62 protein-coding genes (1 of these 62 cut by a window edge) are annotated in these 55,534 nt (G+C 60.1%); 45 read left to right on the top strand and 17 right to left on the bottom strand.

Going from position 1 to position 55,534, the window contains the following annotated elements:
* Nucleotides 1-288 precede the first annotated feature (288 nt).
* The 3 genes from rplJ to pgfA all read left to right on the top strand — a co-directional run bounded on the left by rplJ (nt 289) and on the right by pgfA (nt 2,275).
* Nucleotides 289-810 carry a 50S ribosomal protein L10 gene (gene rplJ, locus B097_RS0105820; protein WP_018581602.1) on the top strand — a complete coding sequence of 174 codons (522 nt, stop codon included), beginning with the start codon at nt 289-291 and terminating at the stop codon, nt 808-810.
* A 73-nt stretch (nt 811-883) separates the two neighbouring features.
* Nucleotides 884-1,273 (top strand): 50S ribosomal protein L7/L12, encoded by a 390-nt coding sequence (gene rplL / locus B097_RS0105825; protein ID WP_018581603.1) that lies wholly within the window; start codon nt 884-886, stop codon nt 1,271-1,273.
* Between the two features lie 96 nt (nt 1,274-1,369).
* The gene (pgfA, locus tag B097_RS0105830) at nt 1,370-2,275 is read left to right on the top strand and encodes a cell envelope lipid trafficking protein PgfA (RefSeq protein WP_026254343.1); all 906 of its coding nucleotides are present in this window, start codon (nt 1,370-1,372) and stop codon (nt 2,273-2,275) included.
* On the opposite strand, the gene B097_RS0105835 is transcribed toward pgfA, so the two are convergent.
* A complete protein-coding gene (locus tag B097_RS0105835; protein WP_018581605.1) occupies nt 2,272-2,634 on the bottom strand; it encodes a carboxymuconolactone decarboxylase family protein in 363 nt (120 codons plus the stop codon). The two genes, pgfA and B097_RS0105835, sit on opposite strands and share 4 nt — an antisense overlap.
* A gap of 438 nt (nt 2,635-3,072) precedes the next feature.
* On the opposite strand from B097_RS0105835, the gene rpoB reads away from it, so the two are divergent.
* The 7 genes from rpoB (at nt 3,073) to B097_RS0105870 (ending at nt 16,703) form a co-directional block, all read left to right on the top strand.
* Complete coding sequence (gene rpoB / locus B097_RS0105840; RefSeq protein ID WP_018581606.1) at nt 3,073-6,567, top strand: DNA-directed RNA polymerase subunit beta; 3,495 nt, start codon at nt 3,073-3,075, stop codon at nt 6,565-6,567.
* A 146-nt stretch (nt 6,568-6,713) separates the two neighbouring features.
* Nucleotides 6,714-10,712: a DNA-directed RNA polymerase subunit beta' gene (locus B097_RS0105845; RefSeq protein ID WP_018581607.1), complete on the top strand. Its 3,999-nt coding sequence runs from the start codon at nt 6,714-6,716 to the stop codon at nt 10,710-10,712.
* 324 nt (nt 10,713-11,036) lie between these two features.
* Nucleotides 11,037-11,411 carry a 30S ribosomal protein S12 gene (rpsL, locus tag B097_RS0105850; RefSeq protein WP_018581608.1) on the top strand — a complete coding sequence of 125 codons (375 nt, stop codon included), beginning with the start codon at nt 11,037-11,039 and terminating at the stop codon, nt 11,409-11,411.
* Nucleotides 11,412-11,413: 2 nt separating this feature from the next.
* A complete protein-coding gene (gene rpsG, locus B097_RS0105855) occupies nt 11,414-11,881 on the top strand; it encodes a 30S ribosomal protein S7 (protein ID WP_018581609.1) in 468 nt (155 codons plus the stop codon).
* Between the two features lie 262 nt (nt 11,882-12,143).
* Nucleotides 12,144-14,270 carry an elongation factor G gene (fusA, locus tag B097_RS0105860; RefSeq protein ID WP_018581610.1) on the top strand — a complete coding sequence of 709 codons (2,127 nt, stop codon included), beginning with the start codon at nt 12,144-12,146 and terminating at the stop codon, nt 14,268-14,270.
* Nucleotides 14,271-14,693: 423 nt separating this feature from the next.
* On the top strand, nt 14,694-15,884 hold the full coding sequence (gene tuf, locus B097_RS0105865) for an elongation factor Tu (protein ID WP_018581611.1): 1,191 nt from the start codon (nt 14,694-14,696) through the stop codon (nt 15,882-15,884).
* Nucleotides 15,885-16,004: 120 nt separating this feature from the next.
* Nucleotides 16,005-16,703, top strand: a complete 699-nt coding sequence (locus tag B097_RS0105870; RefSeq protein WP_018581612.1) for a hypothetical protein — start codon at nt 16,005-16,007, stop codon at nt 16,701-16,703.
* On the opposite strand, the gene B097_RS0105875 is transcribed toward B097_RS0105870, so the two are convergent.
* The 6 genes from B097_RS0105875 to B097_RS0105900 all read right to left on the bottom strand — a co-directional run bounded on the left by B097_RS0105875 (nt 16,700) and on the right by B097_RS0105900 (nt 19,401).
* Nucleotides 16,700-17,257, bottom strand: coding sequence for a hypothetical protein (locus B097_RS0105875; RefSeq protein WP_018581613.1), 558 nt, complete (start codon nt 17,255-17,257; stop codon nt 16,700-16,702). The two genes, B097_RS0105870 and B097_RS0105875, sit on opposite strands and share 4 nt — an antisense overlap.
* Nucleotides 17,254-17,817, bottom strand: coding sequence for an Asp23/Gls24 family envelope stress response protein (locus B097_RS12585; protein ID WP_048402690.1), 564 nt, complete (start codon nt 17,815-17,817; stop codon nt 17,254-17,256). Before B097_RS12585 ends, B097_RS0105875 begins: the two co-directional genes overlap by 4 nt.
* Nucleotides 17,814-18,386: an Asp23/Gls24 family envelope stress response protein gene (locus B097_RS0105885; RefSeq protein WP_018581615.1), complete on the bottom strand. Its 573-nt coding sequence runs from the start codon at nt 18,384-18,386 to the stop codon at nt 17,814-17,816. Before B097_RS0105885 ends, B097_RS12585 begins: the two co-directional genes overlap by 4 nt.
* Entirely contained in the window at nt 18,383-18,586 is a 204-nt protein-coding gene (locus tag B097_RS0105890) for a DUF2273 domain-containing protein (protein WP_018581616.1), read from the bottom strand. Before B097_RS0105890 ends, B097_RS0105885 begins: the two co-directional genes overlap by 4 nt.
* Entirely contained in the window at nt 18,583-18,927 is a 345-nt protein-coding gene (locus tag B097_RS0105895; RefSeq protein ID WP_018581617.1) for an Asp23/Gls24 family envelope stress response protein, read from the bottom strand. The genes B097_RS0105890 and B097_RS0105895 overlap by 4 nt, the downstream gene beginning before the upstream one ends.
* Nucleotides 18,928-18,936: 9 nt before the next feature.
* Nucleotides 18,937-19,401, bottom strand: coding sequence for an Asp23/Gls24 family envelope stress response protein (locus B097_RS0105900; protein ID WP_018581618.1), 465 nt, complete (start codon nt 19,399-19,401; stop codon nt 18,937-18,939).
* A gap of 696 nt (nt 19,402-20,097) precedes the next feature.
* On the opposite strand from B097_RS0105900, the gene rpsJ reads away from it, so the two are divergent.
* Genes rpsJ through rpsQ form a run of 11 tightly spaced genes read left to right on the top strand, consistent with a single transcriptional unit; the run spans nt 20,098 to nt 25,291 of the window.
* Nucleotides 20,098-20,403 carry a 30S ribosomal protein S10 gene (gene rpsJ, locus B097_RS0105905; protein WP_018297782.1) on the top strand — a complete coding sequence of 102 codons (306 nt, stop codon included), beginning with the start codon at nt 20,098-20,100 and terminating at the stop codon, nt 20,401-20,403.
* A 39-nt stretch (nt 20,404-20,442) separates the two neighbouring features.
* Nucleotides 20,443-21,099: a 50S ribosomal protein L3 gene (gene rplC / locus B097_RS0105910; protein ID WP_018581619.1), complete on the top strand. Its 657-nt coding sequence runs from the start codon at nt 20,443-20,445 to the stop codon at nt 21,097-21,099.
* Entirely contained in the window at nt 21,096-21,761 is a 666-nt protein-coding gene (gene rplD, locus B097_RS0105915) for a 50S ribosomal protein L4 (RefSeq protein ID WP_018581620.1), read from the top strand. The genes rplC and rplD overlap by 4 nt, the downstream gene beginning before the upstream one ends.
* On the top strand, nt 21,761-22,063 hold the full coding sequence (gene rplW, locus B097_RS0105920; RefSeq protein WP_018581621.1) for a 50S ribosomal protein L23: 303 nt from the start codon (nt 21,761-21,763) through the stop codon (nt 22,061-22,063). The genes rplD and rplW overlap by 1 nt, the downstream gene beginning before the upstream one ends.
* 33 nt (nt 22,064-22,096) lie before the next feature.
* Entirely contained in the window at nt 22,097-22,933 is an 837-nt protein-coding gene (gene rplB, locus B097_RS0105925; protein ID WP_018581622.1) for a 50S ribosomal protein L2, read from the top strand.
* Between the two features lie 16 nt (nt 22,934-22,949).
* Complete coding sequence (gene rpsS / locus B097_RS0105930) at nt 22,950-23,225, top strand: 30S ribosomal protein S19 (protein WP_018581623.1); 276 nt, start codon at nt 22,950-22,952, stop codon at nt 23,223-23,225.
* Nucleotides 23,226-23,228: 3 nt separating this feature from the next.
* On the top strand, nt 23,229-23,600 hold the full coding sequence (rplV, locus tag B097_RS0105935) for a 50S ribosomal protein L22 (RefSeq protein ID WP_018581624.1): 372 nt from the start codon (nt 23,229-23,231) through the stop codon (nt 23,598-23,600).
* Nucleotides 23,600-24,343: a 30S ribosomal protein S3 gene (gene rpsC / locus B097_RS0105940; RefSeq protein WP_018581625.1), complete on the top strand. Its 744-nt coding sequence runs from the start codon at nt 23,600-23,602 to the stop codon at nt 24,341-24,343. Before rplV ends, rpsC begins: the two co-directional genes overlap by 1 nt.
* Before the next feature lie 5 nt (nt 24,344-24,348).
* Nucleotides 24,349-24,765, top strand: a complete 417-nt coding sequence (rplP, locus tag B097_RS0105945) for a 50S ribosomal protein L16 (RefSeq protein WP_018581626.1) — start codon at nt 24,349-24,351, stop codon at nt 24,763-24,765.
* On the top strand, nt 24,765-24,995 hold the full coding sequence (gene rpmC, locus B097_RS0105950) for a 50S ribosomal protein L29 (protein WP_018581627.1): 231 nt from the start codon (nt 24,765-24,767) through the stop codon (nt 24,993-24,995). The genes rplP and rpmC overlap by 1 nt, the downstream gene beginning before the upstream one ends.
* 2 nt (nt 24,996-24,997) lie before the next feature.
* Nucleotides 24,998-25,291 carry a 30S ribosomal protein S17 gene (rpsQ, locus tag B097_RS0105955; protein ID WP_018581628.1) on the top strand — a complete coding sequence of 98 codons (294 nt, stop codon included), beginning with the start codon at nt 24,998-25,000 and terminating at the stop codon, nt 25,289-25,291.
* Nucleotides 25,292-25,394: 103 nt separating this feature from the next.
* On the opposite strand, the gene B097_RS0105960 is transcribed toward rpsQ, so the two are convergent.
* Nucleotides 25,395-26,996: a GTPase gene (locus tag B097_RS0105960; protein WP_018581629.1), complete on the bottom strand. Its 1,602-nt coding sequence runs from the start codon at nt 26,994-26,996 to the stop codon at nt 25,395-25,397.
* On the bottom strand, nt 26,989-28,740 hold the full coding sequence (locus tag B097_RS0105965) for a GTPase domain-containing protein (RefSeq protein WP_237559280.1): 1,752 nt from the start codon (nt 28,738-28,740) through the stop codon (nt 26,989-26,991). Before B097_RS0105965 ends, B097_RS0105960 begins: the two co-directional genes overlap by 8 nt.
* Here B097_RS0105965 and B097_RS0105970 point away from each other — a divergent pair, their 5' ends adjacent.
* The 6 genes from B097_RS0105970 to B097_RS0105995 all read left to right on the top strand — a co-directional run bounded on the left by B097_RS0105970 (nt 28,741) and on the right by B097_RS0105995 (nt 33,123).
* Nucleotides 28,741-29,601, top strand: coding sequence for a hypothetical protein (locus B097_RS0105970; RefSeq protein ID WP_018581631.1), 861 nt, complete (start codon nt 28,741-28,743; stop codon nt 29,599-29,601).
* Nucleotides 29,602-29,784: 183 nt separating this feature from the next.
* Nucleotides 29,785-30,153, top strand: coding sequence for a 50S ribosomal protein L14 (rplN, locus tag B097_RS0105975; protein WP_018581632.1), 369 nt, complete (start codon nt 29,785-29,787; stop codon nt 30,151-30,153).
* 4 nt (nt 30,154-30,157) lie between these two features.
* On the top strand, nt 30,158-30,472 hold the full coding sequence (rplX, locus tag B097_RS0105980; RefSeq protein ID WP_018581633.1) for a 50S ribosomal protein L24: 315 nt from the start codon (nt 30,158-30,160) through the stop codon (nt 30,470-30,472).
* Between the two features lies 1 nt (nt 30,473).
* Nucleotides 30,474-31,052, top strand: a complete 579-nt coding sequence (rplE, locus tag B097_RS0105985; protein ID WP_018581634.1) for a 50S ribosomal protein L5 — start codon at nt 30,474-30,476, stop codon at nt 31,050-31,052.
* 350 nt (nt 31,053-31,402) lie between these two features.
* Nucleotides 31,403-32,191 (top strand): formate/nitrite transporter family protein, encoded by a 789-nt coding sequence (locus B097_RS0105990; protein ID WP_018581635.1) that lies wholly within the window; start codon nt 31,403-31,405, stop codon nt 32,189-32,191.
* 218 nt (nt 32,192-32,409) lie between these two features.
* Nucleotides 32,410-33,123, top strand: coding sequence for a DUF2786 domain-containing protein (locus B097_RS0105995; RefSeq protein ID WP_018581636.1), 714 nt, complete (start codon nt 32,410-32,412; stop codon nt 33,121-33,123).
* Here B097_RS0105995 and fdhD read toward each other — a convergent pair.
* From fdhD to B097_RS0106015, 4 genes are all read right to left on the bottom strand, one after another.
* Complete coding sequence (gene fdhD / locus B097_RS0106000; RefSeq protein WP_018581637.1) at nt 33,120-33,947, bottom strand: formate dehydrogenase accessory sulfurtransferase FdhD; 828 nt, start codon at nt 33,945-33,947, stop codon at nt 33,120-33,122. The genes B097_RS0105995 and fdhD overlap by 4 nt on opposite strands.
* Complete coding sequence (locus B097_RS0106005; RefSeq protein WP_018581638.1) at nt 33,947-34,240, bottom strand: DUF6457 domain-containing protein; 294 nt, start codon at nt 34,238-34,240, stop codon at nt 33,947-33,949. The genes fdhD and B097_RS0106005 overlap by 1 nt, the downstream gene beginning before the upstream one ends.
* 40 nt (nt 34,241-34,280) lie before the next feature.
* Entirely contained in the window at nt 34,281-35,516 is a 1,236-nt protein-coding gene (locus B097_RS0106010) for an amidohydrolase (RefSeq protein WP_018581639.1), read from the bottom strand.
* A 107-nt stretch (nt 35,517-35,623) separates the two neighbouring features.
* Complete coding sequence (locus B097_RS0106015) at nt 35,624-37,918, bottom strand: FdhF/YdeP family oxidoreductase (protein WP_026254345.1); 2,295 nt, start codon at nt 37,916-37,918, stop codon at nt 35,624-35,626.
* 293 nt (nt 37,919-38,211) lie between these two features.
* Here B097_RS0106015 and rpsH point away from each other — a divergent pair, with 293 nt between their 5' ends.
* The 6 genes from rpsH to rplO are packed head-to-tail and all read left to right on the top strand — an operon-like array spanning nt 38,212 to nt 40,891.
* The gene (gene rpsH, locus B097_RS0106020) at nt 38,212-38,610 is read left to right on the top strand and encodes a 30S ribosomal protein S8 (protein WP_018581641.1); all 399 of its coding nucleotides are present in this window, start codon (nt 38,212-38,214) and stop codon (nt 38,608-38,610) included.
* 17 nt (nt 38,611-38,627) lie between these two features.
* Nucleotides 38,628-39,164: a 50S ribosomal protein L6 gene (gene rplF / locus B097_RS0106025; protein ID WP_018581642.1), complete on the top strand. Its 537-nt coding sequence runs from the start codon at nt 38,628-38,630 to the stop codon at nt 39,162-39,164.
* A 2-nt stretch (nt 39,165-39,166) separates the two neighbouring features.
* On the top strand, nt 39,167-39,571 hold the full coding sequence (gene rplR / locus B097_RS0106030) for a 50S ribosomal protein L18 (protein ID WP_018581643.1): 405 nt from the start codon (nt 39,167-39,169) through the stop codon (nt 39,569-39,571).
* 40 nt (nt 39,572-39,611) lie between these two features.
* Nucleotides 39,612-40,244, top strand: coding sequence for a 30S ribosomal protein S5 (rpsE, locus tag B097_RS0106035; protein WP_018581644.1), 633 nt, complete (start codon nt 39,612-39,614; stop codon nt 40,242-40,244).
* A 3-nt stretch (nt 40,245-40,247) separates the two neighbouring features.
* Complete coding sequence (gene rpmD, locus B097_RS0106040; RefSeq protein WP_018581645.1) at nt 40,248-40,433, top strand: 50S ribosomal protein L30; 186 nt, start codon at nt 40,248-40,250, stop codon at nt 40,431-40,433.
* A gap of 8 nt (nt 40,434-40,441) precedes the next feature.
* Nucleotides 40,442-40,891, top strand: a complete 450-nt coding sequence (rplO, locus tag B097_RS0106045) for a 50S ribosomal protein L15 (RefSeq protein ID WP_018581646.1) — start codon at nt 40,442-40,444, stop codon at nt 40,889-40,891.
* Between the two features lie 206 nt (nt 40,892-41,097).
* Here the strand turns inward: rplO and B097_RS0106050 are convergent, their stop codons facing one another.
* From B097_RS0106050 to B097_RS0106065, 4 genes are read right to left on the bottom strand one after another with little or no spacing between them, the layout of a single operon-like run.
* Nucleotides 41,098-41,649: a TorD/DmsD family molecular chaperone gene (locus B097_RS0106050; protein WP_018581647.1), complete on the bottom strand. Its 552-nt coding sequence runs from the start codon at nt 41,647-41,649 to the stop codon at nt 41,098-41,100.
* Entirely contained in the window at nt 41,649-42,590 is a 942-nt protein-coding gene (locus tag B097_RS0106055) for a dimethyl sulfoxide reductase anchor subunit family protein (protein ID WP_018581648.1), read from the bottom strand. Before B097_RS0106055 ends, B097_RS0106050 begins: the two co-directional genes overlap by 1 nt.
* Before the next feature lie 13 nt (nt 42,591-42,603).
* Nucleotides 42,604-43,263, bottom strand: a complete 660-nt coding sequence (locus B097_RS0106060) for a DMSO/selenate family reductase complex B subunit (RefSeq protein ID WP_018581649.1) — start codon at nt 43,261-43,263, stop codon at nt 42,604-42,606.
* A 19-nt stretch (nt 43,264-43,282) separates the two neighbouring features.
* Complete coding sequence (locus B097_RS0106065) at nt 43,283-45,796, bottom strand: DMSO/selenate family reductase complex A subunit (protein ID WP_018581650.1); 2,514 nt, start codon at nt 45,794-45,796, stop codon at nt 43,283-43,285.
* A 280-nt stretch (nt 45,797-46,076) separates the two neighbouring features.
* On the opposite strand from B097_RS0106065, the gene secY reads away from it, so the two are divergent.
* The 12 genes from secY to B097_RS0106130 form a co-directional block, all read left to right on the top strand.
* The gene (secY, locus tag B097_RS0106070) at nt 46,077-47,396 is read left to right on the top strand and encodes a preprotein translocase subunit SecY (protein ID WP_018581651.1); all 1,320 of its coding nucleotides are present in this window, start codon (nt 46,077-46,079) and stop codon (nt 47,394-47,396) included.
* A complete protein-coding gene (locus tag B097_RS0106075) occupies nt 47,396-47,941 on the top strand; it encodes an adenylate kinase (protein WP_018581652.1) in 546 nt (181 codons plus the stop codon). Before secY ends, B097_RS0106075 begins: the two co-directional genes overlap by 1 nt.
* Nucleotides 47,942-48,046: 105 nt before the next feature.
* Entirely contained in the window at nt 48,047-48,844 is a 798-nt protein-coding gene (gene map, locus B097_RS0106080) for a type I methionyl aminopeptidase (RefSeq protein WP_018581653.1), read from the top strand.
* Nucleotides 48,845-48,896: 52 nt separating this feature from the next.
* A complete protein-coding gene (locus B097_RS0106085) occupies nt 48,897-49,718 on the top strand; it encodes a L,D-transpeptidase (protein WP_018581654.1) in 822 nt (273 codons plus the stop codon).
* 185 nt (nt 49,719-49,903) lie between these two features.
* Nucleotides 49,904-50,122 (top strand): translation initiation factor IF-1, encoded by a 219-nt coding sequence (gene infA / locus B097_RS0106090; protein ID WP_018581655.1) that lies wholly within the window; start codon nt 49,904-49,906, stop codon nt 50,120-50,122.
* Nucleotides 50,123-50,306: 184 nt separating this feature from the next.
* Nucleotides 50,307-50,675, top strand: coding sequence for a 30S ribosomal protein S13 (gene rpsM, locus B097_RS0106095; RefSeq protein WP_018581656.1), 369 nt, complete (start codon nt 50,307-50,309; stop codon nt 50,673-50,675).
* A 3-nt stretch (nt 50,676-50,678) separates the two neighbouring features.
* Entirely contained in the window at nt 50,679-51,068 is a 390-nt protein-coding gene (rpsK, locus tag B097_RS0106100) for a 30S ribosomal protein S11 (protein WP_018581657.1), read from the top strand.
* 25 nt (nt 51,069-51,093) lie between these two features.
* Nucleotides 51,094-51,699, top strand: a complete 606-nt coding sequence (rpsD, locus tag B097_RS0106105) for a 30S ribosomal protein S4 (RefSeq protein WP_018581658.1) — start codon at nt 51,094-51,096, stop codon at nt 51,697-51,699.
* A 127-nt stretch (nt 51,700-51,826) separates the two neighbouring features.
* Nucleotides 51,827-52,840, top strand: coding sequence for a DNA-directed RNA polymerase subunit alpha (locus tag B097_RS0106110; RefSeq protein WP_018581659.1), 1,014 nt, complete (start codon nt 51,827-51,829; stop codon nt 52,838-52,840).
* Between the two features lie 44 nt (nt 52,841-52,884).
* Entirely contained in the window at nt 52,885-53,421 is a 537-nt protein-coding gene (gene rplQ / locus B097_RS0106115) for a 50S ribosomal protein L17 (protein ID WP_018581660.1), read from the top strand.
* Between the two features lie 97 nt (nt 53,422-53,518).
* The gene (truA, locus tag B097_RS12590; protein WP_018581661.1) at nt 53,519-54,451 is read left to right on the top strand and encodes a tRNA pseudouridine(38-40) synthase TruA; all 933 of its coding nucleotides are present in this window, start codon (nt 53,519-53,521) and stop codon (nt 54,449-54,451) included.
* Nucleotides 54,452-54,518: 67 nt separating this feature from the next.
* Nucleotides 54,519-55,534, top strand: partial view of a DUF6541 family protein gene (locus tag B097_RS0106130; RefSeq protein ID WP_018581662.1) — the 5' portion only. It continues 1,150 nt past the right edge of the window; only the first 1,016 of its 2,166 coding nucleotides appear in the window; it begins with the start codon at nt 54,519-54,521; its stop codon lies off the right edge, out of view.

Raw genomic sequence — 55,534 nt, forward strand, 5'->3', positions numbered from 1 at the left:
AATAAACCGTTGGAAATATTCGCGCTTTGCGACGATTTTGTGATCGGCTGTGCTCCTTGTTATAGTCAGCGACGAAGTTTGAACGGCGTGAACCGCCGTGCTCAAGTTTCACCGAAGACCGTCGGTTACCTCCCTGGTGGAGGTCGAAGGAGCTCCGAAAGGGGCCAACCCACGCAGGAGAAACGTGGCTCATTGCATCTTAAGGTGTGCCTCGTGCTTCTGCACGGGGCAATTTTTATTGCCCCGGGCGGATCAAAACCAATGAAGCATTTGGAAGGAGGCGTGAAGATGGCAAACCCAAAGAACGTAGCAGAACTCGCTGCTCTGAAGGAGAAGTTTGCGGGCGCAAGCTCGATTGTCCTGACCGAGTACCGTGGTCTGACCGTTGCTCAGCTCCAGGAGCTGCGTAGCGAGCTGGGCTTTGATGTCGAACTCCACGTCGCCAAGAACACCCTCGTGAAGATCGCTGCTGGTGAGCAGGGTATCGAGGGTCTCGATGAGCTTCTGACCGGCCCAACCGCTGTTGCCTTCATCCAGGGCGAGGCAGTGGATGCGGCGAAGGTTATGAAGAAGTTCGCCAAGGACAACGAAGCATTCGTCGTCAAGGGCGGCTACATGGACGGCAACGCACTGACCGCTGATCAGGTCTCTGCAATCGCCGACATGGACAACCGCGAGACCACTCTTGCCAAGCTCGCAGGCGCATTCGAAGGTTCCTTGGCCAAGGCAGCCGGCCTGTTCCAGGCACCAGCATCCAAGACCGCACGTCTGGTTGCTGCCCTGCAGGACAAGCAAGAAGACGCTGCTTAAAACAAGACTCTAGAACACACCACAATTTTTACTCAGGCCCACAGATTGCGGCCTGAACAGAAAGGAAGCCACCATGGCTAAGCTCACCAAGGACGAGCTCATTGAGCAGTTCAAGGAAATGACCCTCATCGAACTTTCCGAGTTCCTGAAGGAATTCGAGGAGGTCTTCGACGTGACCGCTGCTGCTCCAGTTGCTGTTGCAGCTGCAGGCGCACCTGCTGGCGGCGACGCTGCTGCTGAGGAAGAGAAGGACGAGTTCGACGTTGTCCTGACCGCTGCAGGCGACAAGAAGATCGGTGTTATTAAGGCTGTCCGCGAGATCGTCTCCGGCCTGGGCCTGAAGGACGCGAAGGAAATGGTCGAGTCCGCACCAAAGGCTGTCCTCGAGGGCGCAAACAAGGAAGACGCAGAGGCTGCAAAGGCGAAGCTGGAAGAGGCAGGCGCTACTGTCGAGCTGAAGTAATTCCGCTTACTGCTTGAAACCCCTACCGTTTGGAGTTGAAACTCCGCGCGGTGGGGGTTTCCTTTTGTCTTGGACGCAACCTGTAGACTTCCCCTTATGCTTCCAAAGTCCCGTATTTTTTCAGCGCTTCTCGTCGGCCTCGGAGTCGCCTTGATCGTCGCGGGGCTTGTGGCGCCAAGATTCCTTGTGGGCGACGGACGCATGCCGCTCGACATGGAGAACACCACATATACACTTTACGACGAGAATGGCACCGTTGAGGGGGAAACAACGGGGGTCACTCGTCAACTGCACATGGATATTCAGAACCCAGCCAATGAGGACATGGTGTCCCTGCGCGTAGGGGAGACGCTATTTGAAGGTAACGATGGCACGGAATTTGATGCGCTGTTGAGCGCCCAAACGTGGAACTGGGAAATGGACCGCCTCACGGGTGAGGCCCTCAGTCCGGTAACACTGTCTACCGTGATGGTGGTGCCCCCGGAAACTGTGGAGATGGATGGGCCGTGGCTCAAACTGCCGACCGATTTCGACGAGGAAACAGCGGAGATTTTTGATCCGTTCCTGCGTGAAGCCGCGCCGGCTACCTATACCGGGGCGAACGAGGCCGGTGGTGAGGTGAACAATTACAACCAGGTTGTGGAGCCGACGAACCTGGCCACCAAGTATCCCGCCATCAATAACACGAAAACCGTGAACGACGATGAGGGCAACGCTGAGCAGCTCTTCCTCAGCTATGAGGCGAACACGGGGGTGCTCGTCGGTATGCACGAAGACGTGGACCTGTATTACGCGGATCGGGAGGGCAACCGCGTCGAGGACTATGTTTCCTACGCCGCGGCCACCGCGAATGATGCGGCGCGCGTGGATGAGCTGTCCAGCATCCCGTCGCAAGCGACCTCGCGCACGATCACCATCGTCGTGATTGTGCTTGGTGCGGTACTTGCGCTGGTGGGGCTGATCGGAGCGTTGCGCCCCGATCGTCGTAAAGCGAAAAACTAATCCTCGCCCAAGACGCGGTACATGCAGCGGAAGGCTGCGAGGGTCTTTGGGACGCCGATATAAGGCATGAGGTGGACGAAGCACTCGGCGACCTCTTCCTTGCTCATGCCCGCCTGGTTCAAGGCGGTGGCGATGTGGCCCTCAAGCTGAGGCTCGGTGCCGCCCATCGCGGCAAGCGCGGCCATCGTCAGCATCTGACGATCGCGCAGTTCTAGGCCCTCGCGCTGGTAGGTGCCCCCGAAGATGCCGCCGACGACGAAGTCCGATGCGCCGGGGGCATAGCGGTCGAGTTGCTCTTTAAAGCCTTCGCCGGTGTTGGTGTCATCGATGAATTTCTGACCCTTGTCCATAGAAAACATGGAGATATTCCTTTCTGTTGGAAAACGTTATGGCCTCACCGTAGCAGGAAAATGCCTGTACAGCGCCCGTTGGGCGAGTGGGCCGCGCGAGGCGGTGCGCCGTGTTATTGCAAAAAACAGGGGAGTCGGTGCTAGAGTTCCCTGCAGCACCAATCGGCGGGCCCGCGCGGTGGGAAGACGGCATGGCGTGGAACGGTCAGGGTAGTTAGTTTTCGTTCGCCTTTACAAGCGCCGACCTATCGTATAAGGTAGGTCTTTGCGCTGGAAGCCGTCTCCGGCGACACTGAAACCTTGCTCACGGCTGATTTGGAAAAATCGACTTGACAAGGTGATTTTGTGCTATCCGGGGGCGGAACTTCCACAGCAGACCGAATGCTAATTATCCAGCGGAATTCCTGAAGATTGTAAAGCCAGAGCAATCGGAGGGACCCGCGTGAGGTGCTGGAAGGACCCATCTTGGCAGTCTCCCGCCAGACCAAGTCAGTGGCCGATATCCCCGGAGCCCAGAAGCGGTACTCGTTCGCGAAGATCAGCGAACCGATCCCCGTTCCCGGGCTCCTTGACGTACAGTCCGAATCCTTTTCGTGGCTCGTCGGAACGCCGGAGTGGCGTGAACGACAGCAGGAGTTACGCGGACCAGATGCCCGCGTAACCAGTGGCCTCGAGGACATCCTCGATGAGCTGTCCCCGATTCAGGATTACTCGGGCAACATGTCCCTCTCCCTGTCGGAGCCACGCTTCGACTCGGTGAAGTACACCGTCGACGAGTGTAAAGACAAGGACATTAACTACTCTGCTCCGCTTTACGTGACCGCAGAGTTCATTAACAACGACACCCAAGAGATCAAGTCTCAGACGGTGTTCATCGGCGATTTCCCGCTGATGACCGACAAGGGCACGTTCATCGTGAACGGTACCGAGCGTGTCGTCGTCTCCCAGCTGGTACGTTCACCAGGTGTGTACTTCGACGAGACCATCGACAAGTCCACCGAGCGTCCATTGCATTCCGTGAAGGTGATCCCTTCCCGCGGTGCATGGCTCGAGTTCGACGTCGATAAGCGCGATACCGTCGGCGTGCGTATTGATCGTAAGCGCCGTCAGCCTGTCACCGTGCTGTTGAAGGCACTGGGGTGGACCGAGGCGCAGATTAAGGAGCGCTTCGGCTTCTCCGAGATCATGATGACCACCCTCGAATCCGATGGCGTGGCCAATACCGACGAGGCACTGCTGGAGATCTACCGCAAGCAGCGTCCAGGCGAGCAGCCGACGCGCGACCTTGCGCAGTCCCTGCTGGAGAACTCGTTCTTCAACGCAAAGCGTTATGACCTGGCGAAAGTGGGTCGTTACAAGATCAACCGCAAGCTGGGCCTCGGCGGCGACCACGATGGTCTGCTTACCTTGACCGAGGAAGATCTCGCGACCTCCCTCGAGTACCTGGTGCGCCTGCATGCAGGTGAGCGTGAGATGACGTCGCCAACGGGCGAGGTCATCCCGATCAACACCGACGACATCGACCACTTCGGTAACCGTCGTCTGCGCACCGTGGGCGAGCTGATCCAGAACCAGGTCCGCGTGGGCCTGTCCCGCATGGAGCGTGTCGTGCGCGAGCGCATGACCACTCAGGACGCAGAGTCGATCACCCCGACCTCCCTGATCAACGTGCGCCCAGTCTCGGCTGCGATCCGTGAGTTCTTCGGTACCTCGCAGCTGTCGCAGTTCATGGACCAGAACAACTCCCTGTCCGGTCTGACGCACAAGCGTCGTCTGTCCGCACTGGGCCCTGGTGGTCTGTCCCGTGAGCGCGCCGGCATTGAGGTCCGAGACGTGCACCCATCGCACTACGGCCGCATGTGCCCGATTGAGACCCCGGAAGGCCCGAACATTGGCCTGATCGGTGCGCTGTCCTCCTACGCCCGCGTGAACGCGTTCGGCTTTATCGAGACCCCATACCAGAAGGTCGAAAACGGCAAGCTGACCGACCAGATCGACTACCTCACCGCAGACGAGGAGGACCGTTTCGCGATTGCTCAGGCAGCAACCGAAATGGACGATGAGGGCAACATCACCGAGGAGCGTATCGAGGTCCGTATCAAGGACGGCGATATCGCGGTGACCGACGCTCAGGGCGTCGACTACCTCGACATTTCCCCACGCCAGATGGTGTCTGTCGCAACCGCTATGATTCCGTTCTTGGAGCATGACGACGCGAACCGTGCCCTGATGGGTGCCAACATGCAGAAGCAGGCTGTGCCGCTGCTGCGTGCTGAGGCACCTTATGTGGCAACCGGTATGGAGCAGCGCGCCGCATATGACGCAGGTGACATGGTCATCTCTGCGAAGGCGGGCGTTGTTGAGAACGTCTCCGGTGACATGATCACGATCATGGACGACGAAGGCCAGCGCGACACCTACTTGCTGCGCACCTACGAGCGCACCAACCAGGGCACCTGCTACAACCAGCTGCCACTGGTCAACATCGGCGATCGTGTCGAAGCAGGCCAGGTCATTGCTGACGGCCCAGGCACCAAGGACGGCGAAATGTCGCTTGGCCGCAACCTGCTGGTTGCGTTTATGCCTTGGGAAGGCCACAACTACGAGGACGCCATCATCCTGAACCAGCGCGTTGTGGAAGATGACATCCTCACCTCCGTTCACATCGAAGAGCACGAGATCGATGCCCGCGACACCAAGCTGGGTGCCGAGGAAATCACTCGCGAGATCCCGAACGTGGGCGAAGACGTCCTCAAGGACCTCGACGAGCGCGGTATCGTCCGCATTGGTGCAGACGTGCGCGACGGCGACATCCTCGTCGGTAAGGTCACCCCGAAGGGCGAGACCGAGCTGACCCCAGAGGAGCGCCTGCTGCGCGCCATCTTCGGTGAGAAGGCCCGCGAAGTGCGCGACACCTCCCTGAAGGTGCCACACGGTGAGACCGGCAAGGTCATCGCTGTGCGTCGCTTCTCTCGCGAGGACGACGACGATCTGAGCCCAGGCGTGAACGAGATGATTCGCGTCTACGTCGCCCAGAAGCGCAAGATTCAGGACGGCGACAAGATGGCTGGCCGCCACGGCAACAAGGGTGTCGTCGGCAAGATCCTGCCGCAGGAAGACATGCCATTCATGGCTGACGGTACGCCTGTGGACATCATCCTGAACACCCACGGTGTGCCACGTCGTATGAACATTGGTCAGGTCCTCGAGGTGCACTTGGGCTGGCTGGCGAAGGCAGGCTGGACCGTGAACCCAGACGACCCTGCGAACGCGAAGCTGCTGGAGACCCTGCCTGAGGCGCTGTACGACGTGCCGGCAGACTCTCTGACCGCTACTCCTGTGTTCGATGGTGCAACCAACGAAGAGATCGCAGGCCTGCTTGCGAACACCAAGCCGAACCGTGACGGTGATGTCATGGTCGATGGTGACGGCAAGACGGTGCTGTTCGACGGCCGCTCCGGCGAGCCATTCGATTACCCGATCTCCGTGGGCTACATGTACATGCTGAAGCTGCACCACTTGGTGGATGAGAAGATCCACGCTCGTTCCACGGGCCCTTACTCCATGATTACCCAGCAGCCGCTGGGTGGTAAGGCACAGTTCGGTGGCCAGCGCTTCGGTGAGATGGAGGTGTGGGCAATGCAGGCATACGGCGCTGCCTACACCCTGCAGGAGCTGCTGACGATCAAGTCGGATGACGTTGTTGGCCGTGTGAAGGTCTACGAGGCCATCGTCAAGGGTGACAACATCCCTGACCCAGGCATTCCGGAGTCCTTCAAGGTCCTCCTCAAGGAGCTGCAGTCCCTGTGCCTCAACGTTGAGGTCCTTGCTGCAGACGGCACCCCAATGGAGCTGGACGGCGATGACGACGATGACCACGCGGGTTCCTCGCTGGGCATCAACCTCTCGCGCGACGAAGGCTCCTCAGCAGACACCGCGTAACCGCCAGGCGGGAGTGCCCTCACGCTCCCTCGCTTCACCTTTACTAGGTGGAGCTAGGGGAGTGCGGCGGCACCCTCTGAACCGCATTTAGACTCTGAAATTTTTCGCAATCGATCCTCCCGTTTGGGAGGTGAAAGGGAATTTACGTGTTTGACGTAAACCTCTTCGACGAGCTCCGCATCGGCCTGGCCACTGCCGACGACATCCGCCGCTGGTCCCATGGCGAGGTCAAGAAGCCGGAGACCATTAACTACCGCACGCTCAAGCCAGAGAAGGACGGCCTGTTCTGCGAGCGTATTTTCGGCCCTACCCGTGACTGGGAGTGTGCTTGTGGCAAGTACAAGCGCGTCCGTTACAAGGGCATCATCTGTGAACGCTGTGGCGTTGAGGTAACCAAGTCCAAGGTGCGTCGTGAGCGCATGGGCCACATTGAGCTGGCCGCACCCGTGACCCACATTTGGTACTTCAAGGGTGTTCCTTCCCGCCTGGGCTACCTGTTGGACCTGGCGCCGAAGGACCTTGAGCGCATCATCTACTTCGCTGCGAACATCATTACCAGCGTTGACGATGAGGCACGCCACGCAGACATGTCCACCCTTGAGGCGGAGATGATACTGGAAAAGCGCGAGGTAGAGCAGGACGTTGAGTCCGACATCGCTGAGCGCGCCCAGAAGCTGGAGGAAGACCTCGCAGCTCTGGAGGCCGAGGGTGCCAAGGCAGATGCACGCAACAAGGTGCAGAAGGCTGCCGACAAGGAAATGCAGAACATGCGCGACGCCGGTGAACGCGAGGTGGAACGCCTCGACGAGATCTGGCAGACCTTTGTGAAGCTGGCCCCGAAGCAGATGATTATCGACGAGAACCTCTACGAGGAACTCGTGGACCGCTACGAGGACTACTTCACTGGCGGCATGGGTGCTGAAGCACTGCAGACCCTGATCCGTGGCTTCGACCTGGATGCGGAAGCTGAAGAGCTGAACCACATCATCGCCGAAGGCAAGGGCCAGAAGAAGCAGCGTGCCTTGAAGCGCCTGAAGGTTGTTGCAGCCTTCCAGCGCTCTGGTAACGATCCTGCTGGCATGATTCTTGACGCGATTCCGGTGATCCCACCAGAGCTGCGTCCGATGGTCCAGCTTGACGGTGGCCGTTTCGCCACCTCGGACCTGAACGACCTGTACCGCCGCGTGATCAACCGCAACAACCGTTTGAAGCGCATGATCGAGCTGGGTGCACCAGAGATCATCGTGAACAACGAGAAGCGCATGCTGCAGGAGTCTGTTGACGCGCTGTTCGACAACGGCCGTCGCGGCCGCCCAGTCACTGGCCCGGGCAACCGCCCACTGAAGTCCCTGTCTGACCTGCTGAAGGGTAAGCAGGGTCGCTTCCGCCAGAACCTGCTGGGTAAGCGTGTGGACTACTCTGGCCGTTCGGTGATTATCGTCGGTCCGCAGCTGAAGCTGCACGAGTGTGGTCTGCCGAAGCTGATGGCTTTGGAGCTGTTCAAGCCGTTCGTGATGAAGCGTCTGGTCGACAATGACTATGCGCAGAACATCAAGTCCGCGAAGCGCATGGTGGAGCGCCAGCGCCCTGAGGTGTGGGACGTCCTTGAAGAGGCGATTTCTGAGCATCCAGTGCTGCTGAACCGCGCACCAACCCTGCACCGTCTGGGCATCCAGGCCTTTGAGCCGAAGCTGGTCGAGGGTAAGGCTATCCAGCTGCACCCACTGGCCTGTGAGGCGTTCAACGCTGACTTCGACGGTGACCAGATGGCAGTTCACCTGCCGCTGTCCGCTGAAGCACAGGCTGAGGCACGCATCCTCATGCTGTCGTCGAACAACATCCTGTCCCCGGCATCGGGCAAGCCACTGGCTCTGCCACGCCTGGACATGGTGACCGGCCTCTACTTCTTGACCATGAAGAAGGGCGAGGACGAGATCGGCGGCCAGGGCCCATACCGCGAGGCTGACTCCGAAGGTCCGGCACGTGGCGTGTACTCCTCGCACCGTGAGGCGATCATGGCGAAGGACCGCGGCGCACTCGGCCTGCAGGCTCCCATCAAGGTGCGCATTGACCACCTGCGTCCAACCCCAGAAATCGAGGCTGAACAGTTCCCCGATGGTTGGGAAAAGGGCCAGGCGTGGATGATGGACACCACCTTGGGCCGCATCCAGTTCAATGAGCTGCTGCCATACAACTTCCCGTACCAGGAAGGCGCCATGGTCCGTAAGGGCGGTGGCGATGACAAGGTGCTTCTGGGCGACATCATCGCTGAGATGGTAGAGAAGTACCCGATGATCACCGTGGCGCAGACGCTGGACAAACTGAAGGATGCCGGTTTCTACTGGTCGACTCGTTCTGGCGTGACCATCTCGATGTCTGACGTTCTGGTTCTGCCGAACAAGGATGAGATCCTTGAGCAGTACGAGAAGGAAGCAGAAGAGATTGAGCGCAAGTTCTGGGAGAAGGGTGCGCTGACGGAGGAGAACCGTTACGACCGCCTCGTGGAGCTGTGGCAGGATGCCACGAACCAGGTTGGCCAGGCCGTGGAGGATCTCTACCCGGACGACAACCCAATTCCGATGATCGTGAAGTCCGGTGCTGCCGGTAACATGCGTCAGATCTGGACCCTGGCCGGCATGAAGGGCATGGTCGTGAACTCGCGTGGTGAGTACATCACCCGTCCGATTAAGACCTCCTTCCGCGAAGGCCTGTCGGTGTTGGAGTACTTCAACAACTCCCACGGTTCCCGTAAGGGTCTGGCCGATACGGCTCTGCGTACCGCTGACTCCGGTTACCTCACTCGCCGTCTGGTGGACGTGGCGCAGGATGTCATTGTCCGCGAGGATGACTGTGGCACCCGCCAGGGTGTGCGTGTCCCGGTCGCCGAGAAGGTGGGCGAGGGCAAGTTCGTCCGCCACGAGCTGGTGGAGACCTCGGTGTCTGGTCGCGTGGTGGCAAATGACATCACCGACGCTGCCGGCAACATCGTCGTCGAGGCAGGCACCAACCTGTCTGAGGCGCTCATCGACAAGATCGTTGAGGCAGGCCATGAGCAGATCAAGGTCCGCTCGGTCCTGACCTGCCAGACCCCAACCGGTGTGTGCGCGAAGTGCTACGGCAAGTCCATGGCTTCCGGCCACTTGGTCGATATCGGCGAGGCAGTGGGTATTGTCGCTGCTCAGTCGATTGGTGAGCCTGGCACCCAGCTGACGATGCGTACGTTCCACCAGGGTGGTGTCGGCGGCGACATTACCGGCGGTCTACCACGTGTGCAGGAGCTGTTCGAGGCCCGCGTGCCGAAGAACCGCGCCCCGATCGCGTCGGTTGCCGGTACGGTCTCGCTTTCCGACGAGGGCAACTTCTGGACCCTCACCATTACCCCGGACGATGGTTCGGACGATGTGGTGTACGAGAAGCTGTCGAAGCGTCAGGGCCTGGCACAGGTGCGTCGTCCAATGGAGTCCAACCCGGATGCCATGATCGAGCGCTCTCTGCGCGAAGGTGACCACGTTGAGGTGGGCGACCGTCTGCTGCGCGGTGCGGCTGACCCGCACGACGTGCTCGAGGTTCTGGGCCGTCGCGGTGTGGAGAAGCACTTGATCGATGAGGTGCAGGCCGTGTACCGCACCCAGGGTGTGTCCATTCACGACAAGCACATCGAGATCATCATTCGCCAGATGCTGCGCCGTGGCACTGTCATCGACGCGGGATCCACCCAGTACCTCCCAGGTACTTTGGCGGATCTGTCCGAGGCGAAGCAGGTCAACTCTGGTGTGGTCGCCGATGGTGGTCAGCCTGCAGAGTTGCGCTCCGAGATCATGGGTATCACCAAGGCGTCGCTTGCGACCGAGTCCTGGCTGTCCGCCGCCTCGTTCCAGGAGACCACGCGTGTGCTCACTGATGCTGCGATCAACCGTCGTTCCGACCAGCTGATCGGTCTGAAGGAGAACGTGATCATCGGTAAGCTCATCCCGGCTGGTACTGGTATCTCACGCTACCGCAACATCTCCGTGAAGCCGACCGAGGCCGCACGTTCCGTGGCGTACTCGATCCCAAGCTTCGGCGACTCCATCTACGGCGATGATGGCTACGGTGAGTTCACCGGCGCCTCCGTCCCGCTGGATGAGTACGGATTCGACATGTAAAACGCAGGCCTCTGGCTAATTCGGTCTGCTTAACGACGATAGGCCCCGCCTTTTCCTGGTCTAAACAGGAGAGGCGGGGCCTTCGTCGTAAAGCGGCGTTTTGATCCTGAAGGGTTGCTGTAGTAGTGTTATGCGGGTATCCCACGTCTAGATGGTGGGAGCCTGATTTTTTACCCAGTAGGCCAGCGAGAGCGGCTGACTGGTTTTTGCACGTTTAAATGCAAGAAGATGAAACCAGGCATTACAGCTTGAAATGCCAAGCTTTCCAAACAATCGGTCGGCATCCCCGGCCGGAAGCCGATCAGATCAACAGAAAGACGGTTCATGCCAACTATCCAGCAGCTGGTCCGCAAGGGCCGCCACGATAAGAGCCAGAAGGTTGCTACGGCAGCCCTGAAGGGTTCCCCGCAGCGTCGTGGCGTGTGCACCCGCGTGTACACCACCACTCCGAAGAAGCCTAACTCTGCACTGCGTAAGGTTGCCCGTGTGCGCCTGACGTCCGGTATTGAGGTTTCTGCTTACATCCCAGGTGAGGGCCACAACCTCCAGGAGCACTCCATGGTGCTTGTCCGTGGTGGTCGTGTGAAGGACCTCCCAGGTGTTCGCTACAAGATCGTCCGCGGCGCTCTGGACACCCAGGGTGTCAAGGACCGCAAGCAGGCCCGCTCCCGCTACGGTGCAAAGAAGGGTGGCAACTAAAAATGCGTAAGAATTCCGCGCCAAAGCGCGCAGTAGTCAAGGACCCGGTATACGACTCTGAGCTGGTCACCCAGCTGGTTAACAAGGTGCTTGTCGACGGCAAGAAGTCCGTTGCAGAGCGCATTGTTTACGGCGCTCTTGAGAAGTGCCGTGAGAAGACCGGTACCGACCCAGTGGGCACCCTGGAGAAGGCACTGGGCAACATTCGCCCAGACCTTGAGGTTCGCTCCCGCCGTGTTGGTGGCGCAACCTACCAGGTTCCAGTTGAGGTCCGCCCAGGCCGTTCCAACACCCTCGCACTGCGCTGGATGGTGATGTTCACCCGTCAGCGTCGTGAGAACTCGATGGTGGAGCGTCTGGCTAATGAGATCCTCGATGCGTCGAACGGTCTCGGTGCATCTGTGAAGCGTCGTGAGGACATGCACAAGATGGCTGAGGCTAACCGTGCATTCGCTCACTACCGCTGGTAATCAGAGCCTTTATATGAACACTGCTAAAGACCCGGCCGCCGGTGGACGACGAAGCGTTCGCGAACTGCATACAGTTGCGTAAGCGTGGAGTTTCTACCGCGTTCGGGTCATTGGCTTATTGCGGGTGAGGAAGCAGAGATGCCTTCTACCCCCGCTCACGCTGCCACATCCGACAAGTAGTGGCACAATTGATCGAGAACTATTCACAAACGGCGTCGCCTGAAGGCAAGACGTCAACGACAAACTAAGTTGGGGTAATACTGTGGCACAAGAAGTGCTTAAGGACCTGAACAAGGTGCGCAACATCGGCATCATGGCGCACATCGATGCCGGTAAGACCACCACTACTGAGCGAATCCTGTTCTACACGGGTATCAATCGCAAGGTTGGCGAGACCCACGACGGTGGCGCGACCACCGACTGGATGGAGCAGGAGCAGGAGCGTGGCATCACGATTACTTCTGCAGCCGTGACCTGTTTCTGGGAAGGCAACCAGATCAACATCATTGACACCCCTGGGCACGTGGACTTCACCGTTGAGGTGGAGCGTTCCCTGCGTGTCCTGGACGGCGCGGTTGCTGTCTTCGACGGCAAGGAAGGTGTGGAGCCACAGTCTGAGCAGGTGTGGCGTCAGGCTGCGAAGTACGACGTTCCACGTATCTGCTTCGTCAACAAGATGGACAAACTCGGTGCAGACTTCTACTTCACCGTTGGCACCATCGAGGACCGCCTGGGCGCGAAGCCATTGGTCATGCAGCTGCCAATCGGTGCAGAGGACGACTTCGACGGCGTTGTCGACCTGCTCGAAATGAAGGCACTGACCTGGCGCGGCAAGGTTGAGGTTGGCGCTGAGGCAACTGTTGAGGAGATCCCAGCAGACCTGCAGGAGCGTGCTGAAGAGTACCGCGAGAAGCTCATCGAGACCGTTGCTGAGTCCGATGAAGAGCTCATGGAGAAGTACTTCGGCGGCGAAGAGCTGACCATCGACGAGATCAAGGGCGCCATCCGCAAGATGGTGGTCAACTCTGAGATCTACCCTGTGTACTGCGGTACCGCATACCGCAACAAGGGCATCCAGCCACTGCTGGACGCAGTCGTTGACTTCCTGCCTAATCCACTCGACGTGGGCGAGGTTCACGGTGTCGCAATGGACGACGAGTCCAAGGAGCTGACCCGTACGCCATCCGTGGAGTCCCCATTCTCCGCACTGGCATTCAAGATCGCAGTTCACCCATTCTTCGGTAAGCTCACCTACGTCCGCGTCTACTCCGGCCAGGCCAACCCAGGCGAGCAGATGCTGAACTCCACGAAGAACTCTAGGGAGCGCGTGGGCAAGCTGTTCCAGATGCACGCGAACAAGGAGAACCCGGTTGAGCACGCTGATGCGGGTAACATCTACGCGTTCATCGGTCTGAAGCACACCACTACCGGTGACACCCTGTGTGACCCAGCGAACCCGATCATCCTTGAGTCCATGGACTTCCCGGATCCTGTGATCCAGGTTGCTATTGAGCCAAAGACCAAGGCTGACCAGGAGAAGCTTGGTACCGCTATTCAGAAGCTGTCTGAAGAGGACCCAACCTTCACCGTCCGTTTGGACGAAGAGTCCGGCCAGACCGTGATTGGCGGCATGGGCGAGCTGCACCTTGACGTTCTTGTTGACCGTATGAAGCGCGAATTCAAGGTTGAGGCGAATATCGGTTCCCCACAGGTTGCTTACCGCGAGACCATCCGCAAGAAGGTGGAGTCCCTCGACTACACCCACAAGAAGCAGACTGGTGGTTCGGGTCAGTTCGCAAAGGTCATCGTTACCATCGAGCCTTACAACCCAGACCCATCTGAGCTGGAAGAGGGCGATTCCCCTTCGTACAAGTTCGTCAACGAGGTCACTGGTGGCCGCGTTCCAAAGGAATACATCCCATCCGTGGATGCAGGTATCCAGGACGCAATGCAGTACGGCTACCTGGCTGGCTACCCACTGGTTAACATCAAGGCAACGCTGGAAGATGGCGCGTACCACGACGTTGACTCCTCGGAGATGGCCTTCAAGCTGGCTGGTTCCCAGCTGCTGAAGGAAGCTGTCGCCAAGGCGAAGCCAGTTCTGCTGGAGCCAGTGATGGCTGTTGAAGTTGTCACCCCAGAGGAATACATGGGTGCAGTCAACGGCGACATCAGCTCCCGTCGTGGCCAGGTCCACGCAATGGAGGACCGCTCCGGCGCGAAGGTTGTCAAGGCGAAGGTTCCATTGTCCGAGATGTTCGGTTACATTGGTGACCTGCGTTCCAGCACTGCTGGCCGCGCAAACTTCACCATGGTCTTCGATTCCTACGCTGAGGTTCCATCCTCCGTGGCTCAGGAGATCATCGACGAGCGCAACGGCAACGCATAAGCCGGAACCGATCGTCGCGCAGGAAACCGTTCGCGGTAAAATGCGAGAGTGGCTTCTTTCCCCGGGGTAAAACCTCTCGGGGCTGCGCGGGGGCTCTGTGCCAGGGCCCCACGCAGTAGGGAAGCAATAACAAAATCTTCTAGGCGGTTGCGGCTGGGCTGAGATACCACCCGGTCACTGTGGTGTTTGAGCCGGCCGTTACCCTCTAGGTTGATTCAAGATCTTGAATCGGCCGAAGATTGATATCACGTCCGCGTGCTGTCAGTTTGAAAAACGGCCTCGAGAAATCTAGGATCATGTAACTGGCACATTGTGAAATGGCCGTAGTCGAAACCTCCCACACTAGGCGGGGTATCGGCGAGGCATCTGTAAACCCCGTGGCTGCGAGAGTCGTAGCCACAATGAAGTCCAGGAGGACATACAGTGGCAAAGGCGAAGTTCGAGCGTACAAAGCCGCACGTTAACATCGGCACCATCGGTCACGTTGACCACGGTAAGACCACCACCACCGCTGCAATCACCAAGGTGCTTGCAGACCAGTACCCTGAGGAGAACGAGTCCTTCGCATACGACGCGATTGACAAGGCTCCTGAGGAGCGCGAGCGTGGTATTACCATCAACATCTCCCACGTGGAGTACAACACCCCTAAGCGCCACTACGCGCACGTTGACGCTCCAGGCCACGCCGACTACATCAAGAACATGATCACCGGCGCAGCTCAGATGGACGGCGCAATCCTGGTTGTTGCTGCAACTGACGGCCCAATGCCTCAGACCCGTGAGCACGTTCTGCTGGCTCGCCAGGTTGGCGTTCCTTACATCCTCGTTGCACTGAACAAGTGCGACATGGTTGACGATGAGGAAATCATCGAGCTCGTCGAGATGGAGGTCCGCGAGCTTCTGGCTGAGCAGGACTATGACGAAGAGGCTCCAATCGTTCAGATCTCCGCTCTGGGCGCCCTGAACGGCGAGCAGAAGTGGGTCGACTCCATCGTCGAGCTGATGGAAGCTTGCGACGAGTCCATCCCAGACCCAGTCCGCGAGACCGACCGTGACTTCCTGATGCCAGTTGAGGACATCTTCACCATTTCCGGCCGCGGCACCGTCGTGACCGGCCGTGTTGAGCGTGGTGTCCTGAACGTCAACGATGACGTTGAGATCATCGGCATCAAGGAAAAGCCAGTCACCACCACCGTCACCTCCATCGAGATGTTTAACAAGCTTCTCGACACCGCTGAGGCTGGCGACAACGCTGCACTGCTGCTCCGCGGCACCAAGCGTGAGGATGTTGAGCGTGGCCAGGTCATCATCAAGCCAGGCGCATACACTCCTCACACCAAGTTCGAGGGTTCCGTCTACGTTCTGTCCAAGGACGAGGGCGGCCGCCACACCCCATTCTTCGACAACTACCGTCCTCAGTTCTACTTCCGTACCACTGACGTGACCGGCATTGTCAAGCTGCCAGAGGGCACCGAGATGGTCATGCCAGGCGACAACGTCGACATGTCCGTCGAGCTGATCCAGCCTGTCGCAATGGACGAGGGCCTGCGCTTCGCTATCCGCGAGGGCTCCCGTACCGTTGGTGCAGGCCGCGTCACCAAGATCATCGAGTGATCCAACTGACGCGCTAGGCATCTAGCGTTAACGTCTAACGCCGCCAGACACATTGTGTCCGGCGGCGTTTTGCTTTGCCTGGCTCAAGATAGCGCGCGCAACCGCGTAGGATTAACCCTCATGGAAGATCCCACCCGTATCCCGCGAGTCCTCGAAGAGTTACGCACCACGTGGGAAGGCCAGCCCAACATAAGTCTTCCCACCCTCTTCGGCATCTTGGCCAATAGGGGAGTGGCCTGGGGAACTACCGACGAGGAACTCATCGCCGCCCTACGTGAAGAAGCCCTACGCCACCCGGCTGACCTGCCACGCGACGAATCGGGGCGCGCCACAACTTCCGCGCTGGTCACCACGACCAATCCGGATTTGCGCGTCACATGCACCCCCACTGAAGTTATCGTCCGGGTAGCATCTGAGTCTCAGCGACAGCCAGGTGTGTGGGGCTACGCCGCTCTACGGCCCACAGGACCAGGTCGACTTCTTGTGCTGACTGATCACGAGGGCATTGAGCACAAGCTCGGAATCGTAACACTCATCACGGTGCTTGACGACGAAAACACGCGCGCGACCACTCTCGACGGGTTAGAGCGAGCCGACAGGGACAACAGGGAATGGTTGATTACCACCACTGATGGGCGGCGCCATGTGCTCGGGCACTCGCTATCTACCTGGGATGCCCAGCGCCGGCACGTCGATACCTCTACGAAGAAATGGACGCGGGTGGCCACGTGTAGCGTTGGTCAGCCGTTGGTGGTGGACACGCCACAAGGGCAGGAGGAGCTAGGGATCGTCGACACGGTCGTCCTGCTGGAAGATTAAAGCTCCACGCGGGAGAGATGCAGTTTGTAGACCGTGTCGATGTCCATGTCCTCAACTGCATCCCGCAGATCAACTTCCATGCCGTCGATCAGGTCGACGATCGCCTGGAGGTCCGCGGAGGGGTCGGTGTCAAGGGTAAAGGTAATCGTCGGGCGCTTCCCAATGGTTGCTACAGACGTATCCACCTTGTTGATGGCCTCGTTCTGGCAGAGGTAATTGCCAATGGCTTGGGCAAACTTCGCCAAGTGGATCGTGGTTGTCCCAGGATCGTCCTCGCCGGTGACTTCGCGCTTGGAGAATCCTCGGCCGCGCAAGTTGTTCACCATCATCGAGACACCACCGATGATCAGCAGCGCCGCAAGCGCGATGAGGGCCCAGATATACCAGCCGCTGTCAGCGGTATCGGTCAGCACGGAACGGTCGATGCCGCGTAGCCAGTCGCTGACGTAGGGGATGTCAAAAAACAGCCCGGCGGGGACCAGCCCTGCAACCAGAAGCAGGACGCCAACCAAAAAGATGGTTAGGCGGTCGATGACAGCAAGAGAGGTCTTCACTGGACCTCCCGGGGCTCAACGGGGTCCACCTGCACGGTGATCCGCGGTGGCTTCACCAACACAGCTAGTTCCGAACGCAGAGAATTCTGGATCTCTTCAGCAAGCTCTTCGCTGCCATCGCTGTGGGCCATAGCAACTGTCAAGCGCTTGCGGTTGGCGCGCGAGCTGATGTCGTCAGAGCCGAAATCGCGACGCACAGCTGCGGTAGATTTTCGCGCGACATCCACAGGCCGCATCCACACCGAAGAATTCGCAGCCACGCGCATGTGGGTGCGCCGGCGCGGCCGCAGCGCAGCAACCATCAGCCACAGGCCCACCAGCGCGACCACCACGCCGATGATAACGCCAAGCATGTCCACCTCGGCGGTAGCCAAGAAATCAAGCGCAGTAGCGATCCAGCCTTCAGCTGGGTCGGTGCCCTTAAAAAGGAACCACGCATCACGGATCGCAACGCCGGCAAGGATCAGCAGCACGACCCCAAGGACGACAGTGAGCACTCGCGCGGCAGGATGGGGCCGGGGCTCTGCACCTACACCAGTGCCTTTACCGGGTGTACTCATACAAATTCTCCTATCGGTGACACGGTAATCGGACGCAACGGAACAGGTTGAGGCACCGCCGGTGGCCGCAGCGGACGCGGGGACTTAACGACGATTGGTCGCAGCGGTGCATGCTGCTTCACTTGGAAGGAGCGCAGCTTCTTCGTCGATNCGCGAATAGGTGTGGTCCATACTGTTGGACTGTGCTCTGCGAGTTGCTGGCGGGTGATGCGGTGGCCTTCGGAGCATTCGGCAAAGGTGGATACGGTGATGTTGATGCGGGCGACCTCAAAACCCGTCATGCGGTAGACGTGCTCGCTGACCGTTTCGCGCACGCGCTCCACGATTGCGCGAGCCGGGGCAGGGAACTGGAGTGCTAGCTCTGCGTCAAAAGACACCTTCTTGCAGGGCCGGTCCATAATCGCCACATACTTCGGAAGCCGGCTGCCGGCCAGTCCCGCAAGTTTCGCGTCGCGTGTGATGGCACCGGGGACGGTCTCGGTGGCAACCACGGCAATCTTTTCGAAGATGCGCTCGGCGATACGGGTGGTGTGTTCGTCGTGAAGCTGTTCGTTCTCGGGCGTACTCATGAGCTACGACCTTTACCGGAAAGCGTGCTGATCATCTCTGCGACGTCCAGTTTGCCGTCGAGTTGGGCGCCGACGACGCCACCGATCGCGCCGAATAGCAGGACCCACAGGGGCCCGGACCAGCCGCCGATAATGACGGAAAAGGCCAGCACTACGCCGATGACAATGCCGAGTAGCGTCTTGTTCTCAAAGTTTTTCATAGCTGCCTCTTTGTTTCATTATCAGGCCCGGAAGCGCCCTGCGAGCTGGAGATGACATCGCCGATGGTCACGTCCACCACGTTCAACCCAGTGGCGCTGCGGACGGCATGGCGTACGGCCTCGGCAACGTCATACACGTTGCGTCCGGCATCGACATCCACCACTACGTGGGCTTCCAAGCCTTCCTCGCCGTCGCGCGACAGCGGCTTGAGGCCAACCACCCGCTCATTGGGGTAGAGCAACGCCACTTCGCCGTAGCGCCCGGGGTGCATGGCGGCTACACCGTCAATAGCCAGAACGGCCGCCTGGGCGAAGGTTGCATCGTCGATATCAATCATCATCTGTGGGGATTACTGTTCTACCTGCTTGTAGTCCTCGCCGTTGTCATCCAGGTTCGGCAGGTGGACGTCATGGACGGTCACATCGACCTTGTCGACGATCAACCCGGTCATCCGAGTAATCGCCGTCATGATGTTCTGGCGGATCGCCTGTGCCAGCTCGTGGATAGCCACACCGTACTCAGCGATGATCGCAACACCCACGGAGACGTGTCCCTCAACCACCTCGACGGTGACGCCCTGCTGGACATTCGAGGACGCGGTCAGGGATTCGCGGATCGCGCCCACCATGCGTGCGGCGCCGCCACCGAGGTTGTAGACGCCGGAGACCTCGCGCGCAGCCAGGCCAGCGATCTTGCCCACCACGGTGTCCTCAATGATGGTGGTGCCGTATTCCGTCACAAGGTTGAGGTTGGGCTCGCGCGGCGGGGTAGGGTCCTTGGGTGTTGGGGTATCGGGGGTAGTGGACGAAGTCATGAGTAACCTTTCAATACGCTCAAACTGTGAACTCAGTCTCTGAATGCGTGGGGTTGGGTGCACTTTCGGCGTGCCATGTGTCGTCGAAAAGCCCGCTCAACCGCGAAACGCATCGATAGCACTAACTCTACAGAAATTGCTCGCGCACGTTATTTGTCTTTTCGGGTCAAAGCATGCTTTAATACACAGGTTGCTTTAACAACGCCGAACGCGTTCATAGCAGACATGCTGTGAGGTATTCGGTGCTGGTGAGGCGAACATGACACCTTTGCACAGGCAATCGACGTAAGGCGGGAACCTGACGAAGGCTCCGAGATCGGGTACAGGCCAATGGGCACTTCCGAGACCGGGGACCGGAGAAGGGGCATGGCAAATAAACAGCGGCAGTACGTAAGGCACACGCTTTCTATCTCCTGGGAAACCTGGGGGCAGAACGTTTCCTTCCGAGTCTGACATCCCGCGCTCGACGCTTATCGACGAGCACGTGGCGGCAGCACTGATTGGCGCGCGTTTATTCGCCCGCTCCAGTTATCTACCGGGTCGTGTCAAGACAGTCATCAAGAATAAGACACTGGCGTTGGAGCCGTGGCCTAGTCCCGGACAACGTTATAGAGAAATCGAGAAGCTAAACCGCTTCACCTACGTCTCACCCAGGTGGGACGCAGTAAGTGGAGCGGATGCGAGGAAGAGGAAAGCGTGGCGGGACAAAAGATCCGCATTCGGCTGAAGGCCTACGACCACGAAGCCATCGACGCATCTGCAAAGAAGATCGTCGAAACGGTCACCCGCACGGGTGCACGTGTCGTTGGACCTGTGCCATTGCCAACCGAAAAGAACGTATGGGCCGTTATTCGTTCTCCACACAAATACAAGGACTCTCGCGAGCACTTCGAGATGCGCACTCACAAGCGCCTGATCGACATCCTCGACCCAACCCCGAAGACCGTTGACGCTCTGATGCGCATCGATCTTCCGGCTAGCGTCGACGTGAACATTCAGTAATCGCTGATCCCCGAAGACTTTTGTAGCGGAGAACAAACAATGACTAACACAGAGATCAAGGGCATTCTGGGCAAAAAGCTCGGCATGACTCAGATCTTCGACGACGAAAACCGTGTTATCCCGGTGACCGTCGTGGAAGCTGGGCCGTGCGTGGTTACCCAGATTCGCACCGAAGAAGTTGATGGCTACAACGCCATCCAGATCGCCTACGGCGAGATCGATCCCCGTAAGGCAAACAAGCCAGCAGCTGGCCACTTCAAGAAGGCAGGCGTGACCCCACGCCGCTACGTCGCAGAGCTTCGCATGGACGATGTCTCTGGCTACGAGCTTGGCCAGGAATTCACCGTGGATATCTTCGAGGGCGAGTCCTTCGTTGACGTCACCGGTATCACCAAGGGCCACGGCTTCGCAGGCGCTATGAAGCGTCACGGCTTTGCCGGCCAGGGTGCTGCACACGGTAACCAGGCGGCACACCGCCGCGTTGGTTCCATCGGCCAGTCCGCAACCCCAGGACGTGTGTTCAAAGGTAAGCGCATGGCAGGCCGCATGGGTGGGAACAAGGTGACCACCCAGAACCTGAAGATTCAGAAGATCGACGGTGAATCCAACCTGATCCTCATCAAGGGTGCTATCCCTGGTGCTAAGGGCAGCGTTGTTACCGTCAAGACCGCAGTGAAGGGCGGTGCTCACGCATGACCAACCTGACTCTTGACGTCCACACCGCTGACGGAAAGACCAATGGAACCGTTGAGCTTCCGGCAGAACTGTTCGACCGCGAAGCTTCCATCCCGCTGATGCACCAAGTTGTCACCGCACAGCTTGCTGCAGCGCGCCAGGGTACTCACAAGGTGAAGACCCGCGCAGAGGTACGTGGCGGCGGCCGCAAGCCGTACCGCCAGAAGGGTACGGGTCGCGCCCGCCAGGGCTCGATCCGTGCACCTCAGTTCACCGGCGGCGGCATCGTTCACGGACCAGTGCCACGCGATTACTCGCAGCGCACCCCGAAGAAGATGATTAAGGCTGCTTTGGCTGGTGCTCTGACCGACCGCGCCCGCAACGCACGTATCCACGTGGTTGAGGAGCTCGTCCCAGGCCAGAAGCCATCCACCAAGGAAGCTCGCGCATTCATCGAGCGTCTGACGGACCGTAAGAATGTTCTGCTGGTCGTCGGCCGCGAGGACGTAAACTCTCGTCGCAGCGCAAACAACCTGCCGAACGTTCACATCCTCGAGCCAACGCAGCTGAACACCTACGACGTCCTCAAGTCGGACGATGTCGTGTTCTCCGTCGAGGCTCTGCACACCCTGTCCCAGCGCTCCGGTGCTGCACAGGATGAGAAGGTCAAGGAGGCGAACTAATGGCTAAGACCGTTAACCCACGCGACATCATCATCGCACCAGTGCTGTCTGAGAAGACCTACGCACTGATGGAGCAGGACACCTACACCTTCCTGGTGGACCGTTCTGCAAACAAGACCCAGATCAAGATTGCCGTGGAGGACATCTTCGGCGTCTCGGTGGCGTCCGTGAACACCGTCAACCGCGAGGGAAAGCGCAAGCGCTCCCGCACCGGTTTCGGTAAGCGCAACGACACCAAGCGCGCATATGTTACTCTCCGCGATGGCAGCGACTCCATCGATATCTTCGGCGGCAACCTCTAAGCCCGCCCAAGACTTCGAAGTAAAGGACATATTATGGCTATTCGTAAGTACAAGCCGACAACCCCGGGTCGCCGTGCCAGCTCCGTTTCCGAGTTCAGCGAAATCACTCGCTCCACTCCGGAACGCACCCTGCTGGCTCCGCTCCCGAAGAAGGCTGGCCGCAACAAAAAGGGCCACATCACTACCCGTCACCGCGGCGGCGGCCACAAGCGTCGCTACCGCATCATCGACTTCCGTCGTAATGACAAGGACGGCGTAGAGGCAAAGGTCGCTCACATCGAGTACGACCCGAACCGCACCGCAAACATTGCACTGCTGCACTACTTTGATGGCGAGAAGCGTTACATCATCGCACCAAAGGGCCTGAAGCAGGGCATGATTCTCGAATCCGGTCCAAACGCAGACATCAAGGTGGGCAACAACCTGCCACTGCGCAACATCCCGACCGGTACCACCATCCACGCAGTGGAGCTGAAGCCAGGCGCAGGTGCAAAGCTCGCACGCTCCGCCGGCGCTTCGATCCAGCTGCTGGGTAAGGAAGGCACCTACGCTGTTCTGCGTATGCCATCCTCCGAAATCCGCCGCGTGGACATCCGCTGCCGCGCCACCATCGGTGAGGTCGGCAACGCTGACCAGATCAACATCCGCTGGGGTAAGGCTGGCCGTATGCGCTGGAAGGGTTGGCGCCCAACGGTCCGCGGTGTCGTTATGAACCCTGTGGATCACCCACACGGTGGTGGTGAAGGTAAGACTTCCGGTGGTCGTCACCCAGTGTCCCCTTGGGGCCAGAAGGAAGTTCGTACCCGCAAGCCAAACCGTTATTCCAACAACATGATTGTTCGTCGTCGTCGTTCGAACAAGAGCCGCTAAGAGGAGGTAAACAGACATGCCACGCAGCCTAAAGAAGGGCCCGTTCGTCGATGAGCACCTCCTCAACAAGGTTGATGCTCAGAACGAGAAGAACACCAAGCAGGTCATCAAGACCTGGTCTCGCCGTTCGACCATTCTCCCTGACTTCATTGGCCACACTTTCGCCGTCCACGACGGCCGCAAGCACGTGCCAGTGTTCGTCGATGAGTCCATGGTCGGCCACAAGCTCGGCGAGTTTGCACCAACAAAGACCTTTAAGGGTCACGTCAAGGACCAGAAGGGACGTCGATAAGCGATGAGTGACACCATCACCTCCGCAAGCGCGACGGCCAAGTACGTCCGCATCTCTCAGATGAAGGTCAACCGAGTTTTGGATCTCGTCCGCGGCAAGTCCGTGTCCGAGGCCCTGGCTATCCTGAAGTACGCACCACAGGGCGCAGCAAAGCCTGTCGCTAAGGTCGTCGCTTCGGCAGCAGCCAACGCCGAGAACAACTTCGGCCTGGACCCACGCACCCTCGTCGTATCCGAGTGCTACGCGACCGAAGGCCCAACCATGCGCCGCTACCAGCCGCGTGCACAGGGCCGCGCCTTCCAGATCCGTAAGCGCACCTCCCACATCACTGTTGTCGTCGCGTCGGAAGACGCAGCCAAGGAAGGGGCTAAGTAATGGGTCAGAAAATCCACCCACACGGCCTACGGTTGGGAATTACCGCAGACTGGAAGTCCCACTGGTACGCCGACAAGAACTACTCTGAGTACGTCGCTGAAGACATCAAGATCCGCGAGTTCCTGTCCACTGGACTGGACCGCGCAGGTATCGCTGATGTTGTCATCGAGCGCACTCGTGACCGTGTCCGCGTTGACATTCACACCGCCCGCCCGGGCATCGTGATTGGCCGCCGTGGCTCCGAGGCTGACCGCATCCGCCGTGAGCTGGAGAAGCTCACTGGCAAGATGGTTGCGCTGAACATCCTCGAGGTCAAGAACGTCGACGCCAACGCTAACCTCGTTGCGCAGTCGATCGCTGAGCAGCTGGTCAACCGTGTCGCATTCCGTCGTGCAATGCGCAAGTCGATCCAGTCCGCTATGCGTCAGCCACAGGTCAAGGGCATCAAGGTGCTCTGCTCCGGCCGTCTCGGTGGCGCAGAAATGTCCCGCGTTGAGCGTTACCACGAAGGCCGCGTTCCACTGCACACCCTGCGTGCAGAGATCGACTACGGCTTCGCAGAGGCTCACACCACCTTCGGCCGCATCGGCGTGAAGGTCTGGATCTACAAGGGCGACGTCGTTGGCGGCGTCCGTGAGTCCGAACTCAACGCACCGAACAATGAGCGTCGTGGCCGTGGCGATCGTCGCCCACGCCGCGGTGGCCAGCGCCGTCAGCGCGCTGAGCAGAAGAAGGAGGCATAAACCTTATGCTTATCCCTAAGCGCGTTAAGTACCGTCGCCAGCACCGTCCGACCCGTTCGGGCGTGTCCAAGGGCGGTAACAAGATTCAGTTCGGTGACTACGCAATCCAGGCTCTGGAGCCTGCATACGTCACCAACCGTCAGATCGAGGCCGGCCGTATTGCGATCAACCGCCACGTCAAGCGTGGTGGCAAGGTCTGGATCACGATCTTCCCGGACCGTCCACTGACCCAGAAGCCACTCGGCGTTCGTATGGGTTCCGGTAAGGGCCCTGTCGAGAAGTGGGTTGCCAACGTCAAGCCTGGCCGCATCCTGTTTGAGATGTCCTACCCAGATGACAGCGTTGCAGTGGAAGCACTGCGCCGCGCAGCTCAGAAGCTGCCGATGAAGGTCCGCATCATTTCGAAGGAGGACCAGTACTAATGGCTGCAGGAACCCCCGCACACGAATTCCGCGAGCTGTCCAACGACGAGCTCAACGAGCGTCTGGCAGAGGCAAAGGAAGAGCTGTTCAACCTGCGCTTCCAGCTTGCTACCGGCCAGCTGACCAACAACCGCCGTATCTCCACGGTCAAGCGCGACATCGCACGTATCTACACCGTGCTTCGCGAGCGTGAGCTCGGCCTGTCCGTCGTCCCGGGAGCTGAGGCTTAGATATGAGTGAGGCAAACGTGACTGAAACCACCGAACAGAACGACTCCCAGGGCGCTCGCAAGATTCGCCGTGGCTACGTCGTCTCCGACAAGATGGACAAGACCATTGTTGTACAGCTGGAGGACCGCAAGTCCCACGCCCTGTACGGCAAGATCATGCGCCAGTCCAAGCGCGTGAAGGCACACGACGAAGAGAACACCGCCGGCGTCGGCGATATGGTTCGCATTCAGGAGTGCCGCCCGCTGTCCAAGGACAAGCACTTCACCCTGATCGAGATCGTCGAGAGGGCACGCTAAGGACTCGTCGCTTGTCGACGACCCCCTGAACCCGGCCCATCACCTCATGGAGGTGGTGGGCCGGGTTTTTGCGTTGCCTCACGCTTGTGCCGATTGTGGTGGGTTAACCGCGGTTTCCGGCGGCGGTCCTGATGGCATCGTGGAACTGCAGGTATTCCTCGCGCACCGCTGTCAGAGGGGCAACAACTTGGTCCTCGGACATGGCGGCGACGTTGTTGCGCAGTGCGCGGCGCGTGCGCCTTTTGATCCCGGAGCCGATCACACCGCCGAACACGGCTGATACGAGGCCTAACACAATGCCTAGCAGCAACCCACCCAAGATCAGCAAGGTGGGGATGGGCCAGCCTTCAACATCGGGAACCAGATCAGGGCCCAAGAGCGGGTCGAGGGCCCCGGGGATAAAGGCCACGGCCAGATACCACAGCACGCCAACCAGGGCGGCGAGCAGCGCGAGCCACTGGATCACGGTGAGCAGGCCCCACGCCTTCGACGGTTGGGCGGGCAGCCGGGTGCCGGCGACCACGCGGTCGAGGTGCGAGGGCATCTCGTCGTTAATGTCCTCTGCCTTGTCAGCGACAGAGGATGCCCAGGCGCCGGGCAGTCCCTCGGCAACGGCGGCGGCGTAGCCTCGCACGCCCTTATTGGCGACAGCTCGGCTGGAGGCATCCAGTTCCGGCCGCGAGGTGCGGTGCACACCGAGCTCGTCGGCCTCGTCGCGAAGCCCCATGCGGCGCAGGGGATCGGGGCGCAGTTTAGTGATCCAGGAGGTCAGCAGCCAGCCGGTGCGTTCGCCGAGGCGCTTGCGGTAGGCCTTCGCGGTGGCGTCGCTGATGAAGTCGGCACCTGCGGCCTGGGTGAGGATCGTGTCCATCTCCCGCTTAGCGGATCTGGGCACCGTCTTGGTGGCCGCGCTGGACACCCAGGGTTGGGCTACGGATTCCAGGTTGGCTTCGATGCGCTTGGTCTGGGCCGAGTGGGCGGCGGCGACGCGCGCGATGGCGTTGCGGACCTCGTCGACACCCGTGCCAGTCTTCGCGGAAACCGGAATGACCGTGACCTTCTTCAAACCGTCCTCGCGCAACAGCTCCCCGAAGGAGTCTGCGACGACCTTCTGGTCTTCGGGCTTGAGCAGGTCCGCCTTATTCAGTACCGCCAGGGTCACCGCGGAGTGGGCCGCGTGCGGGCGGATGAAGTGGTCGTGGATCACGCTGTCAGCATACTTTTCTGGGTCGGCCACCCACACCAGCACATCGACCTGCCCGGCCAGGCGGGTCGTGATTTCCCGGTGGACCGGTTCCACCGAGTCGAAGTCCGGCAGGTCCAACAGGATCAACGGACCCGCGCCAGGGGCGAACTCCCCTTCACGGTTGCGGCGATCCTCCACCTCCAACCAGTCCAACAGTTCCTCTGAACCGCGCGGCTCCCAGACTGCGGCCAGTGGGGAAGAGGTGGTGGGCCGGCGCGCCGCAGCCTTGCCTAGGGCTTCGCCAACGACCGCGTTGAACAGGGACGTCTTGCCCGAACCGGTGGCCCCGAAGAAGCCGACCACGGTGTGTTCGGCAGATAGCGCGCGTCGTTCGGCGCCGGACTGCGCCACGGATTCCAAACGGTTGAGCTCGGCTGGCGTGAGGTAGCCTTCGCCTAATTCCACCGCGCGGTCAAGTGCGGCGAGCCGCTCGTTCAAGGTGGGTGCGGATTTAAACATCGGTCCCCACCTCCGCAGCAGCCGCGCGCTGTTCTTCCGAGGAGGTTCCAGCCACCAGTGGTGCCAGCACCTCGTTGTAGCGCGCCTGTTCGTCGTCGTAAAGCGCAGCCAGGCGCTGGTCGAGGTCCTCGCGCGCCCACTTGGCCATGCGGCGGACGGTGTCCTCGCCAAAAATGGTTTCCAGCAGTTTCTGCCCCACCACGGCGGAGCCGCCGGCAATCGCCAGCTCGCCGCCGGTCAGGCCGGCCGTGGAGGCAAAGACCACCAGCATGAGCGCGACGGTCACCACGTTCAGGCCCAGCGAGAGCACACGCGCGCGCATGCGCTTTTCGCCGGCGGTGTCTTGAATATGTTCCATCAGCGCGGACTGCCACTCGCGCACAAGGTGCGACGCCCGCTCGGAGAGGTCATCGCTTGACGACGACAGCGCGGGGTCAGCCTCGGCGCGCAACTGTGGTGCCACCTGGCCCAGATGTGACCAGGTGCGGGTGGCAGCGGTGTCGCCCGCATCGACGATGACGGCGTGCAGGCCGGTCTCGATCTCCGTTTCCACCTCTTGCACCGGGGCCGGCTGACCGGTGAAGAAGCTGCCGATCCGGTCCACTGCCATGGAATACCAGCGCTCGATGGTGCGAAAAGCGTCGGAAGTGCCGACGAAGTCCTGCCAGCGTTGCAGGACCTCGGTGCGCAGCAATTTGCCGTCGCTGGTGGCCTCGATGACGTGCTGGGTTGCACGCGAGTAGGTCGCCTCGATGGCCTCACCCAGCTGGGCGGCGAACTGTTCGTTGTTCTCCTTCTGTGCTACCACGTCGTCGACACGCGTCAAGAGCGTACGCAGCGCACCCTGTACGGTCTTGGCGGCGATCGCGCGGCGTGCCGACGCATCACCGGCCAGATGCTGAAGGTGCTCGCGAATGGGGGCGATGGGGGCGTCGGGAAGGAAGGTATCAAAATCGATGATGTAGGGGACCACGAACATGGTGGAATGACCCAGGCCGGCATCCTTCATCATGCGGCGCAGGTCCGCGGGGACGGTGGCCATCGAATCCTCGTCCACGCGGTTCAGGATGACGATGACCTCGATGTTGCGCCCGGCGGCATCATTAAGGAAGTTCCACACCAGCTGGTCGGCATAACGCGCCGGGGTAGTCACAAATACCCACAAATCGGCGGCGGCCAGTAGTTGGGAAGCCAGCGCGCGGTTCTTGTCGTCGATGGAATCAAAGTCCGGCGCATCCAGAAGAGCGAGGCCTTGGTCGACGGCATCGGTCGTCGCTATGCGCAGCGAAGTAGCTTCCGCATTGGCGGCCGGCGCGCCCTGCTCGCGGGCCAGGCCGGGTAGAACGTGCGGGGAGTTGAACCACTCCTGGTCCGCCGGATTGGCGACAAGCACCGGCTGGCGGGTGGTGGGGCGGATCACTCCCGACGTGGTCACCTGCGTGCCGACGATCGCATTGACCAGCGTGGACTTGCCAGAGCCGGTCGACCCACCCACGACGGCCAGCAGCGGGGCGTCGATGTTGGCCAGACGGGGCAGGATGTAATCGTCAAGCTGGGCGACGATGGCTCGCGCCTCGGCTTCGGCCTCTGGGGAGGTGGGAAGCGTGGCGGCTGCCATCGTGTCGCGCAAGTGCTCGACGGAGGAATATGACAAGGAGTTCACGCACCCCATTGTTGCAGAGGCCAGGGGTGTCATGGTGGAAGAGATTGCCGACGGCTTACCCAACCTGGTTGAATAAGTCATATGAAGACCTCGTCGTCACGCGTGCTCACCCTGGTCCTAGTCATCGTTCTCGCCGTCGTAGCTATCGCCGCAGTGTGGTGGTGGACGAACCGAGAGGGACCAACACCGGAGCAGCGCGCCGCCGCGGAAGTGGCGGCCACTGAAGAAGCCGCGGAGCATGACCTGGCGGACGTGAACGTCACCCTGGACACGGAAGTGAAAACGAACGCGTGGCGCGGCGTGACCTCACGAGCCAACGTGGCCCCCGATGATGCGGAGGCGATCACCGCAGCAGCAGACTTCCTGGTCAGCCGCTGGTCCGACGACCCCAAGGACCCGTCCTACTTCACCGGGTGGATTATCTCGGAGAACCCTCCGACCAGCTACCAGGTGGACCCGCGGGCCGATAATGAGTGGATCGTCGGCCTGCTTGCCGACCCCATCGAGGGGGTCTCGGACGTGTCCGTGGTGATCAACAACGCCGATACGGGCGAGGGGAACCGCTCCGACAGGATCGACCTGACCCCGATGGTGAACTGGGCCGAACTAGCGAAGTCCGATCAGCGCATCGAGGAGATCGTCGAAACGTTCGTGCCTTATTATGACGCGCAGCCGTTCATCAACCTCCAGGATGAGGAGGGGACGGGGCCAAAGCTGAGCCTGCAGCGCGCGACCCCAGACATGGTCAGCCCGGCGCTCGCGCTCATGGCGGCGCTGGAGGCGGAAGATGATTTCGAACAGGTCTCGCTCGTCGCCGTCCGCGACAATGGCGGGCAGCGTGAAGTGGAGATCAAGTTCCGGAATGACACACCGAGCATTCCGCGCGAGCGGGTGCAGGAGCTTATCGACGACTACCTGCCGGAAGCCACGCTAGTGGGGTAGTTGGGGGATTTGGTTTCCTGGGTGCTTCGTGGTTTAATATCCGAGTTGTCTGTGCTGGTCGGCACGAGGCGTTGATTTCCGAGCGCCGCTGCTGATCCGTGACATGCCAGGCATCGAAAGACATTGACCACGTGCGTTCTGGACGGAAATCAGGCGCACATTAATCCAGGTCAGGAGACCATAGTGATTCAGAAAGAATCGCGTCTGAAGGTCGCCGACAACACCGGTGCGCGTGAAATTCAGTGCATCCGTGTCCTCGGTGGATCTGTTCGACGCTTCGCCGGCATCGGCGACACCATCGTGGCTTCCGTGAAGGAAGCAGCCCCAGGCGGCAACGCCAAGCAGGGCGAGATTGTCCGCGCTGTGATCGTTCGCGCAAAGAAGGAAACCCGTCGCCCAGACGGCTCCTATATCTCTTTCGACGAGAACGCAGCAGTCCTTATCAAGAATGACAATGAGCCACGCGGCACCCGTATCTTCGGCCCGGTTGCTCGTGAACTTCGCGACAAGAAGTTCATGAAGATCGTGTCTCTCGCACCGGAGGTGATCTAGTCACATGAAGATCAAAAAGGGTGACATGGTCCAGGTAATTTCTGGCCCAGACAAGGGCGCACAGGGCAAGGTCATCGAGGCCTACCCGAAGCGCGAGAAGGTCCTCGTTGAGGGCGTTAACCGCATCAAGAAGCACGTTGCCAACTCCGCTACTGAGCGTGGCGCTGAGTCCGGCGGCATCGTGACCCAGGAGGCTCCGATCCACGTGTCCAACGTGATGATCCTGGACTCCGACGGCACCCCGACCCGCGTCGGCTTCCGCTTCGATGAAGACGGCAAGAAGGTTCGCGTTGCCAAGTCGAACGGGAAGGACATCTAAGATGGCTGACAATTACACCCCTCGCCTGAAGACTCGCTACAAGGAAGAAATCCGCGGCAAGATGGGCGAAGAGTTCGGTTATGACAACATCATGCAGGTCCCAGGCCTGACCAAGATCGTGGTCAACATGGGTGTCGGCGACGCTGCTCGCGACTCCAAGGTGATCAACGGTGCACTGGAGGATCTGACGGCTATTACCGGCCAGAAGCCTCAGCTGCGTCGTGCAAAGACCTCTATCGCAAACTTCAAGCTGCGTGAGGGTATGCCGATCGGCGCGAAGGTCACCCTGCGTGGCGACCGCATGTGGGAGTTCCTGGACCGTCTGCTGACCGTGGCACTGCCACGTATCCGCGACTTCCGCGGCCTGAGCGATCAGCAGTTCGACGGCCACGGTAACTACACCTTCGGCCTGACCGAGCAGACCATGTTCTACGAGATCGACGTTGACAAGATCGACCGCCCACGCGGTATGGATATCACCGTCGTGACCACCGCGACCAACAATGACGAAGGCCGCGCGCTGCTGCGCCACCTTGGCTTCCCATTTAAGGACAAGGACGGCAAGATGCAGCAGGCGTAATCGCTTTGACGATTACGGAGAGCCTGACGCTTTTCGCTTAACGACGAACGCCCACCAGATCTTATTCTGGTGGGCGTTTTTCGTGCCTCGTAGAAGATAGCTGCACTGCTTAAGGTGCCCAAAAGATTCATAAATCAATAGGTGCAAAAACGCAAATAAATGCCTACTTACGCCGTAGGTTCGTTTCTATGCGTCAAGTATTCACGCAAATAGGCTAGTTTAAATGCATAAGCGCAGGTAGGGGAAGTTTTCAATATGGTGTTTTTAATGGGTGCGGGTTATTATTTACCAGAGTAAATTCTGGGCGCCTTCGATAGGGGTGCCCCTGACAGCCTGAAGGAAGTGCACGTATGGCATTGAATGATATCGCCGAGAGCGGCGTAAACAAGAAAATCGAATTGATGGACCATGACCTTGGTCGGTTTGCCATCCGCGCCGTCCTGGCTGGCATCTACCTCACCCTAGGCACCGCTTTCGCCGGCGTGGCGGGCCAGGCCGTTGAATCCGCCGTACCGGGCCACGGCTTGGGTGCGTTGGTCTTCGCACTCTTCTTCGGGCTGGGACTGTTCTCCATTGTCATCCTGAACGCGGAGCTGGCAACCGGCAACATGATGTTCGCCTCCTATGGCGCCACCACCAAGCAGATCGGCTGGGGCAAGGGCATCTGGTTCGTCGTGCTGACCACCATCTTCAACCTGGTCGGTGCGCTGCTGGTTGGACTGCTGATGAGCCAGACAGCCAAGCTGGGCAGCATGGACAGCACCCACCTCATCGCCACGTTGTCTGAGGGCAAGCTGGACAAGAGTCCGTGGCACGCCTTCATCGAGGCAGTGGGCGCTAACTTCGTGGTCAACATGGCCATCGTCGGTGCGCTGTTCGCCAAGGACTTCGTGTCCAAGTTCTTTGTCATCGTTCCGATCATCGCCATCTTCGTCGGCCTGGGCCTGGAGCACGTTATCGCGAACTTCTCGCTGATGTCGATCACCATGTTTGCCGATTCCGTACCGGAGAACTTCACCGTCGGCAATATCGCCATCAACTGGTTGATGGTGTGGTTGGGCAACTTTGTTGGCGGCGGCCTGCTGATCGGCGGCGTCTACGCGTGGCTGAATAAGACCAAGTACGTCTACAAGGACTAGGACTAAGCCTAGGTTTCGACAAGACCGCTTGTGCCCCCAGAACCTCGGGGCACAGGCGGTTTACTTCTGCCCGCACAGCAGAGTTATCCACAAGCGATCGTCGAAAAGCGAGTTATCCACAGGTTTCAAAGGCCTGCGACGCACGTGATGTCAAAGTGTTGTACGAATAGGAAGTAGCGACAAGCAGTCGTCTTACAACAACACCATCGGGGGGAACGATGAACTCAATCGACAAGATCAAACAACGTGTTCAAAAACTACTGAATCAAGCCGCAGACCGGCAGGGGACCCCGGAGGGGGAGGTGTTCTACACCAAGGCGTTCGAGCTGATGGCTACCTACGGTTTCGACGAGCGCGATCTTGACCACGCCGACGACGGCGACGCTGTCGCCATGGAAAAGGTGGACCTCAGCGGAGCCTACACGGACATGCAGGCCCAGCTTCTGTCCGCACTGGCGGTCTCACTGCACTGCGAGGCGCTATCCGTGGGTGTGCGCAACTCCACGAAAGTGCGTCAGGTGATGGTGTTCGGCTTGCGCCGCCACGTGGATCGCTTACTGCTGCTGTTTAGCATGCTCATGCCCCAGATGCTGGCGGGCGCCCAAGACCAGCCGCGGGACCCCGACTATTCCATGGTAGTAGTGCGCCGATCTTTCATGTCGGGTTTTGCCTCGCAGGTGGCGGCCCGCCTGAAGGAAGCGGAGGAGACCGTTGCTTCGGCCTCGCAGGGCTACGAGATTGCGCTTATCGACGATGCCTCCCGCGCCACTGAAGCTCGCGACAATTTCCTCTTCGAGAACAATCTGAAGGCGTCGGCGAAAAACTCGCAGCGCTCCATGAACGCCCATGCATACTTCAATGGCATGGACGCCGGGGATATGAGCGATCTGGGCCAGACGCGGCTGCGGCAGCGTCCGGCGCTGCCGTCCTAGAGATCGATAAGTTCGCCGGAGTAGAGGTTGAACCGGCCTGGACGGGCAAAACCGACCAGCGCCATGTTCGCCTCGCGGGCGAGCTCCACGGCCAGGGAGGAGGCCGCGGACACCGCCACCAAGCCACCGAAACCGGCCATGACGGCCTTCTGCACCAATTCGAAGGAGGCGCGCGAGCTCATCACCAGGATGTGATCCTTCGCCGGCAGCAGGCCTTCCATAAGCATGTGGCCAATCACCTTGTCGGCGGCATTGTGGCGGCCTATGTCCTCGCGGATGACCACCGGGTTGCCCTCCAGGTCGAAAGCACCAGCGGCGTGGATGCCGCCGGTCTTGCGGAACTGCTGCTGCCCGTCCCGCAACTTCTCGGGGAGCTCCAACACCACGCGCGGATCCAGCTGGATCGGGCTGATCGGGTTGTGCGCCTTGCCCATAATCTCATCAATCGAGGTGGTGCCGCACACCCCGCAGGCGCTGGTGGTCGTCGTTAAGCGAATAAACTCTGGGCCGATGGGCTGCTGGGTCAACAGGTTGAGCTCCAGCACGTTATAGGTGTTCTGCCCATCGGGGCCGGTAGCGCCCGCGCAGTAGCGGGCCTCCGACACTTGGGCGGCATCGGTGATGATGCCTTCGCCGTAGAGCCAACCGTGGGCCAGTTCGATATCGTGGCCCGGGGTCCGCATCGTGGTGGTCAGGGTTTGAGCACCGTTGCGGATTTCCAGCGGCTCTTCCACAGTGACACTGTCTGCACGGGTGTCAGTGGTGAATTGGTCGTCGTCAAGCGTGACCTTTGTGACGGCGAAATTGCGGGTAATGCGTCCCACTAGTCCTGATACTCCTCTAGCGTTGCGTTAATCTTCGCGATGCGCTCGCGCACCGCCGCCGCCAGATCCTCCTCACTAGTACCCGCTGCCTGCGCCTGCCCGGTGGACAGGCCAACCAAAAACGCGGTGACAGGCGCTGCAGGGCGTGAAGGGCCATGCGCGACGTTCTTCGTCAGGTCCAGCAGATCCCCCAGCACTGTACGGGTGAGCTCAGGGGAAATCTGCAAAGTCTCTGATGCTTGGTTCAACCATTCGTTCGCGGACTTTATTTCTTGTGGGCTATCTTTCGCCACGTTGTTTCCTTTCCTAGTAATAATGTTCAGAAATATGTTTCTAGCGCTTGCCGATAAGCCACGGCGCGCTAGCCACAATGATAGCTTCAGCGCCGCGGTCCAGAGTTGGCTGCATGTCGGGCGCAAAAGCTGGGTTGTGGTTTCCTGGCGCATTCGCCTGATCAGCGAAGCCGCCCAGGCCCCAGAACGTGTACGGGGTTCCCACCGCGTCCGGGATGATCGAGAAATCCTCAGAGGCCGGCACTGGGTCCAAGTCCACGGACAGTTCGCCGAAGTATTCGTCGAAGGCGGCGCGGACGGACGTCGTGGCGTTCTCGTCGTTGTCGGTGAGCGGGTAGGTGTCGTAATACTCAAACTCAGGTGCCGCAGGGCAGCGGGCGCCCTCGCATTCAGCGCGGACCAGGCGCTCGATGGCCTCGCGCAGGTGGGCGCCCACCTTGTGATCGTAGGCGCGCGTGTTCACCAAGAGCTCGGCGGAATCCGGGATGATATTGGACTTCGTGCCCGCGTGGATCGCACCAACCGTGACCACGGCTGTCTGGGCCGCAGCAACCTCGCGCGAGACAATGGTTTGCAGCTTTCCGACGATCGACGCCGCCGTCACCACCGGGTCCACGCCCAATTCCGGCATCGACCCGTGTGAGCCCTTGCCGTGGATGGTGATCTTGACAGAGAAGGCCGAGGACAATGTCGGCCCCACCCGCGTGCCCACCGCGCCGCCGGGCAGGGTGCCCAGGACGTGCTGGCCCAGATACACGTCGGGGGTGCCGATCAGCCTGGCGATGCCATCATCAACCATCGCGCGTGCCCCCGAGGCCGTCTCCTCCCCAGGCTGGAACACCGCAATGAAGGTGCCCGCCCACGCCTCCTTCGTGGCGTTGAGTGCCTCCACGGCGCCGAGCAGGCTCATGATGTGCACATCGTGGCCGCAGGCGTGCGCGACGGGGACCTCTTCGCCTGTGGCCTCGTCGACCTGCGTTGCCGTCGACGCATAATCCTTGCCCGAGTTCTCCTTCATCGGAAGGCCGTCGGTATCACCGCGCGAAGCGACGATCGGCCCGGTGCCGTTCTCGATGATCGCCACAACGCCCGTCTTCGCAACGGTGTGGTGGGTGATGCCCATGCGGTCGAGCTCTGCGCGGATACGGTCAGCCGTCGCGTACTCCTGCATTGACAACTCAGGGGACTGGTGGAATTGGGTGTACAGCTCTTCGCGGTGATCGCGGGTGGTGCCCAAGTGGTCGATGATGGGTTGGAGGGCGGTGCTCAGGCTCATGGTCATTCCTTTCTGTCCCCACTAGGTTACGCGTTAACAGATTCCCCCTAGAGACGACGACACCCACCACACCAAGAAGGTGCGGTGGGTGACAAGTGCTTTAAGACTTACTTCTCGTCGTGAGCGTTACGGCCCAGTGGCTCCAGGTGGACAACCAGGGACTTGGACACTGGGGTCTCGGAGCCGTGTGCGAACTCCTCCAGTGGGACCAGGTTGTTCAGCTCTGGGAAGTAGCCAGAGACGCAGTCGCGTGCGTGGTCGTACTCGACCAGGCGGAAGTTCTCTGCACGGCGCTCGCCGGACTCGTACACGGAGACAACGTCGACCAAGTCGCCATCCTTCAGGCCGCGCTTCTGCAGGTCCACCTTGTTGATGAACAGGACGCGACGGCCGCCACGAACACCGCGGTAGCGGTCATTCAAGCCGTAGGAGATGGTGTTGTACTGGTCGTGGCTGCGCACCGTGGACAGCAGCAGCTGGTGATCCTCGAGCTCAATCGCGTTGGTCTCGTTGATCGTCAGCTGTGCCTTGCCATCGGAGGTGTTGAAAATTCTCTCACGTGCAGCGTGCGGCAGCATGAAGCCACCTGGGCGCTCGAGGCGCTCGTTGTAGTTTTCAAAACCAGGGATGGTGTTTGCGATGTGGTCACGGATCACGCCGTAGTCATCGATCATCGGCTGCCAGAAAGCATCGCCGAAGGTCTCGCGACCGATGGAGCAGATGATGTCCACCTCGGACTTCAGATCCAGGTCCATGTTCGCCTTACGCTTCGGGCGGGAACCGGAGACCTTCGAGTCCGATGCCTCCACCGAGGTCATCTGTGGGCCAGACTTCTGCGGGTCATAGTCAGAGCGGGAACGCACTGGCAGGATCAGACCCTTCTCGCCTGGCCACGCGCAGGTGGCGTTGAGCTTGGTCAGCATGTGCGCGGTCAGCTGATTGTTGCTCATGCCGTCCTCAACGGCGGTGGTGTCAGAGACTGCGCGAACGAAGTTGCCACCCAGGGAGAGGAAGAAGTCAGACTCGCCGTCGCGCAGCGCCATTGCGGTCTCGACAGAGCCACGACCATGATCACGAGGAACGTCGAAGCCGAATTCCTTCTCCAGGTTCGACAGGAACCACTCCGGCATCTTCTCCGAGATACCCATGGTGCGGTCACCCTGCACGTTGGAGTGGCCACGGAAAGGTGCAGAACCTGCGCCTGGCTTGCCGTAGTTACCGGTCAGCAGGAGGAAGTTCACCATCTCCTGGATGGTGTTCACAGCGTTCTTGTGCTGGGTCACGCCAAGCGTCCACGCCAGGACAACGGTTTCGGCCTTCTCCACGTAGTCCACGATCTTGCGGACCTGGGACATCGGAACGTTGGAAGCGCGCTCCAGCTGCGCGTCATCCAGCGACTCCAGGTGTGCGATGGTCTCATCGACGTTGGAGCAGAACTGGTCCAGGAACTTGTGGTCCAGTGCGTCACGACGAATCAGCTCGCGGTTGATCTGCTGGAACAGCGCGCGGTCGCCGTCCAGACGAACCTGCACGTACTCGTCGGCAAGCTTCTCTGGAATGTTCAGGACACCCTTGACGGACTGTGGCTCCTTGAACTTCATCAGCCCAACTTCTGGCATTGGGTTGATGGCGATCATCTTGCCGCCGTTGGACTTCTGCTTGTGGAAAGCGGAGAGTGCACGAGGGTGGTTCGTGCCCGGGTTCTGGCCGACCGAAAGGATCAGGTCAGCGTTTTCGAAGTCCTGCATCGTCACGGAACCCTTGCCGACGCCAACAGTCTTGGCCAAAGCGACACCAGTGGAGTCGTGGCACATGTTCGCACAGTCCGGCAGGTTGTTCGAGCCATGACGACGGCCCAGCAGGCCGAGGACGTAGGCAGATTCGTTCACTGCGGTACCGGAGGTGTACCAGTGAGCACGCGATGGCTCGGTCTTGTGAAGCTGCTCAGAGATCAGCTTGAAAGCCTCATCCCAAGTAATGGGGTGGTACTTCTCGTCGCCACGCGAGCGATCATAAAGCATTGGTTCCTGCAGACGGCCGAGCTGGTCAAGCTCGTAGTCGGTCATCTCGCGCATCTGCTGGATGGTGGTGTTAGCGAAGAATTCGCGGGTCACACGGGTGCCGGTCGTCTCCTGTGCGATTGCCTTCGCGCCGTTCTCACAGAACTCGACGATGCCAAGCTCGGACTGTGGTGGCTCTGGCCATGCACAGCCAGGGCAGTCAATGCCACCGTGCTTGTTAAGGGTAAGGAGGGTGCCCACGCCCTTATTAGGGACGGCGTGTGCCATGGCGTGCATGACGCCAGGGATACCGGCGGCAGCCTTGGAGGGGCCACCGACCCGTGGATTGTCGAATTTATTCGCCACGGGATTGGAACGAGAGATTTCAGAAGGTGCGGTCATAACCGACACGATACTGAAAACCCCCGGCAGAGTGCAATTTTGATCTTTCCGTTCCGCAGTGTAGTGTCGATCGCTGGACTTGTGCCCGCAATTGAGCGTGCCAAGGACAACCACAAGCAAAATACTCCAACTTTGTTGCAGGCCCCTCGCCATTATGCGGACCGAGTGGATGGATTGGGCAGCGAGCACTACACGCTACTGAGTGTGTAGAGCGCATAGTCGCCCCCGAGAGATCACACGGAAAACGCCATAGGTGGGTAGGAACCGCAACGAGAAAGGTAACGGTCACTCACATGACCATGACAGATCCAATCGCGGACATGCTGTCGCGCGTGCGCAACGCAAACAACGCGCAGCACGACACCGTGTCTATGCCTTCCTCCAAGCTCAAGGCGAACATCGCTGAGATCTTGAAGCAGGAAGGCTACATCGCTGACTACAACGTTGAGGAAGAAAAGGGCTTCAAGACCCTGTCCCTCGATCTGAAGTACGGCCCATCGCGCCAGGCATCCATTGCGGGTCTGCGCCGTGTTTCCAAGCCAGGTCTGCGCGTGTACGCAAAGTCCACCGACCTTCCTCAGGTCATCGGCGGCCTCGGCGTGGCTATCATCTCCACGTCCCAGGGCCTGCTGACCGACCGTGAGGCTCGCGAGAAAGGCGTAGGCGGGGAAGTCCTCGCTTACGTCTGGTAATAGGGAGGTAAGAACATATGTCACGTGTAGGTAAAGCACCTATCGCAATCCCTAACGGCGTCGAGGTAAAGATTGACGGCCAGGATGTTGACGTCAAGGGCCCAAAGGGCTCCATGTCGTGGACCGTCCCGGCACCGATCACCGTTGTCGTAGAAGACAATGAAATCGTCGTTTCGCGCCCGGACGACCACCGCGAGAACCGCTCGCTGCATGGTCTGTCCCGCTCCCTGGTCAACAACCTTGTTGTTGGTGTGACCGAGGGCTACAAGATCAACATGGAGATCTTCGGCGTTGGCTACCGTGTGCAGATGAAGGGGAAGGACCTCGAGTTCTCCCTCGGCTACTCGCACCCGATCCTCATCGAGGCGCCTGAGGGCATCACGTTTGCAGTTGATGGCAACACCAAGTTCTCCATCGAAGGCATTGACAAGCAGCTGGTAGGCCAGCTCGCGGCAAACATCCGCCGTCTGCGCAAGGATGACCCATACAAGGGTAAGGGCATCCGTTACGCAGGCGAGCAGGTTCGTCGCAAGGTCGGAAAGACGGGTAAGTAAGCATGAGCAACACTGCAGAGAACACCAAGCGCACTCCGATCGGCAAGGATATTTCCACCCGCCGTCGCGAGGCACGCGCACGTCGCCACTTCCGCATTCGCAAGACCCTGCGCGGCACCCCAGAGGCACCACGCCTCGTTGTGCACCGCAGCTCCCGCCACATGCACGTTCAGGTTATCGACGACCTGGCAGGCCACACCCTGGCTTCTGCGTCCACCATGGAGGCAGACATCCGCTCCGCAGAGGGTGACAAGAAGGCCAAGGCAGCAAAGGTCGGCCAGCTGATCGCTGAGCGCGCAAAGGAAGCCGGCATTGAGCAGGTCGTCTTCGACCGCGCCGGCTACAAGTACCACGGCCGCGTCGCAGCACTTGCCGACGCCGCACGTGAAGGTGGCCTGAAGTTCTAATGACCACCATGACCATGAACATCAACGGAAGGAATGCGTAATGCCGGGACGTGAACGGCGTGACGGCGGACGCTCCGCCGACGACCAGAACAAGAAGAACAACCGCAACGAGCGTGGTGGCCGCGGCCGCCGCGACGATCGTCGTCAGAACGATGATCGCGACAAGTACATCGAGCGCGTAGTTTCCATCAACCGTGTGGCTAAGACCGTCAAGGGTGGCCGCAACATGTCCTTCACCGCCCTCGTCATCGTGGGCGACGGCCAGGGCATGGTCGGTGTGGGCTACGGCAAGGCTAAGGAAGTTCCTGCCGCAATCCAGAAGGGCTCCGAAGAGGCTCGTAAGAACTTCTTCCGCGTCCCAATGGTCGGCGGAACCATCCCTCACCCAGTCCAGGGTGAAGCTGCTGCGGGCATCGTCATGATGCGCCCAGCTGCTCCTGGTACCGGTGTGATCGCTGGTGGTGCAGCTCGTCCAGTGCTTGAGTGCGCTGGCGTGCAGGACATCCTGTGCAAGTCTCTCGGTTCCGACAACGCCCTCAACGTGGTTAAGGCCACCGTTGCAGGCCTGAAGGATCTGGCTCGCCCAGAAGAGGTTGCTGCGAAGCGCGGCAAGTCTCTCGAAGAGGTTGCCCCCGCTCGCATGCTGCGCGCACGCGCAGGACAGGAGGCATAAACCATGGCTTTGAAGATTACTTTGAACCACGGCAAGATCGGCACCAAGCCTGAGCACCGTGCAAACCTGGAGGCCCTCGGTCTGCGCAAGATCGGCCAGTCTGTTGTTAAGAAGGACAACGCGGCTACTCGCGGCCAGATCCTCAAGGTGCGCCACTTGGTCACCGTTGAAGAAGTTGCAGGGGAGTAGGTTAAACAATGAGCGACATTATTAAGCTCCACGATCTGCGCCCAGCAAAGGGTGCAAACAAGCCAAAGCACCGCGTTGGTCGCGGTGAGGCAGGCAAGGGTGGCAAGACTGCTGGCCGCGGTACCAAGGGTACGAAGGCACGTAAGCAGGTTCCACACGCATTCGAAGGTGGCCAGATGCCACTTCACATGCGTCTGCCTAAGTTGAAGGGCTTCAAGGCCCGCAACAAGGTTGTCTACCAGGTAGTCAACGTTGCGGACCTCGAGAAAGCTTTCCCACAGGGCGGCGACATCGCTGTTGCAGACATCGTCGCAGCAGGCCTGGTTCGCAAGAACCAGCCAGTCAAGGTCCTGGGAAGCGGCGACCTCAGCGCTAAGCTGAACGTCACCGCAACCAAGTTCTCCAAGTCTGCTGTCGAGAAGATCGAAGCGGCCGGAGGCTCCGTCACCGAGGCATAATCGCTTCACGACGAACACAGCGCCCCACTCACCTTCTAGGAGGAGAGTGGGGCGCTGTTTTGTCTTATCTCGGTTCCCTGGGACCTAAACTGCTGTAGCTGAACTGTTGGAACTGGGCGGTTTTCGGGCTCCTAGGCGCCGAATCGCCCCTGTTCCAACATTCCAGGTCCAACAGTTTGCGTAGAGGGGGTCAGAGTGGCGTGCTCTTAGAGTGCCGCCGCCAAAACTCCGCGCGTGAGGCCGGGCAGAGCCCGGTAGATCGCTGTGCGGGCGTTCTCGTCGACACCCGCCATGACCTTGTCGGCGAAACGGCCCAGGTGCTGCTCGACAAAGGCCGCAATTTGGTTGGCAGAGGCGTGGCCACGGGCCATGTGGCCCACGCACATCAGCTGGAATCCGATGTGATCGTCGGGCATCGTGTCGGTCCCGGTGCTGAATCCCACCTGGCGGTAGACCTCGGTGACCTCGGCGGTGGCGGTATCCATCACCAGACCGTCGGGGGAGAAGTAGGGAGACTCATAAGGCTGGGCCAAAGGGGCCCCGATGCCGGTAAAAAGGTACAGGTGGTCGCGTTTGAGCTCTTCTTCGGTATCGGGCTCTGCCTCAAGGAGGAGCTGCACCGCCTGGGCGGAGTGCTCGTCTTCGAGGGGCCAGTCGCGCAAGAACTGTTCGTCGTTAAGCGCCGTGCGTAGTTCAGGGCGGGGGACGGACAAGTAGAGCTGTCCGACGATGTCCGCGGCAATTGCTAGCCTATCCATCAAATGCCCACCTTATCGACAGCGCCGTAGAACAGGAAGCGGCCGATCAACTCCGCGATAACAACGGCGATGTAGGCCACGGTGATCAGCGTCATGTGCAGGCCGCTGGGGCGCGCACGGCGGTGGCCAAAGGCCAAGATCAGGCCGACGATCAGCGCGCCGATCAGCAGCAGGACGATGCGGATGACAAAAGCGGTGGTATTGAAGGCGTACTCGGACTCGTTGGGGCCGGCCGGGCGCGAGTGGATGAACACCATGACCACGAAGATCAGCGGAACGACGACGGTGAGAGCGATGCCGATCCAGCGCAGGCTCGCGTGGATGAGCTCCCAAACCTCTTCCTTCTGCTCTGGCGTTTGGTCCTCGTTGCGCGCGGAGGGGATGAGGCGCTTGATCAGAGGGGAGTCCTCGAGCCAGTTGTAGGCGGTGAGTGCCACGGCGATCGCCAGCAGACCGGTGACCGCGCCCGAGAGGTAGAAGGTGGCGGGCGTGGTCCAGCGGTTCCACGCAGGAATCGTCGGCAGCATGTAGAGGTTCGCCATGGTGTAGATGAATACGATGCCGGTCAGGGCAGTCAGCACGGCGATGCCCGCGCGGACCCGGACCGAGAACCAGTCAAAGAACTGGCACGCGGCGAAAAGGAAACCGAGGCCTGCGAAGATACAGCCCGCGACGAGCTCCTGGGTGAGACCTGAGGAGCCAATATTGCGGATCACATTCGGCGCGTTCAGCGGGTTGCCCAGGTGAAAGAACGCCATGAAGAAACCGGCGATCATGATCGGGCCGATCGCGTAGAGCGCCGGCACACAGATGCGGTTCACCGCGTTGCTGGAGTAGCGCATCCGCCCGAACACGGTGATGCAGCCGAGCACGAAGAACGCGCCGACCGCCATCTGCCCAAAGACGGTGAAGAAAGTTAGGGGCCATTCATGCAAATTCACGGTACTGACTCACTTAAATCTCTGTTGGGTTGGCGATCTCGCCGGCCTGCGAACGGTCCCATCGCTTCGCATTCTTGTGCGGAGTGATGGCTAGGCGTGGCTCGGTCAGGGAAGGGTCGGGCAGCGGGGCGATGCCGTTGACGTCGCCGTACTTTTCGCGCAGCTCATCGATCGGGCCCCAGTCCAATGCGCGCGACGGGCAGGAATCCACACAAGCCGGGTCCTTGCCCTCAGAGCGGTAGTCCGCGCACAGGTCGCACTTCGTCATTACACCGGTTTCCACGTTGAACTGTGGTGCGGAGTAAGGGCAGGCCCACTCGCAGTAGCGGCAGCCGACGCACTTGTCCGGGTCGACGGACACCACGCCGTCTTCGCCCACGTGCATCGCGGTAGTGGGACAGACCTGCGTACACACCGGGTTATCGCAGTGGTTGCAGGAGATCGAGGTGTAGTAAGTAAAGGTGTTGTTCTGCATCACGCCATCAGCGTTGGTGGCCCAGTCGCCGCCGGAGTACTCCACCACACGGCGCCAGTTCACGCCGATCGGGGTGTCGTGCTTGTCCTTGCAGGCGATCTGACAGGCCTTGCAGCCGTTGCACAAGCTTTGGTCAAAGTAGAAGCCCAGGCGCTTGTTCAGCCTGTCCTTGCTGGTATCAGCTGTTTCTTTAGCCATTGTTTGCGTGTCCCTTCACTTAAGCTTTCTCGACCTGGCAGATGGCGGTGTGCTGGGCGTTGCCCTTGCCCAGCGGCGATGGTTGCCAACTGGTCAACGTATTCACCGAGGCACCTTCGTCCACCCCGCCGTCCTTGGGGTTAAACCAGGAGCCTTGGGGGATGGAGATCACTCCCGGTGCGATGCGCGGGGTTACGCGCGCGATGGATTTGATGCGGCCTCGCCCATTGAAGGCATAGACCTCGTCGTCGTTTTCGATACCGCGTTGGTTGGCGTCGATCGGGTTGATCCATAGCACCTGCGGGTGGGCATCGTCGCGAAGCCAGTCCACGTTGCCGTACGAGGAGTGCGTGCGCCCCTTCGTGTGGTGGCCAATGACCTGCAGTGGGTACTCCTTGTTTTCTGCGGCGGCCTTCGCGCCCTCCCACGTGTCGACGTGCTCTGGCAGGGCAGTCAGTTTGTTGCCGGGGATGGATTCGTCGAATTCCCACTCGTCTATCATCTTGTGCAGTGTTTCGGAGAAGATCTCGATCTTGCCGCTGGGCGTTTCCAGGGGGTTGGCCTCTGGGTCCTCGCGGAAGTCCTCCAGCGCAATCACGGACTCGCCTTCGCGGCGCCACACACCCATTTCCTTGAGCTCCTCATATTCGGGGAGCTCTGGGATTTCCTTGCGGGATTCGTCCAGGGTGTACTTCACCCACTCTTCTTGGGTGCGTCCCTCGGTGAACTTGTCGCGCACACCGAAGCGCTCGGCCAGGTCGGCGACCACGTCGTAGATCGGGCGGCAGTCATACAGGGGCTTGATCGCAGGCGATGCGAGGATCGTGTACTCGAGGTTGCCGGCAGAGCCCTGCTGGATCACGTCGACCTGTTCCGCGGTCGAGGCATCCGGTAGCACGTAGTCGGCATAGCGCGCCGATACCGTCATTTGGATATCACTGACGACGACCAACTCTGCCTTGGAGTCATCCTTGAGCAGTTCGATGGTGCGGTTCAAATCCGAGTGCTGGTTGGTGTGCGTGTTGCCGGCGTACTGCCACAACATTTTGATGGGCACGTCCAGCTTGTCCTTACCCTGCACGCCGTCGTGGGTTGCGGTCATCTCCTCGCCGTGGTCTACGGCCTGGGTCCACATCGCCACCGGGATCGAGGTCTCAATCGGGTTTTCGTACTGCGTGTTGAACGGGTAGGTCATGGGCAGAGACGCTGAGCCCTCGCGGGCGCCGGTGCCGCCACCGGGGATACCGATCTGGCCCAGCATCGCAGCCAGGGTGAAGACTGCACGCGCCTGGTTTTCACCATTGGCGTGGCGCTGCGGGCCCCAGCCCTGGGTGATCGACACGGGCTGGGCAGTGCCCATTTCACGCGCCAGCTGACGGATCTCTTGTGCCGGGACACCCGTAATTTTGGCGGCCCACTCTGGGGTCTTCTCCACACCATCGGGGCCCTTGCCCTCAATATAGGAACGGTAGGAGGCGTTCTCCGGCGCCCCTTCAGGCATATGATCCTCATCGAAACCGATGCAGTACTTATCCAAGAATTCCTGGTCGTGCAGGTCTTCGTCGATAAGCACGTGCGCAAGACCGGCAATGAGCGCGGCGTCAGTGCCGGGGCGCAGCGCAACCCACTGGTCGCCCAGGCCCACCGAGGTTTCGGAATAGCGCGGATCAATCACGATGGTGCGCACGCCATGCTTCTTCTTGATCTGCTGGGTGACGAAGATCTCGCCGCCGCCCGACATGCGGGTCTCCAGCGGGTTGTTACCAAACATCACCTGCAGCTTGGAGTTCTTCACGTCGTCGAAAGAGTTCGACGTGACCCAACCGCCGTAATGATAGGGCTTGGCGGCGGTGATCTGCGCGGTGGAGTAGTCGGAATAGTGGTTGAGGTACCCGCCGATCAGGTTCATGAAGCGTGCGAAGGGGGTCTCAGCGGGTGGCCAGGAACGCGCGATCGTGCCGCCCAGGGTGCCGGTGCCGTAGCTGAGGTAGATCGACTCATTGCCGTAGTCGGCGATGAGCTCCTTCATTTTGTCGGCGATCTCATCCAGGGCCTGGTCCCAGGAAATTTCCTCCCACTCGCCAGCGCCGCGTTCGGTGCCGGGCTTGCGCTTCAGGGGCGTCTTGAGACGGTCCGGGTTGTAGATGCGGTGGCGGATCGAGCGGCCGCGTACGCACGCGCGGATCTGCTGAGAACCGATCTCGTTGTCGCCTTCATCTTCCGGGAGGACGCGGGTGACGCGCCCATCTTCGACTTGAAGCTTCAGTGGACAGCGGGAACCGCAGTTCACGGTGCATGATGACCACACAAAGTCAGGGTCTGGGGCGTTCTCGGCAGCGTTTGCTGGCCCCACGCCGGGAGAGCCGCTCAGGAGCGTGCCGCCACCGGGACCTGCCGCCCCGGCCGCGCCTACAGCGAGCGCGGTGCCACCGACGAGGCCGGACCACTTGAGGAAGCCGCGGCGGTTGATGCCGGACTGTGAAGGCTGTTCAGTAGGGCCAGTGGGGGAGGCCTGTGGTGTTGCTGAAGTCATCAAAACCCTTTCAACTAATGGCTCCATAAGTGCAAAAAATACAACTTTAGATTCAGGTTACCGGCCCGCAATTATTGGGTCAATTTAGGTATGACTAACCCTTTTGCTATCGCCTGGTTGTAATTTGGCTGCGATTAAACGGCCCGAAATCAGGCATTTGGACATTCGGCTGGTAGGGTAGGAACGTCAATAATGTCAGGCGCGCGCCCGTATGCGTTGCGCTGGTGAAATTCCACGATCTTCCACCAGTTCACAGTCTTGATGGAAGCCAGGAGGCTTTGTGTCCGCCATTCTTCAGGTGTTTAAGGATCCGGATCTGCGCAAGAAGATCCTGATCACTCTTGCGCTGATAATTCTGTATCGCATCGGTGCCCAGATCCCGACCCCGGGCGTTGACTACGGTGCCATCGCCGGCCGCTTGAGCGCGCTTGCCGACGAGGGCGCGTCCGTGTTCTCCGTCATCAACCTGTTTTCTGGTGGTGCGCTGCTGCAGCTGTCGATCTTTGCGATCGGCATTATGCCGTACATTACGGCCTCGATTATCGTGCAGCTTCTCACCGTGGTGATTCCGAAGTTTGAGGAACTGAAGAAGGAAGGCCAGTCCGGCCAAACCAAGATGACGCAGTACACGCGCTACCTCACGGTAGCGCTGGCACTGCTGCAATCGGCCGGCATCGTGGCCCTGGCGGACCGCGAGCAGCTCCTTGGTCAAGGTGTGCCCGTCCTGGTGGAGGACCGCAACCTGTTCACCTTGATCATGATGGTCGTGGTGATGACCTCCGGTGCGGTGCTGGTGATGTGGCTCGGTGAGATCATCACCGAAAAGGGTGTGGGCAACGGTATGTCGCTGCTGATTTTCGCAGGTATCGCAACCCGCCTGCCAACCGACGGCATGAACATTCTGGAACAGTCCGGTGGCCTGGTCTTCGTGATCGTGCTCGTGGCCGTCATCGCGCTTGTCGTGGGCATCATCTTCATCGAGCAGGGCCAGCGTCGTATCCCGGTGCAGTACGCAAAGCGCATGGTCGGTCGTCGTCAGTACGGTGGCTCCTCGACCTACCTGCCGCTGAAGGTCAACCAGGCCGGCGTGATCCCAGTCATCTTCGCGTCCTCCCTGATGTACATGCCGGTGCTGATCACGCAGATCGTGTACTCCAACCAGGCCACCCCGCCAGATAACTGGTGGCAGCGCAACGTCATGAGCTGGCTGCAGTCCCCATCGTCGTGGCAGTACATCCTGGTGTACTTCGCGCTGATCATTTTCTTCTCCTACTTCTATGTGTCGATTCAGTACGACCCAAGTGATCAGGCGGAGAATATGAAGAAGTACGGTGGGTTTATCCCGGGTATTCGACCGGGCCGACCAACCGCACAGTACTTGTCCTTTGTGATGAACCGCCTGCTGTTTGTCGGCGCGATCTACCTGGCTGTGATCGCGGTAATGCCGAATATCGCACTGGATATGGGCCTCGGTTCCCAGTCCATGATGTCGTCGTTCGGCGGTACCGCAATCCTGATTATGGTGTCCGTGGCCTTGACCACGGTGAAGCAAATTGAATCCCAGCTCCTCCAATCCAACTACGAAGGACTTCTGAAATAATGCGACTTGTACTTCTTGGCCCTCCCGGGGCAGGCAAGGGCACCCAGGCAGCAATCCTGTCCGAAAAGCTCAACGTCCCGCACATCTCTACCGGTGACCTGTTCCGCGCCAACATCGGCGAGGGCACTCCGCTGGGCGTCGAAGCGAAGAGCTACATCGATGCAGGCAAGCTGGTTCCCGACGAGGTAACCGTGCGCATGGTGGAATCCCGCCTTGCAGAAGAGGACGCCGCGAACGGCTTCCTCCTCGACGGTTTCCCGCGCAACACCGCCCAGGCAGAAATCCTGGACGAGATGCTGCAGAAGAACGGCACCAAGCTCGACGGTGTGCTGAGCTTCGAGATCGACGAGGACGTCGTCGTGGAGCGCATGCTGGCTCGCGGCCGCGCCGACGATAACGAGGAGACCATCCGCACCCGCCTCGAGGAGTACCGCGAGAAGACCAAGCCTGTCACCGACTTCTACGGTGACAAGATCATCGCGATCGACGCCGAGGGCGAGGTCGACGAGGTCAACGCTCGCGCAATGGAGAAGCTGGGCAAGTAAACGCTCGCTTTTCGACGAAAAACTCTGCACAGGCCGGCGCCCCCACAGGTGGGTGCCGGCTTTTGCTGCTACAACACTGCTACCGCTTAAGGAGGAAACGCCACCATGGTGTTCCGCAAACGCAAGAAAATGATTCCGGCGAAGACACCGGACGAACTGGACGCCATGGAGGCCGCCGGCCGTATCGTCGGTATCGCCCTGCAAGAGGTGCGCGCGGCCGCAGTAGCGGGGGCGACCACCGCAGACCTGGACAAGGTCGCAGAGGACGTGATCCGTTCCCACGGCGCCGTCCCGACCTTCTTGGGCTACCAGGGTTTTACCGGCTCGATCTGCTCCAGCGTCAACGATGTAGTCGTCCACGGCATCCCCACCGATGAGCTTGTGCTGAAGGAAGGGGATCTGGTCTCTATCGACTGCGGCGCCACCTACGAAGGCTGGGTGGGGGACTCCGCTTGGAGCTTCGGCGTCGGTGAGCTTGAGGCGGACGTCGATAAGCTCAATCGCGCGACCGAACAGGTACTGATGGAAGGCTTGCAGGCCATGGTCCCGGGCAATCGTCTGACTGATGTGTCACACGCGCTTGAGCAGGCAACGTATAAGGCAGAGCGTGACTTCGGGATCAAGCTGGGCATTCTGGATGGCTATGGCGGCCACGGGATTGGCCGCACAATGCACGAAGACCCCTACCTGGCGAACGAGGGCAAGCCGGGCAAAGGCCCCCTGATTCAGGAGGGCAGCGTGCTGGCGATTGAGCCGATGCTGATCCTGGGCGGGGGAGTGGACTCGGAGGTGCTTGACGACGATTGGACCGTGGTCACCCTCGACGGTTCACCCGCAGCCCACTGGGAGCACACGGTGGCCGCGACCAGCCAGGGCCCCCGGATTCTTACCCCCAGAAACTAACCATCTTTGGTGTCGAGTGTCCGATTGATGCAGCAAGGGTTATGATCTGCGTATGTCGAAGTTTTCCCGCCGTTTAATCGCTGTCGCTGCAGCCGCTGTCATGGCTGTTGCGTCAGTTCCCGCCCAGGCAAACGCGCAGCAGGTGCCGCTGCCTGACTTGTCCAGCAACATGCCAGCGCTGCCTAACAACCTGCCTGCGTTGCCCAGCAACCAAGCAGAGCTGTCCAGCGCTCTCGGCCTTCCAACCCCAGAGCAGGCACGTGAAGGTGGGTGGCAGACCCGCAACGAGCTGCACCGCCAGATCGACACCCTGCCGCAGGGCGCGCACACCAAGATCCTGAAGGATGCCGTGGATCACGGCGTGGAGTTCTTCCACCCAGGTCTGGTCGGCCAGAAGAACGCCGAGGCCCACCGCCGCGCGGAGGAGCAGCGCCGCCAGGCGGAAGCTGCGCGCGTGGCAGAGCAGCAGCGCCAGCAGCAGGCCCAGCTTGGCCCATGCCCACCGGCAGCAGAGGCCTGCATCGACGTGATTGGCCAGCGCGCATGGCTGCAGAAGGACGGCGTTCTCACCTACGGGCCAGTTCCTGTCTCCACCGGCGCGAACGGCTGGGACACCCCTGAAGGCTGGCACAAGGTCAACCGCAAGGTGAAGGACGAAGTGTCCTACGAATTCAACATGGCGCCGATGCCGTACTCCGTCTACTTCACCTACAACGGCATCGCCTTCCACCAGGGCGATCCGAAGCTGCTGTCCCACGGCTGCGTCCACGTTCCCCCAGGGGATGCGAAGGTGTTCTACGATTCGCTGGACATCGGTGACGATGTTTATGTCTGGGGCGACCTGGACCGCGGAGTGCCTAACGGCCGTCTCTAAGAACTGAAGCGCTTACGACGCTCAAACTCCCCGTACCCTGCACGTAGTGGAACGGGGAGTTTTGATTTTCCCAGCTCGCATACTATAGTCGGACGTTGGTGTGTGTAATTGTTGCCACACCACTCGAGTAACAGTACGTAATTGCAGGTAATCGTCGTTAAGCGATTGCCGGGAATGTGGAGTTTATGGCTAAAGAAGGCGCAATTGAGGTCGAAGGCAAGATTATCGAGCCTTTGCCAAACGCAATGTTTCGTGTCGAACTAGACAACGGGCACAAGGTTCTTGCACACATCAGTGGCAAGATGCGCCAGCACTACATCCGCATCCTGCCTGAGGACCGAGTCGTCGTGGAGCTTTCTCCTTATGACTTGGACCGCGGCCGCATTACCTACCGCTACAAGTAAGAACATAAGCCTCCTTACCCAGGGGACGTCGCGCTATTGCGGCGACCCTGTTTTTACCTCCGGCTGCGATGGCTGGAGCCGCGTGGATCACGACCCAAAGCCCGGAAACGGTCCGGGGCAAGCGTCGGTTGGCGTGGGCGGGTAGGGAGAAAACCATCGTAACAACCCGAAAGGCACGTACCACATGGCACGTCTAGCTGGTGTTGATCTGCCGCGCAATAAGCGCATGGAGATCGCACTTACCTACATCTATGGCATCGGCCCAGCACGCGCTAAGCACCTGCTGGAAGCGACCGGCATTTCCCCTGACCTGCGCACCGACAACCTGACCGATGATCAGGTAGCCGCTCTGCGTGACGTGATCGAAGCAAGCTGGAAGGTGGAGGGTGACCTCCGCCGCGAAGTCCAGGCTGACATCCGCCGCAAGATTGAAATTGGCTCCTACCAGGGACTGCGCCACCGTCGTGGCCTGCCAGTTCGTGGTCAGCGCACCAAGACCAATGCTCGTACCCGCAAGGGTCCGAAGAAGACCATCGCAGGAAAGAAGAAGTAATCAATGCCTCCTAAGTCTCGTCGCGGACGCCGCGTCATTAAGAAGAACGTGGCCCAGGGCCACGCGTACATCAAGTCCACCTTCAACAACACCATCGTGTCGATTACCGACGCTTCCGGTGCTGTGATCTCCTGGGCATCCTCCGGCCACGTTGGGTTCAAGGGCTCCCGTAAGTCCACCCCATTCGCCGCACAGATGGCTGCAGAGAACGCTGCACGCAAGGCAATGGACCATGGCATGAAGAAGGTTGACGTTTTCGTCAAGGGCCCAGGTTCCGGTCGTGAAACCGCAATCCGTTCCCTCCAGGCTGCAGGCCTAGAAGTGTCCTCGATCTCCGACGTGACGCCACAGCCATTCAACGGCTGCCGTCCCGCGAAGCGTCGTCGCGTCTAAAGGGAAAAGGAAAGAGGTTTAAATCATGGCTCGTTATACCGGCCCAGCAACCCGCAAGTCCCGTCGTCTCCGCGTCGATCTCGTCGGCGGCGACATGTCCTTCGAGCGTCGCCCATACCCTCCGGGGCAGGCAGGCCGCGCTCGCATCAAGGAATCCGAGTACCTCCTGCAGCTGCAGGAAAAGCAGAAGGCTCGTTTCACCTACGGTGTCATGGAGAAGCAGTTCCGCCGCTACTACGAGGAGGCTAACCGCCTGCCTGGTAAGACCGGTGACAACCTACTGATCCTGCTCGAATCCCGTCTGGACAACGTTGTTTACCGTGCAGGCCTGGCTCGCACCCGCCGTCAGGCGCGTCAGCTGGTCTCCCACGGCCACTTCACCGTCAACGGTAAGAAGACCAACGTCCCATCTTTCAAGGTGACTCAGTACGACATCATCGATGTCCGCGAGAAGTCCCGCAAGATGATCTGGTTCGAGGAAGCACAAGACAACCTGGTTGACTCCGTTGTCCCAGCATGGCTCCAGGTCGTTCCTGAGACCCTGCGCATTCTCGTGCACCAGTTGCCCGAGCGCGCTCAGATCGAGGTGCCCATCCAGGAGCAGCTCATCGTCGAGCTCTACTCGAAGTAATAACTTCACCTCCGTACCCCATCGCCGCAGCCCGCATCATGTGCGCTGCTTCGACAGGGCACGGGGAAATCTTCCAAGAATATTCACCCCTCTAGGCGTCATATAGCGGTCGCCAAAGGAGAAGTTCATGCTCATTTCACAGCGTCCTCAACTCACCGAGGACTACATCGATACCAACCGTTCGAAGTTCGTCATCGAGCCACTCGAGCCAGGTTTCGGCTATACCCTCGGTAACTCCCTTCGTCGCGTGCTGCTGTCGTCCATCCCGGGCGCAGCCGTCACCTCCATCAAGATTGATGGTGTGCTGCACGAGTTCACCACCATTAACGGTGTGAAGGAAAACGTTTCGGAGATCATCCTGAACATCAAGGACCTGGTGCTGTCCTCCGACTCCGATGAGCCGGTAGTCATGTACCTGTCCGCTGAAGGACCTGGTCAGGTCACCGCAGGCAGCATCCACCCGCCAGCGGGCGTGGAGATCCACAACCCGGATCTGCACATCGCGACCCTGAATGAGCAGGCGAAGCTGGACATGGAACTGGTTGTTGAGCGTGGCCGTGGCTACGTCCCAGCAATGCCAGACTCTGCAGGTGAGGTCGGCCGCATCCCGGTTGACCAGATCTACTCGCCAGTGCTGAAGGTTAGCTACAAGGTCGAAGCTACTCGTGTTGAGCAGCGCACTGACTTTGACAAGCTGATCATCGACGTGGAGACCAAGAACTCCATGAGCGCACGTGACGCGTTAGCATCTGCAGGTTCCACCCTCGTGGAACTGTTCGGCCTGGCCCGGGAGCTCAACACTGAGGCAGAAGGCATCGAGATCGGCCCCTCCCCGCAGGAGACCGAGTACATCGCGGCCTACAATCTGCCGATTGAGGATCTCAACTTCTCCGTTCGCTCCTACAACTGCCTGAAGCGCCAGGAGATCCACACCGTTGGTGAGCTCGCAGAGTGCACCGAATCGGACCTGCTGGATATCCGTAACTTCGGCCAGAAGTCCATTAACGAAGTCAAGATCAAGCTTGCTTCGTTGGGCCTGACCCTGAAGGATGCACCGGAAGATTTCGACCCGACCCAGATCGAGGGCTATGACGCCGAAACCGGCGACTACGTCGATGGTGGCGCGGAAGAGACTGAGTAAATAGAGCCCAAGCGCTCAACTAACCGCACACGAGGAGTACGAAAATGCCTACCCCAAAGAAGGGCGCCCGTTTCGGCAGCTCTGCAAGCAACCAGAAGCACATTCTGTCCAACCTTGCAGCTGCACTGTTCGAGCACGGCGCAATCAAGACGACCGACGCTAAGGCAAAGGTCCTGCGTCCTTACGTCGAAAAGCTGATCACTCGCGCGAAGTCTGGTTCCGTCCACGACCGTCGTGAGGTGCTCAAGCACATTCCTAACAAGAACGTTGTTAACCACCTGTTCGACGAGCTCGCTCCGAGCTTCGAGAACCGCGATGGCGGCTACACCCGCATCATCAAGCTGGAAAACCGCGCCGGCGACAACGCTCCAATGTCTCAGATCTCCCTCGTCCTCGAGGAAGTAGAGGCCAAGGAGTCCAACCGCGCTGCTCGCGCAGCTGCTTCCAAGCAGGCTGAAGAGCCAGCTGAGGAAGAGAAGGCTGAGGAGACCGCAGCAGAGGAGACCCCAGCTGAGGCTGAGGACGCACCTGCTGAAGAGTCTACTGAAGCTGAGGAAGCCAAGGAGGACGAGGAGAAGTAGTCCTTCCCCCGTTTCTTTCGAACGCCCCCTGCACCGCTACAGCGCGGAGCAGGGGGCGTCGGCATTGCTACTGCTGCTTGGTACTCTTAGTCCCATCATGGAGACTGCACAGACCAACGCGAAGGCGCGTCCCGCGGCCGAACCCAACAACAGCGACATGCGGCGATTGCGGCTTGACCTGGCCTATGACGGCACCGACTTTCACGGCTGGGCACGCCAGAAACCCGGCGCTGATGGGCCGGTACGCACCGTGCAGGAAACGCTGGAGGACGCATTATCGACGATCCTTCGCGTGCCTGTGCGCCTGACCGTTGCAGGACGCACCGATGCCGGCGTACATGCCGCTGCCCAAGTTGCGCACTGTGACATTCCCGCGTCCAGTCTGGACCAGCGCACCATCGACGGGGACCCGACCCGTTTGGTGCGCCGCCTAGGGCGCTTCCTGCCAGAAGATGTCCGCGTCGACCAAGTCACTTTTGCGCCCGAGCATTTCGACGCCCGATTCTCTGCCTTAGCGCGTACCTACCATTACCGGGTGACCACACATCCGGGAGGCCCGCTGCCGATGCGGGTGAGGGATACAGCCCACTGGATCAAACCGGTAGACGCTGAGGCGATGCAAGAAGTGGCCGATGCCTTGGTCGGTCTGCATGATTTCGCCGCCTTCTGTAAGCCGCGCCCGCACTCCACGACGATTCGCGATGTGCAGTCTTTCACGTGGCGGGACATTTCGACGCCCTACGAACCCCAGCTGTATGTCGCAGAAATTACTGCCGACGCGTTTTGTTGGAACATGGTCCGTGCCTTGGTAGGCGCAAGCCTTGTGGTCGGGGAGGGGCGCCGCGACGAGGCCTGGACCCAGCTCTTGCTGGGCCAGCAACAGCGCAGCCCTGACGTCCCGCTGGCCCCAGCCCGCGGACTAACGATGATGGGTGTGACGTACCCGGCGGATGACCAGCTTGCCGCCCGAAACGCGATGACCCGTGACAAGCGTGATCCAGACGAGGTCCAGGCGCAGTCCAATACCTAAGAAGCGCGGGGTTCGGGGCTACACTTTTCTCACATAGCACGGTGTTTTAAGGGAGGCAGCAAAGATCATGAGTATCGCTGCAGCGGTATGGACGGCGATTGCCGTCCTTGTGCTGCCCGGCTTCTTTGTTGCCTGGGTGTCAGGCCTGAAAACGCCGGCCGCGATGTTTGCGGGTATGCCGGTCACCTTTGGCATCGTCGGGCTGGCCGCGTGGTTCTGGGGGCTAACAGAGCTGCCCTTCAACTGGGTGACCTTCATTCTCATGTGGCTCGTCGTTCTCGCCCTGGCCGGGGTCTGGCGTTGGGCTTTTGCCAAGAAGGCTCGTCGGAAAGGCGCTGTGGCGTGGCGCGATGCCCTCTGGCCCGGGGGCTGGCGGAGAGACAGCATCGCGGACCCTACCTGGATTCTTCCCGCGGCAGGCGTGGCGACCTCGGCGTGGTTGTTGATCAGCTCGAAACTGCGCTGGCTCGAAGGACTGCCCCACGGCATGGGAAGTATCTTCCAAGGCTGGGATGTGCAGTGGCATGCCAATGCCGTGCGCTTCATCCTTGAGGAAGGGGTCGCCTCACCGACCCGAATGGGTGAGCTGCAAAACTTCGAAACTCAGGCGCAACTTCTTTATCCTTCCGGTTTCCACGCTGCTACCGCGTTGATCGCGGATGCGACTGGGTGGCACCCCATCGAGGCAACAAACTTGATGAGCATCGTTGGCCCGGCAGTGGCACTTCCTCTGACGATGGTGGGGATGGTCGGGGTGGTCGTCGGCACGCGATCTGTCATGTTCCAGCTGGGCGCAGCCTTTGCAGCGATCGCGGCCTACGCTTCGCCCGTGCTGATCTGGATCGGCGACTATGTGGGCGCGTGGCCGTACCTCTTGGCCATCTGTTTGACAGGCGTGGTCACCGCACAGTTCGCGGGCGTGGTGCACCGACATGTGGGCGCGCTAGCGACGATGCTGGGATTTATTGGTGTGGTGCAGCTGCATCCTTCAGCGGTGACAGTCGTTGCGCTGGCGGTCGGCCTTTACTGGCTGCTCTACCTTCTGTTCTCCCCGGCTCAGACGAGGCTGCGCGATACCGTGTG

Origin of the sequence: Corynebacterium pilosum DSM 20521 = CIP 103422 (genome assembly GCF_000373805.1) — a bacterium.
Lineage (GTDB): Bacteria > Actinomycetota > Actinomycetes > Mycobacteriales > Mycobacteriaceae > Corynebacterium > Corynebacterium pilosum.

What these genes read in the sequence shown, in the direction of transcription:
- rplJ (WP_018581602.1), top strand. Translation starts at nt 289, where the DNA reads ATGGCAAACCCAAAGAACGTAGCAGAACTCGCTGCTCTGAAGGAGAAG.
- rplL (WP_018581603.1), top strand. Translation starts at nt 884, where the DNA reads ATGGCTAAGCTCACCAAGGACGAGCTCATTGAGCAGTTCAAGGAAATG.
- pgfA (WP_026254343.1), top strand. Translation starts at nt 1,370, where the DNA reads ATGCTTCCAAAGTCCCGTATTTTTTCAGCGCTTCTCGTCGGCCTCGGA.
- B097_RS0105835 (WP_018581605.1), bottom strand. Translation starts at nt 2,634, where the DNA reads ATGTTTTCTATGGACAAGGGTCAGAAATTCATCGATGACACCAACACC.
- rpsL (WP_018581608.1), top strand. Translation starts at nt 11,037, where the DNA reads ATGCCAACTATCCAGCAGCTGGTCCGCAAGGGCCGCCACGATAAGAGC.
- rpsG (WP_018581609.1), top strand. Translation starts at nt 11,414, where the DNA reads ATGCGTAAGAATTCCGCGCCAAAGCGCGCAGTAGTCAAGGACCCGGTA.
- B097_RS0105870 (WP_018581612.1), top strand. Translation starts at nt 16,005, where the DNA reads ATGGAAGATCCCACCCGTATCCCGCGAGTCCTCGAAGAGTTACGCACC.
- B097_RS12585 (WP_048402690.1), bottom strand. Translation starts at nt 17,817, where the DNA reads ATGAGTACACCCGGTAAAGGCACTGGTGTAGGTGCAGAGCCCCGGCCC.
- B097_RS0105890 (WP_018581616.1), bottom strand. Translation starts at nt 18,586, where the DNA reads ATGAAAAACTTTGAGAACAAGACGCTACTCGGCATTGTCATCGGCGTA.
- B097_RS0105895 (WP_018581617.1), bottom strand. Translation starts at nt 18,927, where the DNA reads ATGATGATTGATATCGACGATGCAACCTTCGCCCAGGCGGCCGTTCTG.
- B097_RS0105900 (WP_018581618.1), bottom strand. Translation starts at nt 19,401, where the DNA reads ATGACTTCGTCCACTACCCCCGATACCCCAACACCCAAGGACCCTACC.
- rplC (WP_018581619.1), top strand. Translation starts at nt 20,443, where the DNA reads ATGACTAACACAGAGATCAAGGGCATTCTGGGCAAAAAGCTCGGCATG.
- rplD (WP_018581620.1), top strand. Translation starts at nt 21,096, where the DNA reads ATGACCAACCTGACTCTTGACGTCCACACCGCTGACGGAAAGACCAAT.
- rplW (WP_018581621.1), top strand. Translation starts at nt 21,761, where the DNA reads ATGGCTAAGACCGTTAACCCACGCGACATCATCATCGCACCAGTGCTG.
- rplB (WP_018581622.1), top strand. Translation starts at nt 22,097, where the DNA reads ATGGCTATTCGTAAGTACAAGCCGACAACCCCGGGTCGCCGTGCCAGC.
- rpsS (WP_018581623.1), top strand. Translation starts at nt 22,950, where the DNA reads ATGCCACGCAGCCTAAAGAAGGGCCCGTTCGTCGATGAGCACCTCCTC.
- rplV (WP_018581624.1), top strand. Translation starts at nt 23,229, where the DNA reads ATGAGTGACACCATCACCTCCGCAAGCGCGACGGCCAAGTACGTCCGC.
- rpsC (WP_018581625.1), top strand. Translation starts at nt 23,600, where the DNA reads ATGGGTCAGAAAATCCACCCACACGGCCTACGGTTGGGAATTACCGCA.
- rplP (WP_018581626.1), top strand. Translation starts at nt 24,349, where the DNA reads ATGCTTATCCCTAAGCGCGTTAAGTACCGTCGCCAGCACCGTCCGACC.
- rpmC (WP_018581627.1), top strand. Translation starts at nt 24,765, where the DNA reads ATGGCTGCAGGAACCCCCGCACACGAATTCCGCGAGCTGTCCAACGAC.
- rpsQ (WP_018581628.1), top strand. Translation starts at nt 24,998, where the DNA reads ATGAGTGAGGCAAACGTGACTGAAACCACCGAACAGAACGACTCCCAG.
- B097_RS0105960 (WP_018581629.1), bottom strand. Translation starts at nt 26,996, where the DNA reads ATGTTTAAATCCGCACCCACCTTGAACGAGCGGCTCGCCGCACTTGAC.
- B097_RS0105965 (WP_237559280.1), bottom strand. Translation starts at nt 28,740, where the DNA reads ATGACTTATTCAACCAGGTTGGGTAAGCCGTCGGCAATCTCTTCCACC.
- B097_RS0105970 (WP_018581631.1), top strand. Translation starts at nt 28,741, where the DNA reads ATGAAGACCTCGTCGTCACGCGTGCTCACCCTGGTCCTAGTCATCGTT.
- rplX (WP_018581633.1), top strand. Translation starts at nt 30,158, where the DNA reads ATGAAGATCAAAAAGGGTGACATGGTCCAGGTAATTTCTGGCCCAGAC.
- rplE (WP_018581634.1), top strand. Translation starts at nt 30,474, where the DNA reads ATGGCTGACAATTACACCCCTCGCCTGAAGACTCGCTACAAGGAAGAA.
- B097_RS0105990 (WP_018581635.1), top strand. Translation starts at nt 31,403, where the DNA reads ATGGCATTGAATGATATCGCCGAGAGCGGCGTAAACAAGAAAATCGAA.
- B097_RS0105995 (WP_018581636.1), top strand. Translation starts at nt 32,410, where the DNA reads ATGAACTCAATCGACAAGATCAAACAACGTGTTCAAAAACTACTGAAT.
- B097_RS0106010 (WP_018581639.1), bottom strand. Translation starts at nt 35,516, where the DNA reads ATGAGCCTGAGCACCGCCCTCCAACCCATCATCGACCACTTGGGCACC.
- B097_RS0106015 (WP_026254345.1), bottom strand. Translation starts at nt 37,918, where the DNA reads ATGACCGCACCTTCTGAAATCTCTCGTTCCAATCCCGTGGCGAATAAA.
- rpsH (WP_018581641.1), top strand. Translation starts at nt 38,212, where the DNA reads ATGACCATGACAGATCCAATCGCGGACATGCTGTCGCGCGTGCGCAAC.
- rplF (WP_018581642.1), top strand. Translation starts at nt 38,628, where the DNA reads ATGTCACGTGTAGGTAAAGCACCTATCGCAATCCCTAACGGCGTCGAG.
- rplR (WP_018581643.1), top strand. Translation starts at nt 39,167, where the DNA reads ATGAGCAACACTGCAGAGAACACCAAGCGCACTCCGATCGGCAAGGAT.
- rpsE (WP_018581644.1), top strand. Translation starts at nt 39,612, where the DNA reads ATGCCGGGACGTGAACGGCGTGACGGCGGACGCTCCGCCGACGACCAG.
- rpmD (WP_018581645.1), top strand. Translation starts at nt 40,248, where the DNA reads ATGGCTTTGAAGATTACTTTGAACCACGGCAAGATCGGCACCAAGCCT.
- rplO (WP_018581646.1), top strand. Translation starts at nt 40,442, where the DNA reads ATGAGCGACATTATTAAGCTCCACGATCTGCGCCCAGCAAAGGGTGCA.
- B097_RS0106050 (WP_018581647.1), bottom strand. Translation starts at nt 41,649, where the DNA reads ATGGATAGGCTAGCAATTGCCGCGGACATCGTCGGACAGCTCTACTTG.
- B097_RS0106060 (WP_018581649.1), bottom strand. Translation starts at nt 43,263, where the DNA reads ATGGCTAAAGAAACAGCTGATACCAGCAAGGACAGGCTGAACAAGCGC.
- B097_RS0106065 (WP_018581650.1), bottom strand. Translation starts at nt 45,796, where the DNA reads ATGACTTCAGCAACACCACAGGCCTCCCCCACTGGCCCTACTGAACAG.
- B097_RS0106075 (WP_018581652.1), top strand. Translation starts at nt 47,396, where the DNA reads ATGCGACTTGTACTTCTTGGCCCTCCCGGGGCAGGCAAGGGCACCCAG.
- map (WP_018581653.1), top strand. Translation starts at nt 48,047, where the DNA reads ATGGTGTTCCGCAAACGCAAGAAAATGATTCCGGCGAAGACACCGGAC.
- B097_RS0106085 (WP_018581654.1), top strand. Translation starts at nt 48,897, where the DNA reads ATGTCGAAGTTTTCCCGCCGTTTAATCGCTGTCGCTGCAGCCGCTGTC.
- infA (WP_018581655.1), top strand. Translation starts at nt 49,904, where the DNA reads ATGGCTAAAGAAGGCGCAATTGAGGTCGAAGGCAAGATTATCGAGCCT.
- rpsM (WP_018581656.1), top strand. Translation starts at nt 50,307, where the DNA reads ATGGCACGTCTAGCTGGTGTTGATCTGCCGCGCAATAAGCGCATGGAG.
- rpsK (WP_018581657.1), top strand. Translation starts at nt 50,679, where the DNA reads ATGCCTCCTAAGTCTCGTCGCGGACGCCGCGTCATTAAGAAGAACGTG.
- rpsD (WP_018581658.1), top strand. Translation starts at nt 51,094, where the DNA reads ATGGCTCGTTATACCGGCCCAGCAACCCGCAAGTCCCGTCGTCTCCGC.
- B097_RS0106110 (WP_018581659.1), top strand. Translation starts at nt 51,827, where the DNA reads ATGCTCATTTCACAGCGTCCTCAACTCACCGAGGACTACATCGATACC.
- rplQ (WP_018581660.1), top strand. Translation starts at nt 52,885, where the DNA reads ATGCCTACCCCAAAGAAGGGCGCCCGTTTCGGCAGCTCTGCAAGCAAC.
- truA (WP_018581661.1), top strand. Translation starts at nt 53,519, where the DNA reads ATGGAGACTGCACAGACCAACGCGAAGGCGCGTCCCGCGGCCGAACCC.